55 protein-coding genes (2 of these 55 cut by a window edge) are annotated in these 57,671 nt (G+C 36.4%); 25 read left to right on the top strand and 30 right to left on the bottom strand.

Features of this window, described 5'->3' with window-relative positions; genetic code table 11:
- From CRO54_RS00265 to CRO54_RS00280, 4 genes are all read left to right on the top strand, one after another.
- On the top strand, window positions 1-582 hold the 3' portion of the coding sequence (locus tag CRO54_RS00265; RefSeq protein WP_097127326.1) for a DUF4294 domain-containing protein. Its footprint begins 36 nt before the window's first position; the window shows 582 of its 618 coding nt (coding positions 37-618); its start codon lies beyond the left edge, outside the window; the stop codon is at window positions 580-582.
- A 9-nt stretch (window positions 583-591) separates the two neighbouring features.
- The gene (locus CRO54_RS00270) at window positions 592-1,098 is read left to right on the top strand and encodes a glutathione peroxidase (protein WP_097127341.1); all 507 of its coding nucleotides are present in this window, start codon (window positions 592-594) and stop codon (window positions 1,096-1,098) included.
- Window positions 1,099-1,181: 83 nt separating this feature from the next.
- Window positions 1,182-1,898, top strand: coding sequence for a bacillithiol biosynthesis deacetylase BshB1 (gene bshB1 / locus CRO54_RS00275; RefSeq protein WP_097127343.1), 717 nt, complete (start codon window positions 1,182-1,184; stop codon window positions 1,896-1,898).
- A gap of 101 nt (window positions 1,899-1,999) precedes the next feature.
- Window positions 2,000-3,361 (top strand): acyl-CoA dehydrogenase family protein, encoded by a 1,362-nt coding sequence (locus tag CRO54_RS00280; protein WP_097127345.1) that lies wholly within the window; start codon window positions 2,000-2,002, stop codon window positions 3,359-3,361.
- Between the two features lie 102 nt (window positions 3,362-3,463).
- Here CRO54_RS00280 and CRO54_RS00285 read toward each other — a convergent pair whose 3' ends face one another.
- The 4 genes from CRO54_RS00285 to CRO54_RS00300 all read right to left on the bottom strand — a co-directional run bounded on the left by CRO54_RS00285 (window position 3,464) and on the right by CRO54_RS00300 (window position 7,450).
- Window positions 3,464-3,856, bottom strand: coding sequence for a hypothetical protein (locus tag CRO54_RS00285; protein WP_097127348.1), 393 nt, complete (start codon window positions 3,854-3,856; stop codon window positions 3,464-3,466).
- A gap of 149 nt (window positions 3,857-4,005) precedes the next feature.
- Window positions 4,006-5,337 (bottom strand): L-lysine 6-transaminase, encoded by a 1,332-nt coding sequence (gene lat / locus CRO54_RS00290; RefSeq protein ID WP_097127350.1) that lies wholly within the window; start codon window positions 5,335-5,337, stop codon window positions 4,006-4,008.
- Between the two features lie 158 nt (window positions 5,338-5,495).
- Complete coding sequence (locus CRO54_RS00295; RefSeq protein WP_097127352.1) at window positions 5,496-6,368, bottom strand: 1-aminocyclopropane-1-carboxylate deaminase/D-cysteine desulfhydrase; 873 nt, start codon at window positions 6,366-6,368, stop codon at window positions 5,496-5,498.
- A 53-nt stretch (window positions 6,369-6,421) separates the two neighbouring features.
- Window positions 6,422-7,450, bottom strand: a complete 1,029-nt coding sequence (locus CRO54_RS00300) for a DUF6588 family protein (RefSeq protein WP_097127354.1) — start codon at window positions 7,448-7,450, stop codon at window positions 6,422-6,424.
- Between the two features lie 187 nt (window positions 7,451-7,637).
- On the opposite strand from CRO54_RS00300, the gene CRO54_RS00305 reads away from it, so the two are divergent.
- Window positions 7,638-8,660, top strand: a complete 1,023-nt coding sequence (locus CRO54_RS00305) for an RluA family pseudouridine synthase (RefSeq protein ID WP_097127357.1) — start codon at window positions 7,638-7,640, stop codon at window positions 8,658-8,660.
- On the top strand, window positions 8,661-9,500 hold the full coding sequence (locus tag CRO54_RS00310; RefSeq protein WP_097127359.1) for an aminotransferase class IV: 840 nt from the start codon (window positions 8,661-8,663) through the stop codon (window positions 9,498-9,500).
- A gap of 466 nt (window positions 9,501-9,966) precedes the next feature.
- Here CRO54_RS00310 and fmt read toward each other — a convergent pair whose 3' ends face one another.
- Both fmt and smpB read right to left on the bottom strand, forming a co-directional pair.
- Window positions 9,967-10,875: a methionyl-tRNA formyltransferase gene (fmt, locus tag CRO54_RS00315; protein WP_097127362.1), complete on the bottom strand. Its 909-nt coding sequence runs from the start codon at window positions 10,873-10,875 to the stop codon at window positions 9,967-9,969.
- A 102-nt stretch (window positions 10,876-10,977) separates the two neighbouring features.
- Window positions 10,978-11,427, bottom strand: coding sequence for an SsrA-binding protein (gene smpB, locus CRO54_RS00320; RefSeq protein ID WP_097127363.1), 450 nt, complete (start codon window positions 11,425-11,427; stop codon window positions 10,978-10,980).
- A 206-nt stretch (window positions 11,428-11,633) separates the two neighbouring features.
- On the opposite strand from smpB, the gene CRO54_RS00325 reads away from it, so the two are divergent.
- Entirely contained in the window at window positions 11,634-13,907 is a 2,274-nt protein-coding gene (locus tag CRO54_RS00325) for a TonB-dependent receptor (protein ID WP_097127365.1), read from the top strand.
- Between the two features lie 106 nt (window positions 13,908-14,013).
- On the opposite strand, the gene CRO54_RS00330 is transcribed toward CRO54_RS00325, so the two are convergent.
- The 4 genes from CRO54_RS00330 to CRO54_RS00345 all read right to left on the bottom strand — a co-directional run bounded on the left by CRO54_RS00330 (window position 14,014) and on the right by CRO54_RS00345 (window position 18,192).
- Window positions 14,014-14,952, bottom strand: a complete 939-nt coding sequence (locus tag CRO54_RS00330) for a TolB family protein (RefSeq protein WP_097127367.1) — start codon at window positions 14,950-14,952, stop codon at window positions 14,014-14,016.
- A 27-nt stretch (window positions 14,953-14,979) separates the two neighbouring features.
- Complete coding sequence (locus tag CRO54_RS00335; RefSeq protein ID WP_097127369.1) at window positions 14,980-15,465, bottom strand: YdeI/OmpD-associated family protein; 486 nt, start codon at window positions 15,463-15,465, stop codon at window positions 14,980-14,982.
- 211 nt (window positions 15,466-15,676) lie between these two features.
- Window positions 15,677-17,539 carry an Nramp family divalent metal transporter gene (locus tag CRO54_RS00340; protein ID WP_097127371.1) on the bottom strand — a complete coding sequence of 621 codons (1,863 nt, stop codon included), beginning with the start codon at window positions 17,537-17,539 and terminating at the stop codon, window positions 15,677-15,679.
- Entirely contained in the window at window positions 17,539-18,192 is a 654-nt protein-coding gene (locus CRO54_RS00345) for a metal-dependent transcriptional regulator (protein WP_097127373.1), read from the bottom strand. Before CRO54_RS00345 ends, CRO54_RS00340 begins: the two co-directional genes overlap by 1 nt.
- Before the next feature lie 142 nt (window positions 18,193-18,334).
- Here CRO54_RS00345 and CRO54_RS00350 point away from each other — a divergent pair, with 142 nt between their 5' ends.
- Window positions 18,335-18,805, top strand: coding sequence for an Lrp/AsnC family transcriptional regulator (locus CRO54_RS00350; RefSeq protein WP_097127375.1), 471 nt, complete (start codon window positions 18,335-18,337; stop codon window positions 18,803-18,805).
- Window positions 18,806-18,835: 30 nt separating this feature from the next.
- On the opposite strand, the gene CRO54_RS00355 is transcribed toward CRO54_RS00350, so the two are convergent.
- The 3 genes from CRO54_RS00355 to CRO54_RS00365 form a co-directional block, all read right to left on the bottom strand.
- On the bottom strand, window positions 18,836-19,216 hold the full coding sequence (locus CRO54_RS00355) for a GxxExxY protein (RefSeq protein ID WP_240774978.1): 381 nt from the start codon (window positions 19,214-19,216) through the stop codon (window positions 18,836-18,838).
- Between the two features lie 282 nt (window positions 19,217-19,498).
- Window positions 19,499-20,176, bottom strand: coding sequence for a uracil-DNA glycosylase (gene ung, locus CRO54_RS00360; RefSeq protein WP_097127379.1), 678 nt, complete (start codon window positions 20,174-20,176; stop codon window positions 19,499-19,501).
- 46 nt (window positions 20,177-20,222) lie between these two features.
- On the bottom strand, window positions 20,223-20,741 hold the full coding sequence (locus CRO54_RS00365) for a thioredoxin family protein (RefSeq protein WP_097127382.1): 519 nt from the start codon (window positions 20,739-20,741) through the stop codon (window positions 20,223-20,225).
- Window positions 20,742-20,827: 86 nt separating this feature from the next.
- Here CRO54_RS00365 and CRO54_RS00370 point away from each other — a divergent pair, with 86 nt between their 5' ends.
- Window positions 20,828-21,373, top strand: a complete 546-nt coding sequence (locus tag CRO54_RS00370) for a hypothetical protein (RefSeq protein WP_097127384.1) — start codon at window positions 20,828-20,830, stop codon at window positions 21,371-21,373.
- 51 nt (window positions 21,374-21,424) lie between these two features.
- Here the strand turns inward: CRO54_RS00370 and CRO54_RS00375 are convergent, their stop codons facing one another.
- From CRO54_RS00375 to CRO54_RS00390, 4 genes are all read right to left on the bottom strand, one after another.
- Window positions 21,425-21,640: a hypothetical protein gene (locus tag CRO54_RS00375; RefSeq protein ID WP_097127386.1), complete on the bottom strand. Its 216-nt coding sequence runs from the start codon at window positions 21,638-21,640 to the stop codon at window positions 21,425-21,427.
- Window positions 21,641-21,929: 289 nt separating this feature from the next.
- Window positions 21,930-23,639, bottom strand: coding sequence for a lysine--tRNA ligase (lysS, locus tag CRO54_RS00380; protein ID WP_097127388.1), 1,710 nt, complete (start codon window positions 23,637-23,639; stop codon window positions 21,930-21,932).
- A 910-nt stretch (window positions 23,640-24,549) separates the two neighbouring features.
- A complete protein-coding gene (locus tag CRO54_RS00385; RefSeq protein ID WP_097127391.1) occupies window positions 24,550-25,113 on the bottom strand; it encodes a hypothetical protein in 564 nt (187 codons plus the stop codon).
- A 29-nt stretch (window positions 25,114-25,142) separates the two neighbouring features.
- Window positions 25,143-27,053, bottom strand: a complete 1,911-nt coding sequence (locus tag CRO54_RS00390; protein ID WP_097127394.1) for an AMP-dependent synthetase/ligase — start codon at window positions 27,051-27,053, stop codon at window positions 25,143-25,145.
- A gap of 186 nt (window positions 27,054-27,239) precedes the next feature.
- Between CRO54_RS00390 and CRO54_RS00395 the strand changes: the two genes are divergently transcribed.
- Window positions 27,240-28,073, top strand: a complete 834-nt coding sequence (locus tag CRO54_RS00395; protein ID WP_138765719.1) for a hypothetical protein — start codon at window positions 27,240-27,242, stop codon at window positions 28,071-28,073.
- Between the two features lie 183 nt (window positions 28,074-28,256).
- Here CRO54_RS00395 and CRO54_RS00400 read toward each other — a convergent pair whose 3' ends face one another.
- The 5 genes from CRO54_RS00400 to CRO54_RS00420 form a co-directional block, all read right to left on the bottom strand.
- A complete protein-coding gene (locus CRO54_RS00400; protein ID WP_097127399.1) occupies window positions 28,257-29,600 on the bottom strand; it encodes an ankyrin repeat domain-containing protein in 1,344 nt (447 codons plus the stop codon).
- Between the two features lie 110 nt (window positions 29,601-29,710).
- Window positions 29,711-30,874, bottom strand: a complete 1,164-nt coding sequence (locus tag CRO54_RS00405; protein ID WP_097127401.1) for an ankyrin repeat domain-containing protein — start codon at window positions 30,872-30,874, stop codon at window positions 29,711-29,713.
- Between the two features lie 130 nt (window positions 30,875-31,004).
- Window positions 31,005-31,331 (bottom strand): HesB/IscA family protein, encoded by a 327-nt coding sequence (locus CRO54_RS00410; RefSeq protein ID WP_097127403.1) that lies wholly within the window; start codon window positions 31,329-31,331, stop codon window positions 31,005-31,007.
- Between the two features lie 69 nt (window positions 31,332-31,400).
- A complete protein-coding gene (gene iscU / locus CRO54_RS00415) occupies window positions 31,401-31,814 on the bottom strand; it encodes a Fe-S cluster assembly scaffold IscU (protein WP_097127405.1) in 414 nt (137 codons plus the stop codon).
- Between the two features lie 123 nt (window positions 31,815-31,937).
- Entirely contained in the window at window positions 31,938-33,149 is a 1,212-nt protein-coding gene (locus tag CRO54_RS00420) for an IscS subfamily cysteine desulfurase (protein WP_097127407.1), read from the bottom strand.
- Window positions 33,150-33,372: 223 nt separating this feature from the next.
- Here CRO54_RS00420 and mce point away from each other — a divergent pair, with 223 nt between their 5' ends.
- Window positions 33,373-33,774 (top strand): methylmalonyl-CoA epimerase, encoded by a 402-nt coding sequence (gene mce, locus CRO54_RS00425; protein WP_097127410.1) that lies wholly within the window; start codon window positions 33,373-33,375, stop codon window positions 33,772-33,774.
- Between the two features lie 2 nt (window positions 33,775-33,776).
- The gene (locus tag CRO54_RS00430; RefSeq protein WP_097127412.1) at window positions 33,777-34,055 is read left to right on the top strand and encodes a hypothetical protein; all 279 of its coding nucleotides are present in this window, start codon (window positions 33,777-33,779) and stop codon (window positions 34,053-34,055) included.
- Between the two features lie 120 nt (window positions 34,056-34,175).
- On the opposite strand, the gene CRO54_RS00435 is transcribed toward CRO54_RS00430, so the two are convergent.
- The gene (locus CRO54_RS00435; RefSeq protein ID WP_097127415.1) at window positions 34,176-35,423 is read right to left on the bottom strand and encodes a cation:proton antiporter; all 1,248 of its coding nucleotides are present in this window, start codon (window positions 35,421-35,423) and stop codon (window positions 34,176-34,178) included.
- Between the two features lie 229 nt (window positions 35,424-35,652).
- Here CRO54_RS00435 and CRO54_RS00440 point away from each other — a divergent pair, with 229 nt between their 5' ends.
- The 9 genes from CRO54_RS00440 (at window position 35,653) to CRO54_RS00480 (ending at window position 44,263) form a co-directional block, all read left to right on the top strand.
- Complete coding sequence (locus CRO54_RS00440; protein WP_097127417.1) at window positions 35,653-37,413, top strand: sensor histidine kinase; 1,761 nt, start codon at window positions 35,653-35,655, stop codon at window positions 37,411-37,413.
- Window positions 37,414-37,419: 6 nt separating this feature from the next.
- Window positions 37,420-38,067: a response regulator transcription factor gene (locus tag CRO54_RS00445; RefSeq protein ID WP_097127419.1), complete on the top strand. Its 648-nt coding sequence runs from the start codon at window positions 37,420-37,422 to the stop codon at window positions 38,065-38,067.
- Window positions 38,068-38,157: 90 nt separating this feature from the next.
- A complete protein-coding gene (locus CRO54_RS00450) occupies window positions 38,158-38,784 on the top strand; it encodes a hypothetical protein (protein WP_097127422.1) in 627 nt (208 codons plus the stop codon).
- Between the two features lie 206 nt (window positions 38,785-38,990).
- On the top strand, window positions 38,991-39,239 hold the full coding sequence (locus CRO54_RS00455) for a type B 50S ribosomal protein L31 (protein ID WP_097127424.1): 249 nt from the start codon (window positions 38,991-38,993) through the stop codon (window positions 39,237-39,239).
- A gap of 71 nt (window positions 39,240-39,310) precedes the next feature.
- Window positions 39,311-40,480 carry a putative sugar nucleotidyl transferase gene (locus CRO54_RS00460; RefSeq protein ID WP_097127426.1) on the top strand — a complete coding sequence of 390 codons (1,170 nt, stop codon included), beginning with the start codon at window positions 39,311-39,313 and terminating at the stop codon, window positions 40,478-40,480.
- 70 nt (window positions 40,481-40,550) lie between these two features.
- Window positions 40,551-41,312 (top strand): triose-phosphate isomerase, encoded by a 762-nt coding sequence (gene tpiA, locus CRO54_RS00465; protein WP_097127428.1) that lies wholly within the window; start codon window positions 40,551-40,553, stop codon window positions 41,310-41,312.
- A gap of 323 nt (window positions 41,313-41,635) precedes the next feature.
- Entirely contained in the window at window positions 41,636-42,469 is an 834-nt protein-coding gene (prmA, locus tag CRO54_RS00470) for a 50S ribosomal protein L11 methyltransferase (RefSeq protein WP_097127430.1), read from the top strand.
- A gap of 83 nt (window positions 42,470-42,552) precedes the next feature.
- On the top strand, window positions 42,553-43,908 hold the full coding sequence (locus tag CRO54_RS00475; RefSeq protein WP_097127432.1) for a UDP-N-acetylmuramate--L-alanine ligase: 1,356 nt from the start codon (window positions 42,553-42,555) through the stop codon (window positions 43,906-43,908).
- Window positions 43,909-43,915: 7 nt separating this feature from the next.
- On the top strand, window positions 43,916-44,263 hold the full coding sequence (locus tag CRO54_RS00480) for a helix-turn-helix domain-containing protein (protein WP_240774980.1): 348 nt from the start codon (window positions 43,916-43,918) through the stop codon (window positions 44,261-44,263).
- Window positions 44,264-44,393: 130 nt separating this feature from the next.
- Here the strand turns inward: CRO54_RS00480 and CRO54_RS00485 are convergent, their stop codons facing one another.
- The 4 genes from CRO54_RS00485 to CRO54_RS00500 form a co-directional block, all read right to left on the bottom strand.
- The gene (locus CRO54_RS00485; protein WP_097127435.1) at window positions 44,394-45,512 is read right to left on the bottom strand and encodes an N-acetyltransferase; all 1,119 of its coding nucleotides are present in this window, start codon (window positions 45,510-45,512) and stop codon (window positions 44,394-44,396) included.
- A gap of 82 nt (window positions 45,513-45,594) precedes the next feature.
- Window positions 45,595-45,789, bottom strand: a complete 195-nt coding sequence (locus tag CRO54_RS00490) for a hypothetical protein (RefSeq protein ID WP_097127438.1) — start codon at window positions 45,787-45,789, stop codon at window positions 45,595-45,597.
- 426 nt (window positions 45,790-46,215) lie between these two features.
- Window positions 46,216-49,152: a sensor histidine kinase gene (locus CRO54_RS00495; protein ID WP_097127441.1), complete on the bottom strand. Its 2,937-nt coding sequence runs from the start codon at window positions 49,150-49,152 to the stop codon at window positions 46,216-46,218.
- Window positions 49,142-49,924 (bottom strand): LytR/AlgR family response regulator transcription factor, encoded by a 783-nt coding sequence (locus tag CRO54_RS00500; protein WP_097127444.1) that lies wholly within the window; start codon window positions 49,922-49,924, stop codon window positions 49,142-49,144. Before CRO54_RS00500 ends, CRO54_RS00495 begins: the two co-directional genes overlap by 11 nt.
- A 130-nt stretch (window positions 49,925-50,054) precedes the next feature.
- Here CRO54_RS00500 and CRO54_RS00505 point away from each other — a divergent pair, with 130 nt between their 5' ends.
- Together CRO54_RS00505 and CRO54_RS00510 are read left to right on the top strand one after the other, a co-directional pair.
- Window positions 50,055-50,774, top strand: coding sequence for a ferritin-like domain-containing protein (locus tag CRO54_RS00505; RefSeq protein ID WP_097127446.1), 720 nt, complete (start codon window positions 50,055-50,057; stop codon window positions 50,772-50,774).
- A gap of 18 nt (window positions 50,775-50,792) precedes the next feature.
- On the top strand, window positions 50,793-51,671 hold the full coding sequence (locus CRO54_RS00510; protein WP_097127449.1) for a ferritin-like domain-containing protein: 879 nt from the start codon (window positions 50,793-50,795) through the stop codon (window positions 51,669-51,671).
- A gap of 94 nt (window positions 51,672-51,765) precedes the next feature.
- Here CRO54_RS00510 and CRO54_RS00515 read toward each other — a convergent pair whose 3' ends face one another.
- Window positions 51,766-52,269, bottom strand: coding sequence for a hypothetical protein (locus CRO54_RS00515; RefSeq protein ID WP_097127451.1), 504 nt, complete (start codon window positions 52,267-52,269; stop codon window positions 51,766-51,768).
- Window positions 52,270-52,300: 31 nt separating this feature from the next.
- A complete protein-coding gene (locus CRO54_RS00520) occupies window positions 52,301-53,425 on the bottom strand; it encodes a CofH family radical SAM protein (protein ID WP_097127454.1) in 1,125 nt (374 codons plus the stop codon).
- 397 nt (window positions 53,426-53,822) lie between these two features.
- On the opposite strand from CRO54_RS00520, the gene CRO54_RS00525 reads away from it, so the two are divergent.
- Together CRO54_RS00525 and CRO54_RS00530 are read left to right on the top strand one after the other, a co-directional pair.
- On the top strand, window positions 53,823-55,061 hold the full coding sequence (locus tag CRO54_RS00525; RefSeq protein WP_097127457.1) for a M16 family metallopeptidase: 1,239 nt from the start codon (window positions 53,823-53,825) through the stop codon (window positions 55,059-55,061).
- A complete protein-coding gene (locus tag CRO54_RS00530; RefSeq protein ID WP_097127459.1) occupies window positions 55,054-56,328 on the top strand; it encodes a M16 family metallopeptidase in 1,275 nt (424 codons plus the stop codon). Before CRO54_RS00525 ends, CRO54_RS00530 begins: the two co-directional genes overlap by 8 nt.
- 149 nt (window positions 56,329-56,477) lie before the next feature.
- Here CRO54_RS00530 and CRO54_RS00535 read toward each other — a convergent pair whose 3' ends face one another.
- Window positions 56,478-57,671, bottom strand: the 3' portion of a protein-coding gene (locus tag CRO54_RS00535; RefSeq protein WP_097129803.1) for a DUF3857 domain-containing protein. The gene runs 702 nt beyond the window's last position; the window shows 1,194 of its 1,896 coding nt (coding positions 703-1,896); the start codon falls outside the window, past its right edge — the gene reads right to left on this strand; its stop codon occupies window positions 56,478-56,480.

Raw genomic sequence — 57,671 nt, forward strand, 5'->3', positions numbered from 1 at the left:
ATGATTGTTGGTTTTGGTGCAAAAGCCCAAGACAGCACATCAACTGGTATTTGGCCAAAATTGGGCAAAAATGATACCATTCGTGTAGCTGCTACCAATGATGGAGGATACATGATCCCGTGGATTGGCTTAAAAGAAGTGGTAATCCTTGGTAATCGGATCTGGAAATCGCCTCAAGAGCAGGCTATGTATAACAGGTTAAGATATAATGTACTGAAAGTAATGCCTTATGCTTTGTTTGCCAAAAGGAGATACGAAAAATTGGAACGTGACTTAGCTGTAGTAGCTGATAAAAAAGAGCAAAAGCGTTTAGTGAAGGAATGCGATAATGAAATTAAGAAAATGTTCAATACCGAAATAAAGGAGTTGACCATTACTCAGGGACAAATATTAACGAAATTAATTGATAGAGAAGTAGGGCGCACCACTTATGATATAGTGAAGCAAACCAAAGGTAAATTCGCAGCATTTTCTTATCAACTTGTTGCAAGGGTTGTAGGGCATAATTTGAAAAACACCTACAATGTGCAAGAAGATAGAGATATCGAATCGATCATCAGAAGCTCGGGCTACTATCAGTAAAGTTTAAATATGAAGGTAAATCCAACAGTGTATCCGTTTAAGGCTCGCCTTATCAATGGAACAGATAAAAACTTAGCCGATTACAATGGCAAAGTATTGTTGATCGTAAACACAGCTTCTGGTTGTGGTTTTACTCCTCAGCTAAAAGAATTACAACAAATTAGAGACGAGTTTTCTGAACAAGGTTTTGAAGTCTTAGGATTTCCATCTAACGATTTTGGAAAGCAGGAACCCTTAGATGGCAATGCTATTAATGAGTTTTGCGAAGTGAATTATGGTGTTCAGTTTCCCATTTTTGATAAAATAATGGTTAGAGGAAAGGAAGCGCATCCGCTGTTTAAGTTCTTAGCTGAAAAAAAACAAAATGGAAATTTAACTTCTACGCCACGCTGGAATTTCCATAAATATCTAATCAACAAGAAAGGAGAGGTGGTAGAATATTTCTTTCCCTTTACCAAGCCAACTTCATCAAAAGTGAAGAAGAAAATACAACGTCTTTTACAAGAGAATGTCTAAATATACTAACCACAAAGACACTAAGGACACAAAATAAATTTGCTTAGTATTCTTTATGCCTTAGTGATAAAATTGGAATATACATGAAACTAGATCTATTGGTATTAGCGGTTCATCCAGACGATGCAGAATTGGGATGCTCTGGTACCATTATCAAACATATTGCCCAAGGTAAAAAAGTAGGGATTATAGATTTTACCAGAGGTGAATTAGGAACACGTGGTACTGTTGAAACTCGTGCAGAGGAATCAAGAAATGCTTCTGCAATTATGGGAATTCATGCCAGAGAAAATATAGGTATCAGAGATGGGTTCTTTAAAAATGACGAAGAACATCAGTTGGAAGTAGTGAAGATGATTCGTAAATACCAACCAGAAATCATTTTAACAAATGCTTTATATGATCGTCATCCTGATCATGGTAGAGCATCTGATTTATCTAATGACGCTATCTTCCTTTCTGGACTGAGAAAAGTGGAAACTGCTGTGGATGGTGTTAATCAACAGCCTTGGCGACCAAGACTAACCTTACAATATATTCAGGACACTTACATCAAACCCGATATCATTATCGATATTTCTGAACAAATGGAGCAGAAAATAGAAGCCATTAGAGCTTTTAAAACTCAGTTCGATAGTCCAAATGAAGATGAACCTCAAACCTATATCTCTACTCCAGGTTTTCTGCAATCGGTAATTGCTAGAGCTAGAGAAATGGGCAAGAATATTGGAGCAGAATATGGCGAAGGTTTTACTTCTAAAAAACTTTTGGGAGTAGATAATTTATTCGATTTGAGGTAACAAAATCCTTTCAAAGCCAACAATTTGGGCAGTTTTATGTTTAAAGTAAAATAATGAAGTCATTAATTGGCTTCTAATTTACTACTTTAAAATTCCCATGTATGTCCAATCTATTTTCCTCTTTAAAAAATGCTTATCAATTATTTAAAAGTGTAGACTTTCAGAAACTGGATGCACTTTCCAAAAAAGTTGACCTGCCGAAAATGGTAGAAACCATCTCTAGCCTCGACGAAAAACAGCTGCAAGGGATGATGAAAATGATGGGTGGAAGTTCTCGAAAAAAAGAATTGCCGCCTATTGAAGGAGATTTTTATCATCTCGGGGATGAAGCTTTGAACGATGAAGATAGGGCATTGCAGTTAAAAGTACGTTCGTTCCTAGAAAAGGAAGTAAAGCCTATAGTGAACCATTACTGGAATAAAGCTGAGTTTCCGTTTGAAATTATACCAAAATTGGCCGAACTAAATGTATGTGGATTAACTTACAAAGGTTACGGATGCCCAGGTAAATCTAATTTGATGGAGGGGATTTTAGCTATGGAAATGGCGAGAATAGATACTTCATTATCGACATTTTTTGGCGTGCAAAGTGGTTTGGCAATGGGTTCTATTTACATCTGTGGTTCTGAGGAACAAAAGCAAAAGTGGTTGCCATCTATGCAACAATTTAAAACTATTGGGGCTTTTGGTTTAACCGAACCAGAAGTAGGATCTGCGGCAGCTGGAGGGTTAACTACCACCTGCAAAAAAATAGGTGATGAATGGGTGCTTAACGGTCAGAAGAAATGGATCGGTAATGCAACATTTGCAGATATTCTAATTATTTGGGCAAGAGACGAAGATAGTGGCGATGTAAAAGGTTTTATTCTAGAGAAGGATAATCCAGGGTTTGCAGTAGAAAAGATGGAGGATAAAATGGCTCTGCGCATCGTTCAGAATGGATTAATCACACTAACTAATTGTAAAATAAAGGAAAGTGATAGGTTGCAAAATGCCAATTCGTTTAAAGATACGGCAAAAGTGTTGCAGATGACCAGGGCTGGCGTAGCTTGGCAAGCAGTTGGATGCGCTCGTGGTGCTTACGAAAACGCCTTAGATTATACGAGAACTAGGAAGCAATTCGGAAAACCAATCGCTTCTTTTCAGTTGATACAGAATCATTTGGTAGAAATGCTGTCCAATCTTACAGCTATGCAGACACTTTGTTTTAGGTTATCTCAATTACAAGATCAAGGATTGCTGAAAGACGAACATGCTTCCTTAGCTAAAGTTTTTTGTTCTCTTCGCACAAGAGATGTGGTAAGTAAAGCTAGGGAAGTAATGGGTGGAAACGGTATCCTTTTAGAATATAACGTTGCCCGTTTTGTGGCAGATGCCGAAGCGATTTACTCGTACGAAGGAACCAAAGAAATCAATACTTTAATTGTAGGAAGAGCGATTACGGGTTTCTCCGCTTTTGTTTAGCTTTAAAAGACTTACGAAGATTAATTTTTTCTAGTCGTTGTTCTCATCGGTAAAATTGAGGGCTTCGCCGTTTTAAAACTTCGTAAGTTTCAATCTAAAAATCTATTTCAATGGCCATTTGATCATCCCAACATTTCCCATTGCGCTTTTTTCATACAATGCAAAGCAGTTTTTATTAAACCGAAGATCGAAGTTAATGTCGCCAGGAGATAAGGATGAGGGAACTTCTTTGCCCGCTAAAAAGTAATACACTTTAGTATTGCCGTACTTGTTATGCGGCATCAAATCTCCATACTCTTTAAGCTGAGCAGCCAAGGTATCTGTAAGTGTTACTGCATAGATTCGCTGCACCGGCCCAGTATTATTTTCATTTCTATAGCTTGTCACTTCTTTAAAACCTCCTTTTAAATCTTCAATGCCCGATTGTGTAAAAGTGTCTTTGAGCATCCAGCCAATTAAAGCTAAAATAAATAATGCAATGCCGATTTTCTTCATGTCACGAAATTAAGAGAATTTGATTCTTGGTTTGTAGGAGTGAGGTCATGAAATAGAAAAACCATTAAGAAGTAGGCTTGATTGCCTCACCTTCTTAATGGTTTGAAGAAGTATTTTTATTATTTATTGAGATGAAAGAGGTTCGAGATTTACAGCGTTGGCAATATTTTATGCATTACCTCAATTCCTTCATCGATATGTTGTTTTTCGATACAAAGTGCGGGTCTAAAACGAATCGTTTGGTTGCCGCATCCTAAAAACATCACATTTTCTGCCATCCCTTTTTCAACAAATTTATTTCTCATTTCCTTATCAGGGAAATCAAAAGAACATAACAGACCTTTGCCACGAATATTACTCATTTTATCATATTTAGCAGCTAACTCGTGAAGCTGATTTTTTAAATATTCGCCTACAGTAGCTGCATTTTCGCAAAGATTATCTTCTTCTACAATATTGAGGATTTGAGTTGAGCGAACCATGTCCACCAAATTTCCGCCCCAAGTAGAATTAATTCTAGAAGGCACATTGAAGACATTGCCTGCTATTTCATCCACTTTATTTCCAACCAAAATACCACAAACTTGCATTTTTTTGCCAAAAGCAACAATGTCTGGTCTAGCTTTTTCACTGAAATGTTGATGGCACCAGAATTTTCCTGTTAAGCCAACTCCTGTTTGTACTTCATCATAAATTAAGAAAGCTTCGTTTTCATCAGCCAGTTGACGCAATTGAATTAGAAATTCTTCTCTAAAATGGTTATCGCCACCTTCTGATTGGATCGGCTCGATAATAATCGCACAAATATCATCCTTATTATCTGCAAAAGCTTGTTTGATTTGGGCTAAGGATGCTGCTTCGGTTTCCTCAGCAATTTTTAAATTTTCTTCATTTAAAGGGAATTTAAGCAGAGGTGTGCTAACCCTTGGCCAATCAAATTTAGCGAACCATTTAGTTTTATCTGGAAGCGTATTGGTTAAGCTTAATGTGTAACCACTACGACCGTGAAACGCTTTTTCAAAATGAATTACCTTAAATCCTCTTTCTTCTTTGTAACCTTTGGCAAAGTTTTTCTGAACCTTCCAATCCATAGCCACTTTAAGTGCATTTTCAATGGCTAATGCACCACCAGCAACAAAGAATGCGTGGGGCAAATAATCGGGAATACCTACACGTGAAAAAGTATTAACAAATTCTGCATATTGTTGGGTGTAAACATCAGAGTTAGACGGATTAGCTAACGCAGCCAAAAACAAATTGTGCTTAAATGCTTCGTCATTTACCATTTTTGGATGATTGTAGCCTAATGGTACAGAGGCGAAACAAGTGAAAAAGTCTAAGAGCTTACGATTATTTTTGGAGTCGTAGATATAGGCACCGTTACTTTTCTCAATATCGTAGATGAGGTCGTACCCATCGGCAAGGATATGCTTTTTTAAGGTCTGTTTAACTTGGTCTGGAGCTACACTTAATTGATACATATATTTAAGTTTTGGTATAACTCAAATTTATAAAAATGCGCCAAATTATCAAATTTAAGCGGTTTTTGAACTCTGAGTTTAAAAACTAGGTTTAAACAGTTTAAAGTTAGTTTTTGAACTGAACTCGTAAAGGTTCTAAGAAATGTGGAAAAAATATTTTAGAAAATTTTATCGAATTCAACAATTTTTCCAAGAATTCCGAATAAGCCACCCGTGTGAATAGCTAAAATTTTAGCATCCTTATCAATTTGTTCTTTTTCTATTAAATCGCGGATGGCATAAAACATTTTTCCCGTATAAATTGGGTCTATCAATATGCCTGTTTTAGCACTAAAATCTCTGATAAAGTGAATCAACTCTGTTTTAGTTTTTGCATAGCCACCAAAATGATAATTAATATGCAGATGTAAATTGGAAAGATCTTGCTCATATTGTGCTATTTCTTCCCTAATAAAATCTCCACCTTTTAAAACTGGCACTACATGTAATTGCGTAGATAAGTCTAATTGATTAATTCCTTTCAGTAAGCCAGCTGCGGTAGTTCCTGTTCCAGCTGCACAAAATATATGGTCAAAATGTTCTTCTAGCTCGGTAATGATCTCAGCACAACCAATTGTAGCTTCGTAGCTTGCACCACCTTCATCAATAAAATAGGCTTCATCATCATGTCCATAGTGTTTTTGAAATAATGCTGGTTTATTTTTATAGCTGTCTCTGTCTGTGAAGTGCAATTGCAAGCCGAATATTTTGCATAAGGTAAGCATTTCGTTGTTAACTTTTTCGCCCCTTACAAATGCTGTTGCTTTCAATTGAAATTTGGCTGCAGCGGCTGCGGTAGCTAATAGATGGTTAGAATAAGCTCCACCAAATGTTACTAAATGCTTTTTGTTTTTTGACGCGGCATCTTGCAGTATATACTTTAATTTACGCCATTTGTTGCCAGAAATAAATGGGTCTATCAAATCATCTCTCTTAATCCAAAGTGATATTCCATTATATGAAATTTGATGTATTTGACTAGGTAACTGCATAAAAAAAGCTCCTCCAAAGAGAAGCTTTTTAAATCGTTTTTTAAAATTTTATTTTAGATGCCAAAGCCGAAGCCCGTATTTACGTAACCGTATTTAGCTTGCGTATAGGAAGCATAAAATCTAAAGAAAGCCAATTGTAATTGAAAGCCTAAAGAAGCTCTAGCGCCACTTACATCTGTTTGCGAGAAAGAAAACGGGTCGTTAAATGTCTTTCTCCCTGTAGGTGTTGCTGGACTTATAGGTACTTCAAACTCATAAGTTCCCAAAGCTTTTAAAGTGCTTTCAGATTTTTGATAGCCTATGCTAAAGAATGGGGTAAATGCAGCTAAAGTTTTAGATACTACAGCATCGGCACTCATCCCTTTTATTTTTGCAGATAAATGCTGATTAGCATTTGGATTTGTGCCTACTTCTAACGGAAGGCTATAATTTAGTTGCGTAAAACCCAATGCTACGGCCACGTCAAGCGGAATTAGTTTCTCTGTCTTGCCTAAAATAAGAGGTAAAACTTCAATCTTTGCTCCGGCACCGATCATATCAATTTTGCCGTATTCTTTTAAGTTAATTTTTGGAACGTACCTCAAAGAGATATCAATGTTTTTAGGAATGCCTACTGTTAGCTGCACTTGTGGAGCAGGTATATAGCCAATATTTACACCATTTGGTAAATTAAAATCACTTGCAGATGTAGTATTGTTGATATGCATTAATGTTCCACTTCTATCTTGTCCAGAAAATGTTGGAGAGATTGGGTTGGCTCCTGTAGCTGGAGACATACTGGTCAATCCCAATTTGGTAACGTCAAAATTTTTGGCGCTACTAGGCACTATGGCTGCAGTAGCGGTAATTCTTAAGTCAAAGTGAAGTGTATTCTTTGCCTTGGCCGAAGTAAACCAGCCAGAATTGATGGAGGTGCCCAGTCCTATAAAAAGTGGAGATAAATAAGCTTGGGTTAATTTAGATGCATCTTCTGGTGCACCTTTAAATACGCCTCCAACCTCATCTTGTGCCATTAAAGTTGATGGCATAAAAAAAGCGCCAAGTAACACCATGTGACTTAACGCTCTGAATTTCTTTTTCATGTCTATTTGTTTGATTTTCAGACACGAAAATATATTTTTTTAATCAAATAAGGGAAGAAATTCATTACAATCTTTAGGTTTTGGGAAAAGTTTCTCATGCACTTGTTCTTTTAATCATCAAATACACTACAACAAATAAGCCAAATTGTTTTTTAGGAATATCATTTTGATAAATTACTTTTGTAACATGGAAAATTTCGCAATAGGACAAGAAGATGAAGAACAAGATTTATTTGAACATTTAAATGTTGTCGTAGATAAAGGACAATCTTTGGTGCGTATTGATAAGTTTTTGATGCATCGTATAGAAAATGCTTCAAGAAATAGAATACAGAATGCAATTGATGCGGGAAATGTGCTCGTAAATAAACTTCAGGTTAAAGCAAGCTATAAAGTAAAGCCCTTTGATGAGATTTCTATTGTTTATGCTCAGCCGCCACGAGATACCGAAGTTTATCCAGAAGATATTCCTTTAGATATCATTTATGAAGACGATGATTTATTGGTGGTAAATAAACCTGCTGGCATGGTAGTACATCCTGGTTTCAACAATTATACAGGTACTTTGGTAAATGCCTTGGCTTTTCACTTCGAGCAATTGCCAACTTTGCCAGGCAATGATGGTCGCCCAGGTTTGGTACATCGTATAGACAAAAATACTTCTGGTTTATTGTTGATCAGTAAAAACGAAGTTACCATGACTAAATTGGCGAAACAGTTTTTCGATCATAGCATTACTCGTAAATATGTAGCTTTAGCTTGGGGAGACATAGAGACTGATGGAAGAATTGAAGGTTATATTGGTAGAAGCCTAAAAAATAGAACCATACAAGATGTATATGATGAGGAAGATAAAGGTAAATGGTCGGCAACTAATTACACTGTGTTAGAACGTTTAAATTACGTCACTTTAATTACCTGCCAGCTAGAAACAGGGCGTACGCACCAAATTAGAGCACATATGAGACATATCGGCCATCCATTATTTAGCGATGCTACTTACGGAGGCGATAAGATTTTGAAGGGAACTACGTTTTCTAAATACAAGCAATTTGTGGCCAATTGTTTCGAGATGATGCCCCGTCAGGCTTTACATGCACAAACATTAGGGTTTATACATCCTACAACACAAGAATATATGGAATTTGAAGCGCCGATGCCTGCAGATTTTGAAGCAGTTTTAACCAAATGGCGTAACTATATAGTTTAGATGTCGCAATTTATTTTATTCAACGACCAGTTTTTTGCTAATGATGCTGCTATTTTGCAGGCTACCAACCGAGCTTTTAAGTTTGGTGATGGTTTGTTCGAATCTATGCGAATGTGCAACGGAAAACTACAGTTTCCAGAGTTACATGCCGATAGACTTAAAGCGACGATGAAAGCGCTGAAAATGGATGGCTATAACCTGTTAGACGATTATTTCCTGAAACAAAAAACGGGAGAGTTGGCTCGCAAAAATAAAATTCATGGCAATGCTCGATTTCGTTTAACTATCTACAGGCAAGGAGAGGGACTTTACACTCCCGAGACTAATAAAGTTGGCTACCTGCTAGAAGTTAAACCACTGGAGACATCGAATTACGAATTGAATAAAAAAGGGATGATTGTAGATGTTTACGATGAAATAGCAAAGCCGATCAACAAACTTTCCAACTATAAAACTACCAATTCACTTCCTTTTGTAATGGCAGCGCTTTATCAAAAGCAACATCAATTGGATGAGGTTTTATTGTTAAATCAGAACGGGTTTTTGTGCGAGAGTACGAGTTCAAACTTATTCGTAGTCTATCAAAATCAGATTTATACACCAGCATTATCAGAGGGCTGTGTAGGTGGTGTAATGCGCAACGTAGTGATGCGATTAGCGAAGGAACATCAATTGCCATTAATAGAAGCGCAAATTAACCCGCAGATACTAAATGAAGCCGAAGAAGTCTTCCTTACCAATGCCATTGGAGGTGTGCGCTGGGTAATGGGCTACGGTCGTAAACGTTATTTTAACGAAGTAGCTAGGGCATTTAGTGGCTGGTTAAATCAGTCTATCTAAGCGATTTGTCATTACGAGGAACGAAGCAATCTTAGAGCGAAATATTTTTATTCTGTTGAAAAACAAAGTTTGCGCTTTTCGGCAATAGTAGTCAATCTTTTTGCTTAAATCTTTTTTTCCTCCGTTCCACGTCATTTCGAACGTATGTGAGAAATCTAAAATTAGTAATGAATGTCTAACAAATTTAACTTGATTGATTTTCAATTCTCCTTATTCTTCGTCAACATGATGCAACAAAAAGTATTGCCGCTTCTCCTAATAGTTATCGGTAAAGGCTTAGGTGGACTTGTGTAGTAGTGGGATTAAATCTCTAACAATCTGACGCAAGATGTTAAGAGAGATTTAGCGAATTGCGGATTTAAAATCCGCAGATAAATAGTTCCGGATTGCAAATCCGGAACAGCAAGAAATAACCAGTTCAAAAAATAACCAAATTGAGCAGTTAACTAATGAGCCAATGAACTAATTAAAGTCTCACGCCTCTCAAAAACTCATCAACTTGCATGCGTTTTTTACCTTCTAGTTGTAGCTCCAACAATTTGATGTAGCCATTATTAGTAGCGAACTTTAAGAAAGTCTTACCATCAGTTTCAAAGCTTCCGGCTTCAACGGTTGGATTTGCATCTTCTTTTTCTACTTTAAAGACCTTTAAAGTTTTCTCATTTAAAAAAGTAAAAGCAGTAGGGTAAGGGCTTAAACCTCTAATATGATTGTAAACAATTTGATTGTCTTGCTTCCAGTTAATTTCACAGAAATCTTTGAAAATTTTTGGTGCTGCTTTGAGTTCTGTGTCCATTGGTTGTGGCACTTCCGTGTAGTTGCCATCTTCAATAGATTTTACCGTTTTCACGATAAGTTCCGCACCAATATTCATTAGTTTATCGTGGAGGGTGCCAGCAGTGTCATCTTCTGTAATTGGCGTACTTGCAGATAAAATCACATCACCAGTATCAATTTCCTGTTTTAAGAAAAAGGTAGTTACGCCACTTTCTTTCTCTCCGTTGATAATAGTGTGGTTAATAGGTGCAGCACCTCTATAATGTGGTAATAACGAACCATGCAAGTTAATCGTTCCCTTTGGAGGCATGTTCCAAACTATTTCTGGCAACATCCTAAAAGCAACCACTACTTGTAAATCTGCTTTCAAAGCTTGTAACTCGTTGATAAACTCAGGGTCTTTCAACTTTAATGGCTGTAGTACTTTTAATCCGTTTTCTACGGCATATTTTTTTACGGCACTTTCATTTAACTTTTGCCCACGACCGGCAGGCTTATCTGCTGAGGTAACCACGCCAACAATATCAAATCCTGCATTTTTTAGTGCATCTAACGATGCCACTGCGAAATCAGGCGTACCCATAAAAATTATTTTCATGTATCTAATAAATTTTAAATGATTAAATGAGAAAATTTTGAATAGTCATGACGTGCTAGCATTTACTCATTCAGTCATTTTATTATTTACTCATTTCTACTTTTAGAATTTCATTGCTCTGTCCAACTCACGCTTGCTATCTCTTTCCTTGATGCTATCGCGTTTATCGAACTCTTTTTTACCCTGTGCTAAAGCTATTTCCATTTTAGCAAAACCTCGTTCGTTAATGAAAACCCGTAGAGGAACAATGGTAAAGCCTTTTTCTTCGCCTTTCATCTTGATTTTTCTCAATTCCTTTTTCTGCAAAAGCAAAACTCGGTCTCTCTTAATGTCGTGGTGATAAAAAGAGCTGTGGCTATATTCTGAAATATGAAGATTTCTTACATAAAGACTACTGCCGATAAACGTGCAGAAAGCATCCGTTAAATTCGCCTTTCCTTGTCTTATTGATTTTATTTCTGTGCCAAGCAAAGCAATCCCAGCTACATACTTATCTAAAATATGGTAGTCAAAATACGCTCGCTTATTCTTTATCTGTATATCGTTAGGCATGGTGCAAATATCAACAATTCTAAATTATTTAACGTATCTCTCCAATTTTTGTTTTAATGCAATTTTGTTGCGTTTTAAAATGTATTTTTTATTTTTCGCAATAATGTTGCATTAATTGTTGTTTAAAGATTTCTAAATTAATTTGTTTATAATTCTAAATATATTTTTAGATTTGTCTAAATTTATGTTTTTGTAAAGCTAATTTAATGAAAAATATCCTACTTATCTTTGGTCTCCTTTGTTTGTTAATGAACTCTTTTGCGCAAGAAATTGTACTGAAAGGCAAGGTTGAAAGTAATGGAATTGCCGTGCCTAAAGTAAATTTGCGTTTGGTTGAATTACAACGTTCAACACAATCCAACGTAGAAGGAGAGTTTGGTTTTACTGCATTAAAGGCTGGTAGTTATCAGATTAGGATTACCGCAATTGGTTATAAACCGCAAGTAAGTAAGATTGATATTTCATCAGATACTGTATTGATTTTCAGTTTAGTGGAACAGAAGGAAGATTTAAAAGAAGTGGTGATTACTGGAACACAGAAGGAAGTAAATAGATTGGAAAGCCCAGTTCCTGTTGAGATTTACACGGCGAAGTTCTTCCAGAAAAATCCAACACCAAGTATTTTTGATGCATTGCAGAATATCAATGGGGTACGTCCGCAATTGAACTGTAATATCTGTAATACTGGAGATATTCACATCAATGGTTTAGAAGGACCATATACGATGGTAATGATTGATGGAATGCCAATAGTGAGTAGCCTTTCTACCGTTTACGGTTTGTCTGGTATCCCGAATTCTTTGGTGGAAAGGGTGGAAGTGGTTAAGGGTCCAGCTTCTTCTTTATATGGTAGTGAAGCGGTAGGCGGTTTAATCAATATCATCACCAAAGATGTAAATAAAGCCCCTTCCTTAAGTGCAGATTTTATGACAACAAGCTATCTGGAGCATAATCTAGATTTGGGCTTTAAAGCTAAAATTCACCCAAAAGTGAATGTGCTAACTGGAATAAATTATTTTAAGTACGGCAACAAAGTAGACTATAATCATGATAATTTTACTGATGTTACGCTGCAAGACCGTATTTCTGTTTTCCAAAAATGGAATTTCAGTAGAAAAGAAAAGCGTTTGTTTTCTTTAGCTGGAAGGTTTTTATATGAGGATAGATGGGGCGGAGAAATGAAATGGAGCAAACAATATAGAGGTGGTGATGAAGTTTACGGTGAAAGTATTTACACCAAACGTTTCGAGTTATTGGGGAACTACCAGCTGCCTGTTAAAGAAAAGATGTTCTTCTCTTTTTCATTGACTAGCCACAATCAGGATAGTCGTTACGGTACCACCTCGTACATTGCCAGACAAAACATTGCTTTCTCTCAGCTCACTTGGGATAAGAAAATCAATAACCACGATTTGCTTTTTGGTACTGCTTTCCGATATACTTACTATGATGATAATACGACGGCAACTTTTTCACAGGTTCGAGGTAACACTCCTGAAAATACCTACTTGCCAGGTTTGTTTGTACAAGATGAGATCAAGTTGGCTCAAAAGCATTCGGTATTGTTAGGCATGCGTTACGATTATAATTCTAACCACGGAAATATTTTCACACCACGCTTTGCTTATAAAGTCAATTTTGATGAAACGAGTATTTTAAGGCTAAATGCTGGAACTGGCTTTAGGGTAGTGAATATTTTTACGGAAGACCATGCGGCTTTAACAGGAGCTAGAGATGTAGTCATAGAAAACGATTTGAAGCCTGATAAAACTTACAATGTCAATCTAAATTACTTAAAGAAGCTTTATGCTACCAACGGTAATATTTTTACGTTTGATGTATCTGCTTTTTATACGCATTTCACTAACCGCATTGTGGCAGATTACGAAACGAATACCACTCAAATTAGATACGATAATTTAAGCGGTTATGCCGTAAGCAAAGGCTTAACTGGAAATTTGGATGTTAGCTTAAATTTTGGTTTGAAATTGAATGCTGGTATTACTTTGCAGGATGTAGGTTTGGTGGAAGAAGGTATAAAAACGCAGCAAATACTAACAGAGAAATGGATGGGAACTTGGTCGGTTTCTTATCTTATTAACAAGCTGAATTTAGGCATTGACTACACTGGAAACATTTATGGACCAATGCGCTTGCCTTTGTTGAACGAATTTGATCCACGCCAACCGTATTCGCAAGTTTGGAGTTTGCAGAATATTCAGTTCACCTATCGTGGGTTTAAGAATTTAGAAGTTTACGGCGGCGTAAAAAACTTGCTGAACTTTAAGCCAACTCGAAATAATCCTTTTATTATTTCCAGGGCTAATGATCCTTTTGATAAACAGGTGCAATTTGATGCTAATGGAAATGCAATGGCGACACCAAATAATCCTTACGGATTGACTTTTGACCCGAGTTATGTGTATGCACCAAATCAAGGGATTAGAGGTTTCTTTGGTTTAAGGTATAATTTGAGGTAGAGCTTGGGCACGGATTAAAAATCCGCCGATAGGGCTTCCAGATTGCAAATCTGTAAGAGCTAAGGTTGCAAATCCGAAGAGTATAAAGAGTTAGATTTACAGCGTTTTATTTTGATATGCTCACTTGTATGCCAGTTACAGGAAGTTCGGTTACTATTGTATCAAATAGATTTGCCTGATAAATTTTGTCGGGGCCATTTATGTTTTTAAAACTTGAAAAATAGATTTTATCCTGATTGTCAATCCAGAAATAGTTGGTGTACATTCCTTTTTTAGAAATACGACTCACTCTCTTTGTTTTCAAATTATAGCAGAATATAGCATTGGATGGCTCTTTTAATCCTTCAATATATTCGGGAATTCCGGCTTCGAAAATTAAATTCTCAGTGTTAGAAGTAAGCCAAAAACGCGTTGAACTCGAAAGAAAGTACTTGTCTCCAAATATTTGTGTTAAGTTATATTGTTTGATTATTTTTCCTTCTAAATCAAACTTATACAAGGTTTCTAAATCATGGACAAAAACGAACTTTCCATCTTGAGTCCATGTCGGTCCATATAATGCAAGATCTGTATTTATCGATAGAATTTTTAGACCCGAACCATTTGGTTTGATTATACCTATTTGCCAATTATTTTTCATAATTGAAAAAACTATGTATTCTCCTGTTGGAGACCAGATTGGACCATAATGATTTTTATTATCAATATGCAAGTCTTTTTTTATTGAGTCTTCTGTGCTTATTAGCTTAATTATTCTTGGGTAATAATAAAAATCTTTGTCAGGTATGGTTAAATATTCTGTGTACGCTATCCATTTCCCATCGGGAGAAATGCAAGGATCAAAACCTTCCACGAGCTTGGTAGTCTTTTTTATATTGAAGTCATAGTAACTTACATGTTTGTCATCTTGAAAGGCTAATTTTCGATGGTCTTTTTCGATACTGTTTGATGAATTTTTGTGATTTTCAGATATTCTGGTACTTCTTTTACAAGAAATGTTAATGGAAATAAAGAATGTAATTATGTACAATGCTGTTAGCTTCATATTTGTTTATTAAATGATAGTGCTGAATCAAGGCCTATCTCTTCCAATAAAACGATTCTTACCTAGCAAAAAGCCAATCGTTTTTTCTATGTTTTCTGCTATGCTTTTTTCAGATTTTAGAAAGGAGATATATTTGATGATTTCTTTTTGTTTTGATGGTGACAACTGTTCGAATATAGCTTTAGCGGTTGGATTTTCGTCTAGTGCTTTTACCAATTTCGGAGGTGGAGTTAAAGTTCGGTCTGTGGTGTCGACTTTAATTTCGATACTTATTTCTTCTCTAATTCGTTTCGGAGAGTTTTTTAGCATCGTAGTATTAATATACAAACGCCATTCGCCTTGGTATTTTACTAAAGTTTGAGTGTACGCTTTTTTGTTAATTTCACCACAGACAGGTATCTGTCCTTTATCTTTGCCGTACTCCAAAAAAAGCTGTTTCAATATCTCCTCTGGTATAAACACAAAAGGATTTATGCCGATAATTTCTAAAACTGCAGTGAATTGATGCTTCAATTTTTTGAATTAAGGATTGCTCAAATTTATTGAATTTTAGCAATGTTTTTTGTTCTCTAAACCCGATTGAAGTGTAATCCTTTCTATTGTAGATACAAACTTCGTAAGGTTCAAAACTTGCGAAGTATTAAGACGTAGGGTTCACAAAAGATTCAAACGAAAAGCGGGACTATCATTAAATAGTATCACTGAAACTGCTTTTCAAAATAAATTATCGCACAATCAAAACCGGAATATCCACTTTGTGCCTTACAGAATCTACCGTTGTGCCAAATATCAAGTCTTTTAAACCCTTATGTCCGTGAGCGCCCATCACTAAAAGCTCCAATTCATTTGAATTACTGATTTCGGCGATTGACTTTGCAGTGCCTCCAAAACCTATGTGCGGTGTAGCGTTGTAACCTAAATCTGCTAGGTTTTCCTGATATTTCTTCAAATTGTCGATGTCTGATTGCGTTTCGTGGTCCATTGCTGTTTTACCGTGATAGCGAGCCGCTGCGGTTTCTACTACGTGAATTAGATAGTAGTGAGCATCTTTCCCGCCCTGAATTAAGGCATGGCGAATCGTTTTTCTATCATGCTCTGAGAAATCTACGGTAATGCCAATTTTCTGATAGTTGATTTTTTCTACATGACCAATCGCCAAGGCATCGCCATGCGGTACATTGCCAATTCGTTGTTTTTTGCCAACAAATGGATAGATGAAAATGTAACCCAAAAGGAGGGCAATAAGAATAGTGGCAGGTAGTACAATAACATAAATGTACCAAGCATCATGAGATTCCGTCATCCAACCAGCAATTTCTTCGATCACCAATTTGATATTAAGTGCAACAATAACAGCAGCACTTAGCCAAGCCAATATTTTTACCCAAGGTTTGATGGCAAACTCCTTCATCTCTTTTTTATCAGAGTTGAGGTGTATTAATGGAATTACAGCAAATCCTAACTGTAAACTCAGCACCACCTGACTTAAAATCAACAGTCCGCCCAAGGCATCATCACCAAAATATAAGATTGTAAAGAAAGCAGGTACTATTGCCAACAGTCGGGTAATGAGTCGGCGTAACCACGGCTGAATTCTTAAATTTAAATGACCTTCCATTACAATTTGCCCGGCTAGGGTACCTGTAACCGTAGAGCTTTGTCCGGCGGCAATTAAGGCAATGGCAAATAGGGCAGGAGCAACGCTGCCAAATATATTAGAAAGTAATTCGTGGGCATCTTGTATTTCTGCAACTTCGTGGAAACCGTTTTTGTAGAAGGCTGCGGCGGCTAAAATTAAAATGGCTGCGTTGACAAAAAAAGCTAAATTTAGTGCAACTGCAGTATCAATAAAATTGAATTTGATGGCTTCCTTAATACCTTTGCTGTCTCTTTCGAACTTTCTGGTTTGTACCAGCGATGAATGCAAGTAAAGATTGTGGGGCATCACGGTGGCACCAATAATACCGATAGCAATGTAAAGCGCTTCGCCACCTAACATAGAAGGTTCAAAACCTTTGGCAATTTCTTTCAAAGATGGTTCTACAATGAACATCTCCACTAAGAAAGAGAGGCCTACAATAAACACCATGGACACAATAAAAGCCTCCATTTTGCGCATGCCTTTATTAAGCAAGAAGAGTAAAAGAACGGTGTCAAAAATGGTGATGGAAATCCCCCAAATGAGCGGTAAGCCGAAAAGCAGGTTTAAACCAATCGCCATCCCGATAATTTCTGCCAAATCACAAGCGATGATAGCGGTTTGTGCCAATACAAATAATGGGAAATTAACCCATTTTGGATAGGTGTTTCTCGAAGCTTGCGCTAAATCCAATCCTCTTACGATGCCCAAACGAGCACTTAACGATTGCAAAAGCAGTGCGATAAGGTTCGACATGAGTAGCACCCAAATGAGCTGATACCCGAATTTACTACCGCCAGCGATATCTGTAGCCCAGTTTCCAGGGTCCATGTAGCCCACACTTACCAAGTATGCCGGACCTAAGAACGCCAAAATTCTCCGCCAACCTTTTTTCTCGTTGGTAGCTACACTTTGATGTACTTCGCTTAGGGATTGCTTCTCTGCCATTAGTTCTTGGTAATTAAAATGTGTTTGGCTACTTCTCTGCTGATATTCATTTTTTGTTGCTCAACTAATAATTCTACTGAGCCGTCGAACTCTAAAACTTCTATGATTTCTATACGTTTTCCTAAGGTTAAGCCAAGTTTTTCTAAATGTTTAAGAAAAGTTGATGAATGCTCGCTTACGCCGGTTATAGTGCCCTTATCTTTAGGCTTTAGCTTACTTAACTTAGCAAAAGAAAGATCTGCAAAGTTTCCATATTTATCGGGAATGAGATCACCATGAGGGTCAACCTTCGGGAAATCCAAAAATTCATCTAAACGTTCAATTAATAAATTAGATTGAATGTGCTCTAGTTCTTCTGCAACATCATGTACTTCATCCCACTTAAAATTGAGCTTGTCTACCAAAAAAACTTCCCAAAGGCGATGCTTCCTAACAATATTGATAGCCGTTGATTTGCCTTTCTCCGTTAAGGTTACCCCTTGATACTTTACATAATTAACCAATTCTTTGTCAGAAAGTTTCTTAAGCATGTCAGTTACTGATGCTGCTTTGGTCTGTATACGCTCTGCAATAGCATTAGTTAGCACTGGATTACTAATTTCTGATAAATGGTAAATGATTTTCAGGTAGTTCTCTTCGGTATAAGATTGCATTTTTGCTTTTCTAATTCATTATTTAGACAAATCTAAAAATTTATCTATAAAATTTTCGCTAAATTTTTACATTAATTTTAGAATAAAATTTTGCGAGTTAGCCTTCCTGTTATATCTTTGAGCAATTCAATCAAAATAAGGTATGGCATTAGAACTAGATAAAATCGATTTTAAAATCTTAAAATTATTGCAAGAAAATGGTAGGATTACCAATTTGCTTTTATCACAAGAAATAGGTTTATCTCCAGCGCCGACTTTGGAACGTGTTCGTAAGTTAGAAATGTCTGGTTACATTAAAAGTTACCACGCATTAGTTGATGAAGAAAAATTAGGTTTGGGTATCAAAACCTTCATCCAAATTCAGTTAGATTTCCATAAAAATAATACTATCCAAATCTTTTTAGACGAGGTAAACCAAATTAAAGAAGTAACTGAATGCCATCACGTAACTGGTCAGGCAGATTTTTTATTGAAGGTTTACGTGAGTGATATCAAATCTTACGAGCGTTTAATTATGGATAAAATCAGTAAGATTTCCGTGGTGAAGACTTTCCAGACGATGATGATTATGTCTACGACGAAGAAAGAGCCAATTGTGCCTCTTGAGTATTAGTTTTTAACACCTTAGGTACCTTAGTTCACTTTAGAGTAAGTTTCGATATAATTCATTAACAAAAGTTTTCTTTCCATTATGAATGATGTTTGTGCAATTGAAATTTATAAGTAGTCCTTTGGGAGCATTAAGTAATTTCATGTACGTTAGTATTTGTGCTTCATAAATTGGATGCATGGTTTCTACTGATTTCAATTCTACTACCAAGCAATTTTCCACTAATATATCTACTCTTAAAGCAGTATTAATAATCGTGTCTTTGTATTCGATATCAATAATATGTTCGGAGATATAAGAGATATTCCTTAGTTGTAATTCTCTTTCTAGACAGCGATGATAAACACTCTCTAATAATCCTGGACCAAGGCTTTTATGGATATCAATGCATGCACCGGTTATTTCATATTCCAAAGCGCTGATAAGCTTTTTAATTCAAATTGTTTTCCATTAGATATTTTCAAAAGATGTATATCTAATATAGAGAAAGACAATATAAAAAACTAAAATGTTCTAAGGTGTCTTAGGTGGTTATTTGATATAGTGGTCAGGTATTAGGAGCTAGGTATCAGTCTTTCTTAGTAGCTGCTAATTTACAACGTAAAACTTACTACTTATAACTATGCAGGATAGGTGTCAGTTGTTTAGTTTTGGCCAGCGGCTTTCAATCGTAATTCGTAAATCTAAAATCGTAAATTAAACGATCTGCCAGTTAATCCCTTCTTTTCCTTCCTTTTTAAGGATTTCGTTAGTCTTGGAGAAAGGCTTTGAGCCGAAGAAACCGTTATAAGCAGAAAATGGCGATGGATGTGCAGAGCTAATAATGAAATGCTTGCTTTTGTCTATCAGTGCTTCCTTTTGCTTAGCGTAATTTCCCCACAGAATAAATATTATACCACTTCTTTTCTCCGAAAGCTCAGTAATTACTTTATCGGTAAATTGCTCCCAGCCCCTTTTTTGATGCGAACCAGCCGTGTGTGCTCTAACAGTTAAAGTAGCATTAAGCAATAGCACTCCTTGGTCAGCCCAAGCGGTCAGCTCACCGTGGTTAGGAATTTTAAAATCTGTAAATTCATCCGCCAGTTCTTTGTAGATATTTTTAAGCGAGGGCGGAGGAACTACACCTTTTTGTACAGAGAAAGATAAACCGTGAGCCTGACCTACACCGTGATAAGGATCTTGTCCTAAAATCACCACTTTCACCTTTTCGAAAGGCGTGTGATTGAAAGCATTGAAAATATCAGCTCCCTTTGGATAAATTGTAAAGCCCGCTTGTTTTTCCTGCTGAAGAAAATCTTTCAGCGATTTCATGTAGGGTTTTTCAAATTCTCCTTCCAGAACTTTAAACCAGCTAGGTTCTAAATCTACAGCCATTTACAAAGTCAAAGCTTAAAAGTTAAAAATAAAAGATGTTGGTAGTCTATTTTTTAGCAGATAAGATATCAATCAAATCTAGCTCTAGGCTTTTCTTAGGATGTTCGATGATACGACCAATTTCTTTACCTTTTTTATCAGTGATGATGAATGTAGGCACACGTTGAATATCAAGACCATCAATTAAGCCATTCTCCGCTTTTTTAGCGCCATCAACAGCTACAAAAGAAACATGTTTTTCATCCACTTTAATGGCATCAGTAACTTTTAAGAAGTTTGGAACTTGGAATTTACTATCTCCACACCAAGTGCCCAAAACCACCTTGATTTTCTTGTCCTTCATCAATTTGGTTAATTGAGGTACAGATGCAGAGTCTACTTTGTAATTTTCGTAGTTGGCATCATAGCTTGCTTTAAATTCTGGGAATTCTACTAAACCCTCTCTTGAGCACTCGTTTAACATGATTTGCTTATGTTTTATTTGATCTTCTAATTTTTTATTGATTTCTTGGGCATTCGCCGAAACGAAAAATAACCCAAACATGATGGCGAATACGTACTTCATCGTTAGCTAAATTTTTGTTGAAATTATAAATTAAATCGTTATTATCTGCTATATAAAACCGATATTTGCAGAAATATTGAAAAACTATGTCAAATTTAGTACGCCTAATTATAGGCTTTGCTTTACTGGGTGCAGCAGTTGCACTTTTCGTCTTCGGTCACTGGGGTTGGGGTATTCCAACGGTTTTTTTCAGCATATTCGTTTTTATAACGTATTTCTACAACGAAAACATGCTCATTGCACAGTGGTACTTGCGTAAAGATAATATGGCCAAAGCCGAAGTTTTTTTGGGTAGAATAACCAACTACGAAAAGCAATTGAACAAAATGCAATACGGTTATTACAACCTTTTGTTGGGTTTGATGGAATCGAGAAAAGCACCAATGAAATCTGAGAAATATTTTAAAGCTGCTTTAAGCTTGGGCTTGCATATGGATCACAACATTGCTTTGGCTAAATTAAGTTTGGCAGGTATTGCTATGGGAAAACGCAATAAACGCGAAGCTCAGATGTACTTAACAGAAGCTAAAAAAGCTGATAAAAATAAATTATTAGCTGATCAGATTAAGCAAATGAAAGATCAGCTTGGCATGTTAGATAAGCAACAACAAGTGCGCTACAGCCATAGATAATAAGATTTAAAACATAAAAAAGAGCTAATTGCTTAAAGCGATTAGCTCTTTTTATTTGTCGCACAAGCGATCGAAGTTTTCTTCGTAAGCAGCGTCTGTTCTGCTCAACAAATCATCTTCTTCCTCTTCTCTTCTTTTTTTGCTGAAAAAAAGCTCTTCTGCTTGAATGCGTTTAATTAACTGACGAATTAGCGATAAATCAAAAGTGTCTTTGCTTAATTTAATGCAATATTCGTTTTCTGTGATTTCAATACTTGAACTATTCATTTTATTTAAAATTAGTACAGTACTAAAATAGAAAAGGCTTGTTACTGTAACTGCAATAAGCTTTTAAGTTTCTGTTATGTTTGTGTTAAGGCATTAGCTTGTTCTTTGTAAAAGGATGTGTCGTAAAATGAACTTAATTTTCTTCATTTCTTAATGTTTCAATCCTATTTAATACGGTTTTTCTAAATCTTTGAAAAGGTGGTTTATCTTTTACCCATCGAGTAGCTTATAAGCAAAAAAATCCCCAGTAAAAACTGAGGATTTCTATATCTAATAATTTAAGATTATTCTATTTGTGCTCTAAAAACAATCCGTCATCAGTTTTGCTTACTCTAAGGATATTCTTTCCAGTTAAGCCCTTCAATGTAGTATCCCACTTTTTATTGCTCCATTCTGGCAATTGAGCTTTAACATCGCTTAATAATTGTTGCTCGCCTTCTTTAATCAAAGCGTACAATTCAGCTTCTTCAGCAGAAAGCTCAATTTTCTTTTTCTCAGGACGCATTTGCGGGAAGAACAATACTTCTTGAATAGTTGATTGGTCAGTCATTAACATCACCAATCTATCAATACCAATACCCAGACCAGAAGTAGGAGGCATGCCATATTCCAAAGCACGAACGAAGTCATCATCCATTGCCATAGCTTCATCATCACCTCTGGCAGCTAATTTCAACTGATCCTCAAAACGTTCTTTTTGGTCAATTGGGTCGTTCAATTCAGAATAAGCATTACCAATTTCCTTACCCATTACAAAAAGCTCGAAACGTTCTACTAAACCTTGTTTGCTGCGGTGTTTCTTCGCTAAAGGTGTCATTTCGATAGGGTAGTCGGTAATGTACGTAGGCTGAATTAAGTTAGCTTCCACTTTCTCACTGAAAAGTTCATCCACCAATTTACCACGGCCCATGCTATCATCAATCTCGATACCTTGCTCTTTACAAGTTTGAGCCAGTTGCTCTTCACTCATTTCCGAAACATCGATACCTGTATATTTTTGGATGGATTCGTACATGGTTAACTTCTCGTAAGGACCAGCAAAATCAATTTCATGTCCGCCAACTTTCACCACAGGCGAACCGTGGATAGCCACAGCGATTTTCTCCAAACACTCTTCCACCATGCCCATCATCCAAACATAGTCTTTGTAAGCTACGTAGATTTCCATTGAAGTAAACTCAGGGTTGTGCGTTCTGTCCATCCCTTCATTACGGAACATCTTACCGAACTCATAAACGCCATCAAAACCTGCAACAATTAGCCTTTTTAGGTAAAGTTCATTAGCAATACGCAAAAACAAAGGCATATCTAAAGTGTTGTGGTGTGTCGCAAACGGACGAGCCGCTGCACCACCATGCACCGCTTGTAAAATTGGCGTCTCTACTTCCATCCAACCTTGGCTATCGAAGTAATTACGCATGGTGTTAATCACCTTAGAACGGTTGATGAAAATTTGTTTGTAGTCAGGATTTACCGTTAAATCTACATAACGCATTCTGTAACGCAATTCCGGATTGGTAAAACCATCGAACACGTTTCCTTCATCATCGCGTTTTACAATTGGTAACGGACGTAAAGATTTAGAAAGTACGGTAAATTTATTCACGTGTACTGAAATTTCACCAGTTTGGGTAGTGAAAACATAACCCTCCACACCAATAAAATCACCGATATCTAATAATTTCTTAAATACAGTATTGTACAATGTCTTATCATCAGTAGGGCAAAGCTCATCACGTTTTAAATAAATTTGGATACGACCAGTAGCGTCTTGAAGTTCAGCGAAAGATGCTGCTCCCATAATGTTGCGGCCCATAATTCTGCCCGCAATGCTAATTGTCTTGTATGCTGTTTTATCTTTTTCGTAGTTAGCTAAAATGTCTGCTGCATTAGCATTGATTTCGTACGCCTCTGCAGGATATGGGTTAATGCCCAGTTCGCGAAGCTGTTTTAGCGAATCGCGACGCAATATTTCCTGTTCTGATAATCCTATACTCATTAATTGAATTTTTTGCAAAAGTAGTAAATTTTTTGCGGTTTTGGGAGGCAGAAATCAGGTTCAAGCTCAGATCTGTGATAGCTCGTATAAGCGTTTCGTCATTGCGAGTTTATAAAGCAATCTTAAGATTTAGATAATTAGTTTTTAGAAAAGCAAATTGCCCACGCTATTGAAGCAAGTCGGGCTATACGCTATAATCTTTTTGTTGCCCTAGCTCAAACCTCATAGGTTTTATTTGCGATATGCTCATTAAACCTATGAGGTTTCTTTACCCAAGAACAAAAAGGATTTTCGCTGCTATCCCGTTTAGAAAACAAAAGCTTGTGCTACGAATCAGAACCACTATTTCGTTTATAAAACTATGTTGGTCAGAATTTGTAATCCTGTTCCTATCTCAGAATGGATTTAAAATCCATAGTTATTAAAGTCGGGATTGCAAATCCCGACTAGCGGATTTTGGGATTAACGTATGGGCTTAAGACAAGGCTATTAAACATTTCGTCATTGCAAGCATGCGAAGCCATCTTAAAAAGTTTGATAGTTTATTTTCCTTATTAGGTAGTTAGATATTTTAGCTGTGAATAAGAAAGGATTTCATTGCCGTCTGCTTTAGCTGACGGTTTAAAAGTGACAAATAGCTGGCTTTAGCCAAAAATGAGGCTTTGGCTAAAGCCTAGAATGGTTTGTTCTTATTCCGTTGGCTAAAGCCGAACGGTAATGAAAATGCAATTGGATTTACAGTTCTAAAGCCTAATCACAGGATTTAGAATTCGAACAACAAATATCCATAGTGCTGTAAAAATGGAATTATGGATTTGAAATCCATAGCTATTAAAAGCGGGATTAAAAAATCAGATTAACAGAAATTCCACGAACGTTCGGAATTATAAATGTCGGACAGTAGATGTAACTATTTTAAGTATTTTCTAAATACCATACTGTACTGATCACCAAAAGTTATACTAGTTATATCCGCATACTTAATTCTACTAGGCTCTTTATCTAACTTTCCTGCTGGATCATAATTCAATATGGATATTTTTGTTTTGCCTACTTTTTGAATAGGACCTATGAGGAAATCAGCTTCTGGTTGATCTTCACATTCAATAATTACATGGAAATCGGCTTCTATTAAACTGAGGAATAGTTTATTCCAACCATCTAAAGAGATAAAATTTGGGATTTTGTACTGTCTTTTCAGTGTTCCTTCGGCTCTATGTATCTTATTGGAAGTTTTATCATATTTATTACATCGAATAGTTTCAATGTATCGTAATGGTAATATAACGTATCCATTAAGGGAAAATTCATTATGTACTTGAAGTAAAATAAACTCTCCAGATTGCAGCTGGATATAACCATAAATACTGCTCTCGGTATCTTGTAAGTTGCAGATAACTTTTACAAAATCTTTGTTGTCAATATGTTTTTGTATGGTCTCTTTATATTTTGCGACTTTCTTTTCCTTTTTCATCACTTTACAATTGGTGTAGATAACAAATTTTACTCCACCTCCGCACTATCCTTCGCATACATTTCCGCAATTGCAGGCGCATATTTCTTCTCAACAATTCTGCGTTTCACTTTCATTGTCGGTGTAATTTCGCCCTCATCAATGCTAAATGGGTTGCGCTTAATCTTAAAGTGCTTAATACGCTCAAATTTAGCTAACTCGTTAGAAATCTTTTTGATGTCTTTTTCTATCCAATCGTAAATCTCTTTCTCCTCAATAAAATCGCCTTCTTGCTGGAAAAACTCTTCTTTTAAATTGAAGGTTTCCTGTAATGTCTCTTTATTGGGAATAATGATTGCCGTAATGTATTCACGTTTATCGCCAATCAGAAACAACTGCTCAATCTTAGGGCTTTTCAAGTAAATGTTTTCTACCGGCGTTGGATAAACATTCTTACCGTAGGCATTTACAATCATGTTTTTCAGCCTGTCGGTAATTTGTAAATTGCCTTTGTAAAAACGACCAATATCTCCCGTATGGAACCATTTGTCTTTGTCAATCGCTTCGGCAGTTTCAGCAGGCTTGTTAAAATATCCTTTCATCACACAATGCCCACGAACAATGATTTCCCCTTCTTCGCACTCAAAACTCTCATTAAATGTATCGTGAGTTTGAATATTGATGATTTGCTTCGTGTCTACATTCTGGATGCCAATTTCTATACCAGGTATTACACGGCCCACAGTGCCATAAACCTGTCTGTGGTACTCCGTAACCGACATTACCGGCGAAGTTTCTGTTAAACCAAAACCTTCCAATATTTTAATGCCTAAATCACCAAAGAACTCGCCTACGTTTTTAGGCAAGGCTGCACCGCCAGAAATCATGAACTTTAATCTTCCGCCAGTCTTTTCTTTAATCTTGCTGAAAACCAATTTCTCCGCAATGCCTTTTTTTGCACCTAAAATCAACCCAGGGTTTTTGCCTGCTTCTTTCGCAACTCTGCAACTGTTACCAACCTCCAAAGCCCAAGTAAATATTTTCGCTTTCATGCCGCCTGCAGAGGTGCCAGATTTAATCGCTTTGTCATGGATACGCTCTAATAAGCGAGGTACGCAAGACATTACCGTCGGTCTCACTTCGCCCATGTTTTTTGCCAAAAGCTCTAAACTTTGTGCAAAGGCTATTTTACATCCTTGTGCGCAGCAAACGTGATAAGTTGCGGTACGCTCAAATACGTGCGATAAAGGCAAGAACGATAAGAAGGTTTCTGTTTCATCAATTACAGGAATTTGCTGTAAACAAACTTCCACGTTTTTTACGAAGTTATAATGGGTAAGCATCACACCTTTTGGCGTTCCCGTTGTGCCAGAAGTATAAATTAAAGAGGAAACATCCTGCGGTAAAACTTCGGTTCTTCTCTTATCGATTTCAGCGGTTTCTTCTGCTGAAACAGGTCTGTTTAAAATGTTATTGTAGTCAATTACTTCAATGTTTAAACCTTCTGGTATGGCTATTTTTCCGAAATCAGGAAATGCTGGAATTATATATTTTAGTTCCTGACAGTTGTCGGCAACTTTTAATACTTTTCTAAATAGAAATGGGTTACCAACTAAAATGGCTTTAATACCAGAGTCATTAATAATGTAAGCTACTTCCTGTTCGGAAAGAGTAGGGTAGATGGATACGTTAATCACACCAATTTGTTGAATACCTTGGTCGTAATACACATATTCTGGCGAATTTTCCATCATTAAACCGAGCCTATCACCTTTAACGATACCTTTTTCTAGAAAAAATGAAGCTACAGCATCAGCTTTTGCTAGCGTTTCTTTGAAAGATATTTCTTCCCAGTTTGCACCTTTCTTGTGTATTAAAAAAGTGTCTTCTGGTTGATGTATGTTTTTAACAACGTTGCGTAATAGCGTAGGTACGGTAGAAAATTCGTTGAATGAGACCATGTTACATTTACAGTTTGGTGATGTTTTGAACCGACAATGATAAAGCATTGTAACTAATAATACAAAATCAATTAAGGATTGTTGGTAAAAAAGAGGAAATAACGCTTTTATAAAATAATTGATACGTAGTTGGTTATGGAATGAAATTGATTATCTTGGATTACACACAAATAAAAAACTTGAATCATGAAAAATGTTGTATTAAAGCTATTCTCCCATAAGTGGAGGATGGTAAAAACTGCGGCTGTAATGCTGCTTTGTCTATCTAATGTAGGCCTAACTTTTGCCCAAGAAACATTATTGTTGAGTAGTTTTTTGAAAGATAAAAAATCGAAAAACTACACTTATCGTAAGGATATTTTTGGAAACACCGAAATCGTTGATGAACGATTGCAGACAATTGGGAAAATTAAAAAGAATATTTTTGGTGATGATGTGTTAGAGGATGAAAGGGGGCAAACCGTATTAAAACTCAGAAAGGATATTTTCGGCAATACAATTTTGGAAGATGGAAGAGGGCAACAGGTTGCTAAATATTCGAAGGATATTTTTGGAAATACAATAGTTGAAAGTTCTGCAAACAACGTAGTAAGAAAACATCGAAAGGATATTTTCGGTAATGATGTAGTGGAGGATGGAAAAGGAAATACAATTGCCACATTCAAAACAGATATTTTTGGAAACAAAGTAGTGGAAGATGGAAAAGGCGAAGTCGTAACCAAATTTAGAACAGATATTTTTGGCAACGAGATTATTGAGGGAAGGAACGGTGAGGTGAAGTTAGTCCGTAAGAAAGACATCTTTGGGAACTTTATTGTTGAAGATGGGAATCGTAATGTGATAGGGAAATATAAGACCGATATTTTTGGAAATGAGGTTGTAGAGGATGGTAGCGGAAATGTGATTAGACGTTACAAAAAAGATTTTTCTGGCAACCAGATCGTAGAAGATGGAAATGGAAATAAGATTGGAACTTATAAGGTAGATAGTTCTGGTAACAAGATTTTTGAAGCTAATTAAAAAGTAAAAGCCCCGATTTAAATTAGGAGCGTTGGATGGAAGTATTTGTTGGCGGGGACGCCAACAAATAGCAATGTTTCAAACAATAAGGACTCCTGCTGACATTGGCGTCCCCGCCAATGTCTATTTCCTACATCTTAAAAGTTAAATATCTTCAAATTTAATTCGGAACTTTTATGGAGATCAACTTCCTTGAAGGATTTTCGTTTTTTCTGCATTAAATTCTTCCTGTGTTAAAATTCCTGCATCCAATAATTCTTTAAGGTCTAATAAAGCTTGCTTTTTATCAACTATGTTAGTAGATTTTTGTTCAAGCTTGCTGTCAGTTTGTGCAGCTTGAGCAGTTGAACTAGCTGGGCCATATTTAATCAATAGTTCGGTAATTTCATTAAAGCCTTTAATATTTGCGTAATCAATGGCTCTTTGCTCTTTGGTATTTACTACTGTAGGGTCAGCTTTATTTTCTAATAAAATTGCTGCCATATCTTTTTTACCATTTGCCGCCGCATAATGAAGTGGAGTATTTCCGCTCTCGTCTTGCACATTTACATTAGCGCCTTTGCTAAGCAATAGTTTAATCATACTAACATGACCGCTTTTTGCTGCTACATGCATTAAGCTTTCGCCGCCATAACTGTAAGCATTATTAAGTGAGAAACTTGCCTCGTTACTCAAATTGGTAGCAGTTTCTACCCAATCAAGGTACGAAGACATAGAATTGTCTGAAGACACTACTGGTTTGGCATAATTTACATCTACACCTTTATCTAAGAACAATTCCACCACTTCTTTTTGATTATGTGCACAAGCATACCAAATAGGAGATAGGCCATTTTTGTTAGTGGTAAGCACATCGGCCCCATTTTCTACCAAAAACTTAATCATCATTCTGTTGGTGTCATAACAGGCTAGTAGCAGTGCGTTTTCTCCGTTATGATTACTGTGGTTGATGTCGGCTCCATTTTGCAGTAGAAGTTCTACCGTTGGAGAATTTTTGGAAGCTACTGCAACTAACAATGGCGAATTGCCTTGTTTATCTGTAGTATTTACATCCGCTCCATTATTTAAAAGTACTTCTGCCACTTGGCGATTCCGAGTTCCCGCGGCTAAAAGTAGCGCAGTTTCTGAAAGATTGTTTCCGTTGTCTACCGATAAACCACTTTCCAAAAGTTTGTTTAAAATCTCTACTTGACCATAAAGAGCAGCGAGATGTATTAAACTGTTGCCTTTGTGGTCTCTAATTTCTGTATTAGCACCTTTTTCTAGCAGATACAAAGCCGTTTGCTTCTGCTTTTGCAAAAGGGCAAAATATAGGGGAGTTTCTCCGGCCTGGTCTTCGTAGTTTACATTAGCTCCGCTATCAAGTAGCATCTTTACTAAGTCTAAAAAACCGTGATGAGCAGCATAATGAAGTGCCGTTCTTCCTCTTTCATCCGTATATTTTGGATCAGCCTCTCCGTTGCTAAGTAGTAATTCGGCTATTTTGCGTTTTCCTGACTCGCAGGCAATTATAAATGACATCGACATAATGAGAAATGTTAGATGAGTAAATGAAAGAATTTAGAATTATAAATAACCAATAATCAATAAAACAAATGGTCGCTAGCTAATGAACCAGTGAACAAATGAACTAAAAATTATTTCATCAATAATTCTACTGTTTTGATTTTTAAATTGTCATCGCTGGCAAGTGCTAGAGCAGTTTGGTCTTTGTTATTAGTGATGTTTTTATCTGCACCATTCTCGAGTAACAGTTTTACTTTTCTATAGGTTTCCTTCGCCTTTTCTGCTTCGTAATTAACGTTATAGGCACATACCTTATGTAGAAGTGTATTTCCTTCATCATCTTGTCGGTTGATATCTATATTCCCATTAGTTAATGCAGTTTGAAGTATTTCAGATTTTTTCTCAGCCAATATATCTACAGGCCTGGTTTCTCTTCCGTAATAAGAATTGATTTGATATAAATCTGCGCCGTCTTTTAAAAGCTCAGCTAATAATTGAAGTTCTTTTTCGCTGCCACTGTAACTAATTCGAACATATTCAAAAAACATACTGACCTGATCTTTATTTAGCGCATCGAAATCTGGACTAGCATATTCCTTTAATAACTGATAAGTTTCTAGGTCTAATTTTTCGGCTACTGCTAAATAGAAACAGCTTTTTCCTTCTTTGCTTTCTTGGTTAGGATCTGCACCTGCTTTTAATAGTGGAGCAATAAATTCTTTTCTATTAAGGTCTATAGCTTGGTAAAGCGGTGTTTTTTCGACTACGTTTCCTTCGTTTATATCTAGACCTTGTTCAATCAAAAAATCAATATAACTAATGAGCAATTCAGGATTTCTGGTATAAGTTTTAGCAACCTGATGTAGGTAACCTTCTTCAGCATTATTTTTAAAGTTGATGTCAGCACCAGCATCTACTAATTTAGATATAAACGCTAAGGGAGCTTCTTTTCCAAAAAAATACGAAAGTAATGTTGAGCCAGCAACTTCATCATTGATATTCTCAACTTTTGAAAAGAAATCGTCTAGAAAAGCCAACGAATCTTCATCGGTATTTAAACTATATAGAATTCTATCGAAAATGGTATTGTTGAAACTATCGAGTTCATAAATATCTAATTCGATGGTGTTGTCTTTGAAGAGAAGTTGCAGAATTTCAAATTGCTTTTCCTTTAGTAAGGTGTCGAAAATCTGGCTTTTGGTGTAGATGTTTAACGATGGGTCTAGCTTTTCACCAGCTTGTAATAATTGTTTTGCTTCGTCAAAATTCTTGGCTTGTATCGCTTGTAAAATCATGGAATAGGGCTTTTTCTTCCACTTAGCTCAATTTTTATACCAAGCATTATTATTTAGTCTCATTCGGTTAGTGTAAAACAAAAAAGGCACTGCTGTGAAGCAGTGCCTTTTTATAATGATTTTCGAAAAGCTATACAGAAAAACTTTCCCCACAACCGCAAGTACGGCTAGCGTTTGGATTAACAAAGTTAAATCCTTTACCGTTTAAGCCATCAGTGAAGTCTAATTCTGTGCCTGCTAGATATAAAAAGGATTTCATATCTAAAGCAATTCTAATTCCTCGGTCTTCAAAAAATTGATCGCCTTTTTGTTCTTCGTTGTCAAAATCTAAATTATAAGACAAACCAGAACAGCCACCTCCTTTTACAGACACACGTAAAAAATAATCAGAACCCATTTCAGAATCCTGCATTAAGGTGTCTATTTTACTTTTTGCTTTATCTGTGATAGTAATCATGATATTTACGGTTTACGATTTTAGATTTACGATTGACCTGCATGATGCAAATCTAAAATCTAAAATTTCTTAGTGGTGTGATTTAGGTAACTCTAATGCTTCCATTCCGTTTTTAACGCGGTAATCGTTAATTGCAGATTTGATAGCATCTTCAGCTAATACCGAACAGTGGATTTTTACTGGAGGCAAAGCCAATTCTTCAACTAAATCCATATTATCGATAGCCAAAGCCTCGTCAATGGATTTACCTTTTAACCATTCTGTAGCTAAAGATGAAGAAGCAATAGCCGAACCGCATCCAAAAGTTTTGAATTTAGCATCGGTAATCATATTGTTGTCATCAACTTCAATTTGTAAACGCATCACGTCGCCGCACTCTGGAGCACCTACTAAACCAGTACCTACGTTTTTATTGTCTTTATTTAAAGTACCAACGTTTCTAGGGTTGGTATAGTGGTCAATTACTTTTTCTGAATATGCCATGATATTTTAGATTTTAGATTTACGATTTTAGATTGTCTGCCACCGTAAATTGTTATATTCTTAATTTATTTAATGATTGTCTATTTCAAATCGTAACTCGTAAATCTACAATCGTAATTCTCTTTAGTGTTCTGCCCACTCAATTTTGCTCAAGTCAATTCCTTCTTTAAACATTTCCCAAAGTGGAGAAAGGTCTCTTAAGTGGTTAACTGCTTTTCTAGTGTTTTCTATTGCGTAGTCAACTTCTTCTTCTGTAGTAAATCTTCCTAATCCAAAACGGATTGAAGAGTGTGCCAAATCATCAGAAAGACCTAACGCCTTTAACACGTAAGATGGTTCTAATGAAGCCGAAGTACAAGCCGAACCTGAAGAAACTGCTAAATCTTTCATCGCCATCATTAAACCTTCGCCTTCAACATATTTAAAAGAAATATTAGCTACGTGAGGTAAACGATGTTGTGTATTACCATTTACATAACTTTCTTCCATTGTATTTAAAGAGGTTTCTAATTTATCACGCAAAGCAGATAAACGTTTAGCTTCTTCATCCATTTCTAAGCGACAAAGCTCACAAGCTTTACCTAAACCTACAATACCTGGTACATTTAACGTGCCAGAACGCATACCACGCTCATGACCACCGCCATCCATTTGTGAAGTAACCTTAACTCTTGGGTTTTTTCTACGTACGTATAAAGCACCAACACCTTTTGGTCCGTACATTTTGTGCGCACTGAAAGCCATTAAGTCAATTCCATCAGCATTTACATCTACCGGAATTTTACCAACCGCTTGTGTAGCATCAGTAAAAAATAAAGCACCGTGTTTGTGAGCGATAGCAGAAATTTCTTTGATAGGTTGTACTACACCAATTTCGTTATTACCATACATGATGGTTACCAAAATGGTTTCCGGTGTCATTGCAGCTTCTAATTCAGCTAGGTCAATTAAACCATCTTCTTTAACTTGTAGATAAGTAACTTTTGCACCTTGTTTTTCTAAATGCTTGCAGGTATCTAAAACAGCTTTGTGCTCTGTAGTAGCGGTAATGATGTGATTACCTTTATCAGCATACATTTCGAAAACACCTTTGATCGCCAAGTTATCAGCCTCAGTAGCGCCAGAAGTAAAGATGATTTCTTTTTCTGTACAGCCAATCAATTTTGCAACTTGTTCGCGGGCATAGTCTACACCTTCTTCAGCAACCCAGCCAAAAGCGTGGTTACGGCTAGCTGCATTACCAAATTTGTTAGTGAAATAAGGCAACATAGCTTCCAATACTCTTGGATCTAGAGGTGTTGTAGCATTATTATCTAAGTAAATAGGAAGTTCCATCTAATATTTAATTTTTAAAATTTAGCTGAGGGCTTAACGCTTTTCAGCTTTTAACAATACAAAGATACGAAAAAACTTTCCGAACAATTATAGATAATGGCTATGAAGCTATAGATAAAACCTGCATTTTTACATTCTGATAACGAGAATAGTTTCGGGTTAGGAGTTGAGGGTTACGTGTTCACGCTCCCACAACCTGTAACTCGCAACTCATAACTTCATTATGAATAAAATAGAACATATAGGGATAGCGGTGGCTGATTTGCAAAAAGCATCTACTTTGTACGAGCAATTGTTGGGTACAAATTGCTATAAAACCGAGCGAGTGGAGAGTGAAAATGTTGACACGGCCTTTTTCAAAACTGGAGAAAATAAGATAGAATTATTAGCTAGCACAGCTGATGATAGCGCTATCGCTAAGTTTATTGCCAAGAGAGGAGAGGGCATACATCACATTGCTTTTGAGGTGGATGATATTTATGCTGAAATGGAAAGATTGAGGAATGAAGGTTTTGTGTTGTTAAACGAAGAGCCTAAAAAAGGTGCAGACAATAAGTTGATTTGCTTTGTGCATCCAAAAGGAACGAATGGTGTTTTAATTGAACTTTGTCAGGAGATTAGATGAGCATGTCATTGGCAAAAATGGTAGGCAAAGATTTTGAACTGCCAGAAGATATAGCTGAAAATCAATTGAGAGAGGTTTTGGTGAAAGCTTTTGAATATTTGGTAGAAGATGATTTTTCTAAATTGGTGCAAATTCTTTACCGTGCCGATGTAGACCAAGATAAATTGAAGCAACTATTGGAAAGTGCCAAAAACTCTAGCTCTGGGGAAGTAATCGCAGATGCGTACATCGCTAGGCAAAAAGCTAAGCTGGAGATTTGGAATAAATATTCGAAGTCTTGAGTTTTATATCTTGTCGTCATTTCGAGCGAAACATAGTGAAGTCGAGAAATCTTTGAATAATAATTTGACTTAAAGATTTCTCCATTACGCTGCGCTCCAGTCGAAATGACGGACAATACTTTACTCTTCCTCCTGAGAAAGCGCCCTCGTAGCCACTTTGCCAACGGTTAAACCTTGTGCAATAATGGAGAATACCACAATAAAATAAGTGGTGGCCAAAATTACCGGCTTGTGTGGGCCTTCATCAATGGATAAAGCCAAGGCAATGGAAACGCCACCTCTTAAACCTCCCCAAACCAATACTTTTATTGTTCCCTTACTAAATTTGTTTTTAAATGGAATTACTTTAACAGGGATGTAAATAGAGATAAATCTGGCAAAAAGTACAATTAAAATACTTAGGCCACCCATGATCCAGTAGTTGGTAATGTTAGGGATAATCAATAATTCGAAGCCGATAAACAGGAATAAAATGGCGTTTAATATTTCATCAATCAACTCCCAAAATTTATTTAGATAATCTTTAGTAGTAGTAGACATGGCTGTTCTTTTGCCATAATTTCCAATCACAATACCTGCCGCAACCATGGTTAGCGGACCAGAAATATGCATCCCTCTGGCAATTAAATAACCGCCCATCACTACCGATAAAGTAATCAAAACAGATACTTTGTAATCATCGATTTTACGCATGGCGTTTGATGCCCCAATACCTAGTAAAGCACCAACTATAAATCCACCAGCTGCTTCTTTAATCAATAGCCAAGAGATATTGCCAAACGAAATATCTAAGTCGCTACTTTGCGTTAACTGCAAGATAACAGCGAAAACCACAACCGCAACACCATCATTAAATAGCGATTCGCCTGCAACTTTCGTTTCTAATGATTTCTTCACTTTGGCTTCCTTTAACACGCCCATTACCGCAATTGGGTCGGTAGGAGATATCAAGGCTCCAAATAACAAACAATAAAGAAAAGGAATATTTAAACCGAGTAATGGCGCAACATAAAAAACAATTCCGCCAACTACAAAAGTGGATATAACCACACTAACGGTAGAGAATATTACAATTGGCCCACGTTGTTCCTTTAAATCTTTTAGGTTGATATGGATAGCACCCGCAAAGAGTAGAAAGTTTAGCATGGCGCCCATCAATACTTCCGTAAAATCTACATCCTTTAAAAGGTTGGAGAAATGAGTGAAAGTATCAGGAAATAAATGACCTGTAATTACTAAAATGATAGACGATATCATGGCAATAATCATGATGCCAATAGTAGAAGGTAACTTTAAATATCGAAGATTGAGATACGAGAAAAAAGACGCAAGAACGATGAGAACGGAAAAAGAATAGTATAACTCCATGAATAAAATTTAAAGGTTTTCGAACTAGGTAAGTTCGCAATATAACAATTAGGGGCTTTTTGACCAATTTTTAAGTGGCTTTTGTTACACGAATTAGGCCGTTGAAAAAGTCTTCTATAGTTTAATAAATACCCCAATGGGGTATCGTTTCAAAAGAGATAAGTATTTATATTGCAAAGCTTTCAGTGCGCTAAGGATACATAAGCAAATGATGATTATATTTATTTAAATGAAAATAAAGATTTTTTTTGTCGTGTTTTTGCTTTGTGATTTGGTTTATGCACAAAAGAGATTGGATAAGACCGAAGGCAGTCTAGCCCAAAAGTTAATTTTGGAAAAGGCCTATGCCTACATGAGTAACGACCAGTATGACTCTGCACAGTATTGCCTTAATAAAATTTATGCGATAGACAGTTCTCGAAAACCTACCCAATTTGCATATTACCTAACTACTTGTCAGGCTGAAATTTATTACTATAATAATTTGCATTTATTGGGGTTGCAAGAGTCGCTGAAGGGCGAAACCATAGCTAAAATCTTAAAAGATAGTGTGCTGATGGCCGATTCATATAACTTCATTGGCTTGTTTCACTTGAACAATAATAAACTGGAGCAGGCAAAGGTTTCGTTTAAAAAGTCATTAACATTTGCTAAACAGCCGCCCTATAAAAAGTTCTATATGGATTTGACCAAGCCTCATCATATTTTGGGGAATTTGGCAGAAACCTATGAAAAGCTGAACGTCCCAGATAGTGCCATTTTTTTCAGTAGATTGTCCTTAAAAAAGGCTAGAGAAATTAATTCTGAAAGAGGTGTAGCTACTGGAGCGCTCAATACAGGCAATGCTTACTTGTTAAATGTGGAGATAGATAGTGCATACAAATATTTTGAGCTTACCAAGTTTTACGCCATCAAGGCGGATGAGTTTGATGTAGAGCTGACAGCGTGTAGCGGCATGGCCGAATGCGCAGCTGCAAAAGGTGATAAGAAATTGGCTTTTCAGTATCTAGATGAGGGATTTGCTGTATTGAAAAAATATCCGCAGTTAAATGATTTCTATGCTGCTATGTTTTTGGACATTGCGATTAAACTCTATCGTAAATATGACAATGTGCAACTGCTGAACAGAACTTTGGAATTGAAATCGAAACGAGAGACTGTGACTTACAATAGAAATAACAGGCAAATCCAGTCTTTGCTATTAACGGGAATCAATAACGAGAAAACAATTTTTAAGCTAGAATTGGCTGATTCAAAAAGCAAACAAAGCTTGGCAAATACAAGGATTTATGTGTTGTTGCTAGTTTTGGGTATGGTAGTAATTGCATTTGTTGCCTATCGTTATTATACGCTTCAACGTTTGCGATTGGCCAATATGAGAACCAAAATCAGTCAGGATTTGCATGATGAAGTTGGGGCAACCTTAAGTGGAATAGCGATGTATAGTTATATTGCTCAAGAACAAATCAAGAATCAACAACCCGAAAGGGTACAAGGCTCTTTGGATATCATTAAAGATAACGCTGCAGAAATGGTGGCAAAACTTAATGATATTGTTTGGACAGTTAATCCTCGGCTAGATCATTTGCAAGATTTAATAGGAAGATTAAAAGAATTTGCCATTCAAACTACTAATGCAAAGCAAATTCAGCTGGGTTTTCGTGAAATTGGCAAATTAGACGAAGTGAAATTGCCTATGCAAGCTCGTAAAAATATCTACCTAATTTGTAAAGAGGCAATTAATAATGCAGTTAAATATAGCGAAGCTGAAGAACTGGAAGTTGTATTTGAGGTAAAACAAAAGCTGTTGATCGTGAGTGTAAAGGATACTGGAAAGGGCTTCTTGGTGGAAAGAGAAACTAATGGCAATGGTTTGTTGAACATGAACAGTAGGGCAAGAGAAATTAATGCTAAGCTAATGTTGTCAAGTGTACCAAATCAAGGTACTTCTGTGCATTTTACTTATAAATTCAAAGGGATATCAAAATAAGCAAACATGGATATTAAGGTTGCAATATTTGAAGATAATAGGCTAATTAGAGAGGCTTTGCAGACTATAATTAATGCACTGCCAGGCTTTGTTTGTACAGGAGCGTTTGCCAACGTAAATCAAGTACAGGGCGATATTAGGTTTAGCCAGCCAAATGTGGTGCTGATGGATATTGAAATGCCTGGCCGGAATGGTATTGAAGCAACTAAGATGATCAGGGAAGAATTTCCAGAGATTAAAGTGTTGATTCAGACTGTTTTCAACGATAGTGAGAAAATATTTAGTGCGCTTTGTGCCGGTGCATCTGGTTATATCCTTAAAACCGATAGCCCAATAAGGCAAGTAGAAGCAATTAGAGAAGTTTATAACGGAGGTGGCGCCATGTCTACTTCGATTGCTCAAAAAGTAATGGGTTTTTTTGTGAACAGAAATGTGATTTTGGTAGCTCCAAATCAAGGAGATTTAGGTTTGAGTAACAGAGAAAAAGAAATACTGGCATTAATGGTTCAAGGACTTAGCTATAAAGATATGGCAGATAAAGCCTTTATTAGTTATGAAACTATACGGACCCATGTAAAGCATATCTATAAAAAGCTGCATGTGGTATGTAGGGCAGAGGCGGTATTGAAAGCAAAGCAACAAGGAATTCTGTAAATACAAAAATCACCCACAGCGGTATGGTTTGAGTTCTTTTAAACCTTCAGTTTTGATTAGGAATTAATCGAAAATTAAAATTGAACTGAAATGAAAAGAACTAAAGTTGTTTTGTTTATATCGCTTTGCGCTGTTATTTTTTCTTCTTGTAAAAAAGGTAATGAAAATGAAGAAGTTGTTGAAGCGATAAAAAAAGAAGAATTAAAAAGGAAAATCAACGAGATTATTCCTAAGCAGTATCAGGATACGCTTACCAAGTTAGGTATATCATTAAATTTAGATGCGACCCCACCAAACATGGAAGGTGCTTTTGCAATTAAACCATTAAAATTGTTAAAAAGCAATCGTCCAGAGGATCCAGCTTCTTTAACTTTCACAGATGTGACCGTTAAGTTTTTAAGTCAAGATAGTGATAACAATATTAAGTTAATAGGTAGGAAATTTCTAACTGATGCCGATACCAGTATTGTAACAGCAATTAGTGGTAAAGGCAATGATTTTACCATCTATGGGAAAGTGAAATCAGTTTCGGGTACTAATTCGGCTATTTTCGGTATCATTATCTCAGGCACTAAAGATGGTGCAGTGTTAAGAAATGTCCGTTATGGTTTGATTAACATCGATAATAAAAATGGTGGCACGAGATTTATCCGTCAGGGTGAAGCCCGAGCGGTTTTTGATACAGATTTGATTTCGGAAAACATCCAAATGTTCTAATTTGTATAAGCACAGGGAGTAGGTGTCTGTCTATCTTGGAAGTGACTTTGTGAAAATATTGTTTTTCATCTATTGTAAGTCTGAAAAATTATCTTGATATTTGCACCTCTAAAAATAGAGATAAAAGATAAGAAGCACTCATCAGCATTGTTTGCCAGCAAATTGCAAAGGTTGCCCTGAGGTTTCAAAATAAAATTAAATAGATTATGAAAAAAGATTTGCATCCATCAAGCTACAGATTCGTTGTTTTTAAAGATATGTCTAACGAATATTCTTTCTTAACTAAATCTTGTGTTGAAACTAAAGAAACAATTAAATGGGAAGATGGTAACGAGTATCCTCTTTACAAATTAGAGATTTCTCACACTTCACACCCTTTTTATACTGGTAAAATGAAGTTAGTAGATACAGCTGGTCGTATCGATAAATTCAAAAACCGTTACGCTAAAAAATAATTTTAGCTTAAAAAGATATTTTTTTCAAAGCCCACGATTTAAATCGTGGGCTTTTTTTATTTTTGTAGCTTATGGTAATCAATCTTTTTGATGATAAATCTTGGTTTTCGCTTAGGCCTTTAACTTTTACAAGACCTGTCGCTGATTTAAGGATGGGAATTTTAACCATCGCCGAAAAATGGGGGAAGTATCTTAATGCTGATTTTGGCTATCTCACGCAGGAGTATCTTAGCAGGAAATTTACTCTAGCTAATTCAAATCTATTTATTAACGGTTCTATCTGTCCAGATGAAGAATTGCTGGAGGCTGTAACCAATCTGAAAGATGGCGAAGTATTACATGCTGCAGATATCATAATTGCATATCACGCCAGTTCATCGCTTAACTATCATGAAGCGCTAAATAGTTTGGAACGTGTGGCGTACCTATCAAGTTTTGTGAAGATAGATTATCCCGAGCATATTTTTGGTTTGAATGATGTAGAGCTTCAGAAAGATTTTGCATTATTGACCAAAGGAAAAACATCGGCCAGATTAAGCGGAACAAACACCATTTTAGGAGACCAGATTTTTGTGGAGGAAGGTGCAACTGCAGAATGTGCTACATTTAATACGCTGCAGGGACCAATTTACTTAGGTAAAAATAGTCAAGTTTGGGAAGGTTGTCATATCAGGGGTTCGTTTGCCTTGTGTAACGATTCGCAAGTGAAAATGGGCGCTAAAATTTATGGTAAAACTACCATTGGACCTTTCAGTAGGGTAGGCGGAGAGATTAATAATGCCGTAATTTGGGGTTACTCATCCAAAGGACATGAAGGTTATTTAGGTAACTCGGTAATGGGACAATGGTGTAATATAGGTGCGGATAGCAATAACTCAAACCTTAAAAATAACTATGGGGAAGTTCGTTTGTGGGATTATGAAAAGGAGAACTTCAGAAAAACTGGATTGCAGTTCTGCGGCTTAATTATGGCCGACCATGCCAAATGTGCTATTAACACCATGTTTAATACAGGAACGGTAGCAGGAGTAAGCGCCAATATTTTCGGGTCGGGCTTTCCACGTAATTTTATACCTGATTTTGCTTGGGGCGGCGCACATGGCTTTGATATTTATGCCTTAGATAAAATGATAGAAACCGCCGCTTTGGTTTTCGAACGCAGAGATTTAATCTTAAACGAAACCGAAAAAGAAATTATATCTCATATTTTTGAGCTGACAAAAGAATACAGACATTTTTAAATTACGATTTTAGATTGACGAGTTACGACTCAAGGAATTTAGAACGTACAACATAAAACCCAATATAGAAATGAGAAAACAAATAGTTGCAGGAAACTGGAAAATGAATAACGATTACAATGAAGGTGTATCATTGTTCTCTGAAATTGTAAACATGGTTAGAGATGAGAAAAAAGGCAATCAAATTGCTGTAATCTGCTCTCCTGCTATTCATTTGAACAGCTTAGCGCAGTTGTCATCAGGTATTGTTAAAATTGGTGCGCAAAACTGTCACCAAAACGAAAATGGTGCTTACACTGGCGAAACTTCTGCAAAAATGATTAAATCTACAGGTGCAGAGTATGTGATTATCGGTCACTCTGAGCGTAGACAATATTTCGCAGAAAGCAACCAGTTATTGGCTGAAAAAACAGTTACTGCATTAGCAAATAACTTAACTCCAATTTTCTGTATTGGCGAAACTTTAGATGAGAGAAATAACGGAAGCTATTTCAAGGTAATAGAAACTCAATTGGAAGAAGGCGTATTTGGTTTAAGTGCCGAAGATTTTGGTAAAGTGGTATTGGCCTACGAGCCAGTTTGGGCAATTGGTACAGGTTTAACTGCTACTCCAGAACAAGCACAAGATATCCATGCTTTCATCAGATCTAAAGTGGAAGCTAAGTATGGCGTTAACGTTGCTGATGATACTACGATTTTATACGGAGGAAGCTGTAATGCGAAAAATGCACCTGAATTGTTCTCGCAAGCAGATATCGATGGTGGTTTAATTGGTGGTGCTTCCTTGAAATCTCGTGATTTTACAGATATTATTAAAGCATTAAATTCTTAATACAAAAGAGAGCTTTAAGTGAAATGCGTCATGTTGAGCTTCCCGAAGTATCGGAACGAGTTGTTGAAGCATTTTTTATAGCGTCTTCGACAAGCTCAGACTGACAAGAAATATAAAACAAAAAGTTTTAATACATAGGCGGGTGAGGACACCCGCCTATAACATAATAAATTCATCATGACGGAGTGGGCGTTCTACGTCACCCTGAATTTATTTCAGGGTCTGTTTTACAGGTATATACAACCAAAAAGTCAAATTGAATTTTAGCAGTATGCCATATAAGTCAAGTATGAACTTATATGCCTTAAATGGTTTTTTAAAATATGGACTACCTGAAAGTAAGTTTCGCCTTTGGCGAAATTGAAGAGTATCAAAAAGATTTGCTAATTGCAGACTTGGCTGATATTGATTTTGAAACTTTTGAAGATACTACAAATGGCTTCGATGCTTTTGTGCAAAAGAGTTTGTTTGATCATGCTAAGCTTGACGTTGTTTTAGCTGAGCATCAATCGCTAAATGCGAACTATGAAGTAGAAGAAGTGGCTTCAGAAAATTGGAATAAGGAATGGGAAAGTAATTTCAGTCCCTTAATTATTACCGATAACTGTTACGTTAGGGCTACTTTTCACGAAGCACAACCCCAATATCAGTACGAAATCGTCATCGACCCTAAAATGTCTTTTGGTACCGGTCACCATCAAACTACAACGATGATGATGCGGTATATTTTAGAGACTGATTTTGAGGGAACTTCTGTGTTGGATATGGGAGCGGGTACAGCTATTTTAGGGATTCTAGCTGCTAAAAGAGGAGCGAAAGATGTTGTCGCCATTGATTACGATGAAGTTTGTTATGAAAGTGCAATCGAAAATGCGAAGCTGAATCATATCAATAACTTAGTTTCTTTGCATGGCAGTAAGGAAGCTATTCCACATCAGAATTTTGATATTATTTTAGCAAATATCAATAGGAATATCCTTTTAGACCAAATAGAGACTTACGTTTCTGTATTAAAGAAAGATGGGTTGATTTTTTTCAGCGGATTTTATGAAACTCCAGATTTGGATATCATTAAATCACACTGTGAACAATTTGGTTTAATTTATCAAAACCACAAGAAAATAGATAACTGGGTTTCGGCCAAGTTTACAAAATGATTAAATGATAAAGTGAGTAAATTTTGAATAGGCATGATGCCCATTTTGTCATTTAGAATTTACTCATTTAATAATTGAAAAGTATGCGTATTCATTTAATAGCCATTGGCGGTGCTGCAATGCACAATTTAGCCATCGCTTTACATCAAAAAGGTTTTGCTGTTACGGGTTCGGACGATGTAGTTTACGAACCTTCGAAAAGCCGATTGGATAAACACGGTTTATTGCCAACTGAAATGGGTTGGAATGAAAACCGAATTACTTCAGATATTGATGCTATTATTTTAGGGATGCATGCCCGCGTAGATAATCCTGAGTTGTTAAAAGCACAAGAGCTAGGCTTGAAAATCTATTCTTACCCTGCCTATATCTACGAGCAATCGAAAGAGAAAATCAGGGTGGTCATTGGTGGAAGTCATGGTAAAACCACCATTACTTCGATGATTTTACATGTGCTGAATTTCCACCAAAAAGAGTTCGACTATTTAGTTGGTGCTCAATTGGCTGGTTTTGATACGATGGTGAAAATTACCGATTCGGCCCCAATTATGGTGATAGAAGGTGATGAATATTTGGCCTCACCGATTGATAGAAGACCGAAATTTCATTTGTACCATGCCAACATCGCTGTAATTAGCGGTATAGCTTGGGATCATATCAATGTATTTCCAACTTTTGCGGATTACGTTGAGCAATTTGCAAAGTTCATTGATACCATTACTCCAAATGGTAAATTAATTTATTGTGAGTTAGATGAGGAATTGAAGCAAACCGTAGTGCAATCGACTGCTAATGTGGTGAAAATACCTTACGGAATTCCTGCTCACGAAGTAAAAGACGGGGTAAGTTATCTGTTGCCTCAACATACTGCATTAAACGTATTTGGCGATCATAATTTGATGAATTTAAATGCAGCTAAACAAGTTTGTGCACAGTTAGGGATTGATGAAGATGGATTTAATGCTGCCATTAGTTCTTTCGCTGGTGCAGCAAAGCGCTTGGAGTTGATTAGTGCCGTAGATCAAACCAATGTTTACAAAGATTTTGCACATTCGCCATCTAAATTGAAAGCGACTATCCATGCGGTAAAAGCTCAATTTACAGATAGAAAACTGGTAGCTTTTATGGAGCTGCACACTTTCAGTAGTTTAAATAAAGAGTTTTTAAAGGAATACAAAGGTGCAATGAGCGATGCTGATTTAGCTATCGTCTACATCGATGCAAAAACTTTTGAACAAAAGAAAATGCAGCCTTTAACTGAGCAAGATATTAAGCTAGCTTTTGAGGATGAAAACTTGTTGTATTTTGATAATGCAGCAAAATTAGAAGCTTATTTGAAGGGTTTAGATTATCAAAGTACAAACTTATTGATGATGAGTTCTGGCACTTACGCCGGTTTAGATTTGCCAAAATTAGCAGGCGAATTAAAAACCAAATGATTTCGTTTTGATTAATCAGAGATTAATATCGGATATAGGAGCAAACATTAAGCAATTGCGACTGGGTAAAGCTAAAGGACAAACCGAAGTGGCTAATGCCTTAAAAATTTCTGTCGCTGCTTTATCTAAAATAGAAAACGGACAAACCGATATCAATTTGTCTAGGTTAGCTCAAATTGCTAAATATTTTGAAGTTTCGTTAAGCTCAATAATATCAAAAGAAGGCAGTTTATCAGTTTCACAAGATGTAGTAGAGGAGATTGCCGAACTTAAACAGCAGCTAGTAGATAAAGACGCTGAAGTGATGAAATTGCAGAAAAAGGTAATTGATTTGTACGATAAGTTGGGTTTGTAAGTGGCTAGGCATAAGCTTTTAATCTTCACGTCATTTCGACTGAAGCAAAGCGAAATGGAGAAATCTTTAAATCTATTATTGAAGTCGGAAGATTTCTCCACAAGGTCGAAATGACGAGAAGCATATTCTTCTAAAAACTCTTCTTCAAAGTCAAATGCTTCTTTCCAAACTTAGCGCCAGTAGCTTCGTGTATAGCCAACATTTTCTCGTTAAAATCACCAACCCAAGAAAGTTCCAGTTCGGTATATTGGTTTTTCGGTAACACATATTCACCTAATTTGATGAATAGGGCCGACTCTAAACCATGCTTTTGAAATTTCTGCTTAGTGCCCATTACTATGGCTCTCATGCGCTTTACGCCAATCCAACGCCTGTAAGCAAATTTCAATTTTTGCAACAAGCCAAGCTTTCCGTTAAAATCCTTAATCATTTGGTTGGCATCAGGAATAAGAACGGTAAAAGAAGCAGGTTCTCCGTCTACATAAGCGAACCAAATCAATTTTTCGTCCATTATTACTTCCATTTGCTTAAAGCTCTCTTGTAGCACTTCTTTCTTGATAGGAACGAAATTTTCGAAATCTTGCCAGCCATCGTTATAAATTTCCATCAAATCATTGATGTATTTTTCTGCATTGTTTTTTTGGAAGTACTCGAAAGTATAGCCGGGTTTAGCAGCAACCCAATTGGCAATTTTGGTAAACCTAGCAGGAAATGGAACAGTTAAATCGATGATGTTAGTTAGCTGTTCGTAAGAAGTTTCGAAGCCATATTCTTTAAATAGTTGATGATAGTAAGGCAAGTGATAATTCATGCCATAAGAAGCAGGGATAAAACCTTCTATCAGTAGACCCCAAAAGCTATCATTTTCGCCAAAGTTAATTGGACCTTCCATTGCTTTCATTCCTTTCTCTACCAGCCAGCTCTTGGCAGTATCGAACAAGAAATTAGCTGCGGTTTGGTCATTTATACATTCAAAAAAACCAACACCACCAGTAGGAACTTCGTAACCATAAGCTTTTTTCTCGTTCACAAAAGCTGCAATTCTACCAATAACTTTATTATGGTCATCAACTAAAATCCATCTGATACATTGACCATGCTTAAAAAATGAATTCTGGTTAACGTCAAATATCTTTTCAACGTCTTGGTCTAAAGGTCTTATATATACTTTATCATCGCTGTAAAGCTTTTCAACTATATTAAGGAACTGTTGCTGGGTTTGGCTATCACTAACTATTATTGCTTTCATAAACTCTCTGTGAGGGGCTAAAATAACAAAAAGCCCCATAATTTGGGGCTTTTTGTTAAGGTAATCTTTATGGATTTACTGCTTAGTAGTCATCGTCGTCATCATCATCGAAACTATCGAACGTATCCAAGTCATCCAGAGGCATGTCTAAATCATCTTCATCCTCATCAACATTTCTTTCATCTTGGATATCATCCAATTCTTCATCAGATTCTTCTTTTTTAGAATTTGGCTTGCCAGCTGGCTTGTTTTGAATAGGTTTTTTTGGCGTTTTCATTACTCAAAAAATTTTAATAGTTCGAAAGTTAAGTGCTCTAATTAAAGTTACAAAAATCTTTTCTGAATTAGAAGATAGCAGCGTTTGTTTTGTTTTCTTATTGGCTCAAAAATAGAATAAAAACCACTTTTAGGAAAATTTTTTACATTTTTTTTGCTGGCTCTGAGCATCAATGAAATACGGGTTTCACTAAACTAAAAAAGCGTCCTGATTATGAAAAATCGGGACGCTTTTAACACACAAATGAAACCTGAATTGAGATATACTTTTAGGTTAGGTTAAAAAATATCTTTTATCAATCCTATATGAACGTTCTCAGAACAAACAATTAATGTTTGCTTAATTTCTTATAACAAGTTTAATACAAAAAACACGAAGATGTGTGCTTATTTAGTGAGTGGTAGTAATATTTGAGTAAACGGTATTTTATCGGTTCATGGGTATAGAAATAGAGACAATTGTGCCCGTTTTTCCGTTCTGTTTTATGTTCAGCTGTATCGCTTTTGCTTCAATTTTATTCAAAAGGTTGATTCTTTCGTTGGTTAAATCCATTCCTTTGCTTTGATGACCATCTTTTTTTGCTGATAAAGAATTGTCTATACCAATACCATCGTCAATAATGCTGATTAATAAAGTATCGTCATTTACCTCTTTGATGGAAATGGTTACTTTACCACCTTCTTCTTTGGGCATAATGCCATGCCAAATCGCATTTTCTATATAGGGCTGCAATAACATAGATGGAATTAGGGCTTCTTCTTTATCTATTGCATCGTCTACTTCAATAGCATATTGGAATTTTTCGCCAAACCTGTTCTTTTCTAAACTTAAATAAAGGTTGAGGTAATTAATCTCTTCTTCTAATGAAATATAACTCTGTGTACAGATCTCTAGGTTCTTTCTAATTAAACGGGCAAAGCCGGTAAGCACTTTATTCGCCGACATCGTATTCTTTGTATTGATGAAATGTTGGATGGAATTCATCACGTTAAATACAAAATGTGGATTCATCATGGCCTGCAAAGCTTGCTGTTCCAACATCAAAATCTTGTTTTTTAATAACAGCTGTTCCTGCTCTTTATTTTTTTGTCGTTTCGTAATACGAACACCAATTACATAAATTAAAAATCCGCCAATAACAATCAAAATACTGATGAACCACCAACTTTGGTGAAACCGTCTTTCGAGAACTAGTTTGATTTTTGTAGGCTCGCTCCAGCTGCTATTCTGGCTTTTGGCACTAACCTCAAAAGTATATTCGCCAGGTTCAAGAGATGAGAGTTCCAGTCTGCGGTTTTTGGTTTCAATCCAAGTTCCTCTGTTTTTTAAGCGATATCGATAACTGATGTTTCGGTTTTTAAAATCAATAGCACTGTAGTTGATGATTAAATTCTGTTCATTAGGTTTGAGTATGAAGTTTTTGCTAGTTAAATCAAGCGCTTTTTTATTATTGATGATAGAATTGATGTAGATTTTTGGCGGTTCGGTATTCTGTAGCGAATGATTGTAAGCGAAGTAAACTAATCCGTTATTGGTAGCAAAATAGGCAGTGTCTTTATCGATGTAAAGGTCATTCAAGTCATCGGATAAAATACCATTTACATCGTCAAATGTATTGATACTAATGCCGCCATTTAAGATAGAAATTCTGTTGATGCCTGTATTGCTAATGGCCCAAAGGTATTCGCCACGTACAAAAAGTTTATTGATGATGTTGTTGTTTAGTCCCTTTTTATTATTGATAATATGAGTGATTTTGCCATCTTTGAAAATCACAATTCCGTAGCCATCTGTAGCCATGGCAATACTTCCATCAGCCATTTGGCGTATATCATTTATCCTTTTAGTTAATAGCGGATATCTTTCGTAATGCTTATTAAGTTTGTTATAGTTAAATTCTGATAAGCCATTGATATTAGAAAACCAGAGGTTTTGCTGCTTGTCATAAAATACGCGATAGGAACGGTCTTTGAAAAAATCTTGCTCTTCTTTATACTTGAAGGAAGAAAACTGCAGTTGGTTCCGGTCGTTGATAATCACCACTCCCGAAGACATAGATAAAGTAAGCTTCGAGGTGCTGTCAATTGCAAAGTTTTTAACCACGAACATCAAATTGTTGGTTTCTTTAAGGAATTTGAAATCCGAAGTAAGGGGGTAATTGCTGCTCACAGAGCCTAAACCATAGTCGGAAGCGAAGAAGATGCGTTTGTTTGTTTTATCGACAACTAGTTGCTTAATTGTGTTGTATTTGCTGGCATCTGGAAGTTTAACTTGTATTGTTTTTTTTGTTTTTAAATCTAAAATATTGATGCTACTATTATTGCTTCCCAACCAAAGCCTATTGTTTTTGTCTTTTACAATACTTTTGATGTTGGGACCTTTTAATCCATCCTCTTTCCCAAACGTATACAATTGGTCTTTGATTTTTGGCAGCTTATAAATTCCATTTTTGGTAGTAAACCATAAATTCCCCTGATTATCTCTAATAGTTTGGTTTACGCTAATACTTTGCAAAAATCTTTTTCCTCCACTTCCATCAAGGTTGATTCCGTTAACGCCATCATCATTAGAAAACCATAACTTTTTTTCGCCTAGTAAAATGTAGCCCAAATTAGAATTTAGCAAATGAGGGTTTATTTTTAGCACCTCTTTTGTAATTCCTTTTTCTATAGTACTTAAACCTTGTTGATTTAAAAAATAGATTTTTCCGTTAATTCGGTTAATCGCTTTATAAGATACTGGGTGTATTTTAGTTTTCGACGGAATAAAAAGTCCATTGGAAAAAATGAAGTTTGCGGTGCTGTTAACGGCTCTAATGTCATTTTTCTCATCCTCGTAAATAAACACGTTCTGGTACTTTTGCTCAGTGCTGTTCGAGATAATTTTAGTTGTTTTTTTGCCGTCCCAAACACCAATGATGTTGTTGTTGGTACCAAACCACAGTCTACCTTTACTGTCTTCCAAAAATGAAACCACAACACCGTTTAAGTTCAGTTCTTTGAGATTGGTATCAGTTCTTTCATTGTGAATTTTACCATTCAAAAAATAGCTCAACTGTCCATTCAAGGCCATAAACCAAATCCGCCCTTTACTGTCTTCCCTTAGTTGTAAAATCTGGTTATCAGGTAGGCCGTCATCCACTGAGAAATTCTCAAATACTGCGCCATCAAATCTACTTACTCCAGCATCTGTAGCAATCCAGATAAAGCCTTTTTGATCTTGCAAGGTGTAATAGCAGTTGTTGCTAGGCAAGCCATCTTTGGTGGTGTAATGAGGAAGATAAACGGTTTGGGCGTAACTTTTTCCAAGGCATAAAATGACTAGGAAATAAAAAGAGACTATTTTAAGTACGCTATTTCTCACTTTGTAGTTGACTGTAGTTTTTCATTTTCTCAAAAAAATCGCTGGCCCTTCTTCTTGAAACCACAATATTTTGTCCATTCGAAAGTGATAACACCAAACCGTTTTTATTGTTGTATTCCTTTACGTATTTTAAGTTAACAATGCTCGATTTATGTATCCTTACAAAACGGTCTTCGGGTAAAATTTCCTCGTAATCTTTAAGTACTTTCGAAACTGTTATTTTTTCGGTGTTCTTTAAATGGAAAATAGAATAGTTGCTGTCTGCTTCTATATGAATAATTTCATCAAGGTCTACTAAGCGGTAGCCTTGTCCGCTTGGCAGCGTTAATCTGCAAACACCTTTTTGCTCTTTAAGGTCTTCTTCTAAATTTTTAAGACTATTACTTCTGTTTAACGCATCATTTAAAGCTCGTTGTTTTAATGCCTTTTCTACTGCGGCGACAAGCTCATCAATATCAATTGGTTTTAAAAGATAATCTAGTGCGTTAGCCTTAATTGCTTTCAATGCGTATTGGTCGTAAGCGGTAGTGAAAACCACATTGGCATTAGCCTCTTGGGCTTGTGGAATTAATGAGAAGCCGTTTTCTGCCGGCATGGCAATATCCAAGAAAATGAGGTCAACATCGAAACTTTGAAGCAAGAATCTAGCTTCGTTAACAGACTTGGCAATACCACAAATGTTGACATCAGGACAATTTTCCTGTAATAGAAAGTATAGTGAGGAACGTGCAAATTCCTCGTCATCAACAATAATTGTGTTTAATGCCGCCATGTTTTAGTTTGGCTCAATTTATCAAAAAATGATGCTAATATGAAATATTTTTGATTTCGTAAATCCAAATGTTTTTACTTCTCGTAAGTGTCTGTAACCAACCTTTAAATTAAACCCCTAAAAAAGTGTTATGGAAAATTTAGAAGAGAACCAAAAAACATCACCTAAAGAAACAGATATTTTTGATGCAAGGCTGCAAAGAAGAGCTTTTCTTCAGTATGCCGGAGCAGGAGCAGCGGTAGTAGCCTTAGTAGCTGCTGGCTGTAAAAAAGACAGACCTGTTTACACCGATTTTGGTGCAACGCTTGACTTTAAAGATGATACTGGCGTACTTAATTACGCTTATGCATTAGAGCAACTAGAGGCTGCATTTTACATCAAGGTAGCTTCTGCACCACCATCAGGATTTACACAAGCTCAAAAAAATTATTTTCAGGATGTACAATATCATGAGATTGCGCACAGGGAGTTTTTTAAAAAGGCATTAGGTACAGCCTCCATAGGAAGCTTAGAAGTTGATTTTTCTTCGATAGATTTTACTAGCGCTTCGAGTGTGTTAGGTGCAGCAAAAACTTTCGAAGATTTAGGCGTTGCAGCATATAATGGTGCGGGTGCCAGATTAAAAACTGCTGCAAATTTGGTTATTGCTGGGCAAATTGTTTCAGTAGAAGCTCGCCATGCAGCTTGGGTAAGAGAGCAACTTACGCCTGGAACCTTCGCAGACTTAAATAGTTTGACGGGTCTTGGTTCAAGTAATTCGGGAGGATTAGATGGTGCCCTAAGCCCAGACAAAGTTTTGGCTGCAGCTAAACCATTTATCAAAACTAAAATTAACATCATTAATCTTTAACCCTTAAACTCAGCAATCATGAATATTGTAAATATATTAGAAGAAATAGAAAAAGTTGATGGCGAAATCTATGAGAGATTAAATCCACGTCGCCAAGCGATGAAAGACTTTTTTAATGTGGGTAAGAAAATTTCGTTAGCGGCAATGCCTTTGGCTTTGGGTTCTATGTTTAATAAAGCTTATGGTCAAACTACGTTACCAACGGCAGTGGTAGATGTGCTAAATTTTGCACTGTCGTTAGAATATCTTGAATATCATTACTACAACCATGCTTTATTAGGTACAGATGTAACTTTTACCTACCCTGGTGCTTCAAGGGCGGCTATTACAGTGATTCGCGATCATGAGAAAGCACACGTAGATTTGTTAAAAGGTGCATTGGGTGCTTCTGCTAGAGCGGAAATAACTTATGCAATGACAGATTTTACTGCAGGTGGCGCTTTTCCTGTGTATAGTAGTTATCCAACATTTTTAGCAGTAGCACAGGGCTTTGAAGATACAGGAGTAAGGGCGTATAAAGGACAGGCTGGTGCCTTGATGGTTAGTCCGGGTGTTTTACAAACGGCTTTACAAATACACAGTGTGGAAGCTCGTCATGCTGCACAGATTCGCCTAATGAGAAGTACTCCAGAAGGAGGTAGTGTTGCCGTAAAACCTTGGGTTAGTTTAGGTGCTGCCGGACAAGCTAACGATTCTGGGGTCCCAGCTTTAGATTTAGTTTATGCAGGTGAAGATTCTGTTATGCAAGCAACAATAAGCATTCCGCCATTAACTGGAGCACCAACAGCCAACGATGGACAGAAAAAAGCGGCAGTAGAAAGTTTTGATGAGATTTTGGTAAAGGCTAAAGTAGTAGAAATTGCCAATATCTTCCTTAGAACAGGATTTAAACTTTAAATTTTTAAAACCGAACCTTCTATACTCCCTTATTATTTGAAAAGAAACTCGCAGCTGTGTTTCCTTCAAGTAGTAGGGGATTTTTCATTTTCTGCTATTTGGTCACTTGAAAATTATTGAGGAAAATGTCTTTGTTTTGAAGGCTTTCTCCATCAGGAATGACTACTGAAAGACTGTAATATACACCATCTACAAAAATGATATGCATGAAAATAGATTTTTTCTCATTCTCATTTTTGCCCTCTGTTAGGTAGCTAACGTAGTTTTTGTTCTGTTTTATTTTTACTTGCTCTAAGTTATATCCTGCTAAAGTAGTTTGTAGACCGCTTAAAAATTCGCTAGCAAATTCATTGGTCATAACTAATTTGTTAAATGCCTTTGGAGCTATTTTTAGATTTTGCGCAATAAAGCTGTAGGTTACTGTATAAACCGTATTCGTAGTGTCTTTTAATGCAAAGGTAGTTCCTGCCGTTTTTGATGGAGCTGTTGGAAAAGCAACTATTACACGATTGGTAACTCTTTGCTTTACCCAAGTCTTTTGTGCAAAAACAAAAACCGAATTTATGATTAGAAAACAGATAAAGATAGCTCGTTTCATTGCGGTTTTACTTTTGGATTTCTATTTTAAACTAGTAAGTAATCACTTGCTCTTCTAATTCAGCCGGTAATTCTCTATAATTGTATTTTTGTCCGCGTAGTTGCGGTTCAAAACCAGCTTCTTTAATCGCTGTTTGTATGCCGTTTGCTGTAAAACGATGTGGTGCACCAGCGGCAGAAACCACATTTTCTTCAATCATGATAGAACCAAAATCATTAGCGCCAGCGTGCAGACAAAGCTGAGCTACAGCTTTACCAACCGTTAGCCAACTTGCTTGTATGTTTTTTATGTTCGGCAACATGATACGGCTCAATGCAATCATTCTTACATATTCGTCGCCAGTTACGTTGTTGCTAATTCCACGTAAACGTTTCAATAAAGTGCCATCGTCTTGGAAAGGCCAAGGAATAAACGCTAAGAAACCATTTGCCTCTGCAGGTTTTTCGCTTTGTACTTCACGTATCCAAACTAAATGCTCAAAACGCTCATCAATGGTCTCAACGTGACCAAACATCATCGTAGCCGAAGTAGTGATATCTAATTGGTGGCAAGCACGCATTACATCCAGCCATTCTTGTCCACCACATTTACCTTTAGAAATCAGTCTTCTAACCCTATCATTCAATATTTCTGCACCAGCGCCAGGAAGCGAATCCATGCCAGCCTCTTTCAAAGTTCTTAAAACTTCGGTATGCGAAATGCCTTCAATTTTAGCTACGTGAGCAATTTCGGGTGGGCCTAAAGCGTGAAGCTTCAAATCAGGATAAAGTTCTTTCAGCTGCTTAAATAGGTTGGCGTAAAACTCCAATCCTAAATCTGGGTGATGCCCACCTTGCAGTAAAAGTTGATCGCCACCTAAGCGGAAAGTCTCTTCGATTTTAACTTTGTAAGTCTCAATATCGGTGATGTAGCTTTCATCGTGCCCTGGGCGACGGAAGAAATTACAGAATTTACAGTTGGCAATACAAACGTTAGTGGTATTTACATTACGGTCAATTTGCCAAGTTACCTTACCGCTCGGTACCTGTATTTTTCTTAGTTCATTTGCTGTGTAAGCCAACTCGGAAGTGCTAGCATGGTGATATAAAAAAATACCTTCTTCTTTAGTTAAAAAATCGAAGTTTAGGGCTCTTTGCAGTAATTCTCCTGTATTCATGGCGTAAAGGTAAGTATAATTAGGATTACAGAGATTGATAGAAAGCACACATTAACGAATTTTAACTTCTAAATTATATTGTAAATTAATTTGAAAAGCATTTGTTCGGTTTCATCGTTACGTTAAACCTGCTGTACTACTATTAAACTCTTTCGGTTCTGCGTCTTGCTTGGAAGTTTGATGCACAGGTCTAAGTTAAATAAACCCAATAGTAGCGGCAGCTCCCGATTTTATCGGGACTAAAGCGGATAGTGGGGCTGCAGCAGCGATGAAATACAAGTATACATTTTCAAAAAAGCAATAATCAGTTTTGTTACACCAATTAGTGTTTCAACTTTACAATCTTCCAACAATAAAACAATTTAACAATAAAGCAATTAAACTATCTTTGCCGACTATGGTAAATTTTAATCGTTTCACATTAGCCAATGGTTTAAAAGTTTTGGTGCACGAAGACCCAACAACTCCAATGGCTGTTTTAAATATACTTTACGACGTTGGCGCAAGGGATGAAGAGGAGGGAAGGACTGGTTTTGCGCATCTCTTCGAACATTTAATGTTTGGTGGTTCTATCAATATTCCGAGTTATGATGAGCCTTTGCAACGTGTAGGAGGCGAAAATAACGCCTTTACCAGTAACGACATCACTAATTATTATATCACTTTGCCGGCAGCAAATATTGAAACTGCTTTTTGGTTAGAAAGTGATAGGATGTTGAGTTTAGCTTTCTCTGAAAAGAGCTTAGAAACACAACGTAACGTAGTTTGCGAAGAATTTAAACAACGCTATTTGAACCAGCCATACGGTGATGTTTGGTTGAAGCTACGTCCGCTGGCTTACGAAAAACATCCGTACCGTTGGGCAACTATTGGACAGGATTTAGCACAAATAGAAAATGCAAAAATGGAAGATGTGAAGGCGTTTTTCAAGAAGCATTACAACCCGCAAAATGCGATTTTAGTGGTTGGTGGTAATATCAAAACCGAAGAGGTAAAAGAGTTGGCAGAAAAATGGTTCGGTCCAATTCCAGCAGGCGATAAATATTTAAGGGATTTGCCAAAAGAAGTTGAGCAAACTGAAGCTAGAAGTTTGACTGTAAATGCTGATGTTCCTTTGAATGCTATTTACACTGCATTTAAAATGCCTGCTAGGCTAGGTGAGAACTACCAAGTTTTCGATTTGCTATCGGATATTTTATCGCAAGGTCAGTCTTCGCGTTTGTACAACAGCTTGCTGAAAGAACAGCAATTGTTCAGCGAAATTAATGCTTATATCACCAGTAGTTTAGATGAAGGTTTATTTATTGTAGAAGGCAAGTTAGTGGAAGGTGTGAGCATGGAGCAAGCTGAAAGTGCCATTTGGACTGAGTTGCAAAAAATTGCTACTTCTTTAGTTAGCGAAGAAGAATTAACGAAAGTGAAGAATAAATCGGAATCGATTATGGTGTTTTCTGAAATGAACTTGTTAGATAAAGCTATGAATTTAGCTTTTTATGAGTTGTTAGGCGATGCTGATTTGCTGAATGTAGAAATTAACAAATACCTATCGATTACTGCCGAGCAGATTCAACAAGTTGCGCAAGAAACGTTTAAGAAAGAAAAATCATCAACCTTATATTATTTAGCCAATGCTTAACAGAACAATTGCACCTGCTTTTAGGCAGGTAAATGATATCAATTTTATTAAGCCAACGGCAAATAATTTAGCTAACGGCATACCTGTTTACACTATTAATGCTGGCGAAACGGAATTGGTACGCATTGAGTTTATTTTTGAAAATGTAAACTGGGATGTGCGCCAACCCCTACAAGCTGTTGCGGCAAATGGTTTAATTAATAGTGGTACAAAGACTTTAACTGCCATGCAAATTGCAGAAAAAGTTGATTATTACGGTGCCTTTTTGCAAACTGAATATGGTGCAGACCATACCAATATTACGCTTTATACGCTTACTAAGCATTTGCCATCGGTTTTGCCAATTTTATGGTCGGTGTTAAATGAAAGTGTTTTTCCACAGCATGAGCTGGATATTTACAAGCAGAACCAAAAGCAAAAATTACAGGTAAGCTTGCAAAAGAACGATTACCTAGCCCGTAAAACTTTTGCTCATGCTATTTTCGGGGATACGGCTTATGGTTCGGACATTAACGCTGCCGATTATGACCAATTGCAACAGCAAGATTTGTTGGCGTATTACAAAGCTGCTTTTCAGCCAGCTAATTGTACCATTATTATTGCCGGCAAGTTTGTAGCACAAGATTTTGAGGTGTTAAATAAGGTTTTTGGTGGTGCTTGGGAAAATAATGCTGCGGTAACTAAAAACGATTTTCAGTTTGTAGCAGAGGCTGGTAAAGATTTATATATCGAGAAACCAGAAGCTTTACAATCTGCAATTAGAATGGGAAATTTGAGTATTAACCGTACTCATACAGATTTTCCTGCCTTGCAAATTTTGAACTGTGTATTTGGCGGATATTTTGGTTCTCGCTTAATGGCCAATATTAGAGAAGATAAAGGCTATACTTATGGTATTGGCTCTGGAATTGCTTCGCTAAAACATGCTGGTTACTTCTTTTTAGCTACAGAGGTTGGCGCTGATGTTTGTACAAGTGCACTAACAGAAATAGAAAAGGAAATCAATATTTTGAGAAGCGATTTAATAGCCGAAGAAGAGCTGGATTTAGTGCGTAACTATATGCTGGGTTCACTTTTGGGTAGCTTAGAGAATGCTTTCTCTCACGCTGATAAATTCAAGAACATTCATTTCGCTGGCTTAGATTATGATTATTACGATAATTATATCCATACGGTGAAAAATATAACTGCCGAGCGCTTAAAGGTTATTGCAAATCAATATTTAGATTGGAACGCGATGACTAGGGTAGTGGTTGGTAAGAAGTAAAATAAAAAATACTAGGTTAAACTATCGTCATTGCGAGGTACGAAGCAATCTTACAACGCTAGATGAGATATAACTTAAGCGTCGCAACGACTACTAGGATGAGATGATATAAAAATCCCCGATAGTTTAATCGGGGATTTTTATATCATTTATATTTTCGTTAAAACAGCCTTCAGTTTATCTGCTTGATAGATTTTCTTATAGAAATCTACATATTCATTGTATTTTTCAGGTGGATATTTACTGTTGTTCATCGTCTGAGTTCGAACATAGGTAATGATATTATCTTTCACCAAGAACTTGGCTGTATAACTTCCAAATTCAGAACTAATGTCGATATCTTTTGGCATAAACTCTACAGCGTATCCCTTTGGTAAGGTAAAGCTAATTTCGTCTTGGTCGTTATAGCTGTAAGGAACTGAGAAATGAGTTTTCCTGTTGTTGACTTTTGCAGGTGCGCTTTCTTTTCTGTTGGTTTGGTTTAAGGTAAGAAATAGCTTTTCTCCTCCTTTGGTAAATAACTGATTGGTTTTGAAATTGATTTCATCCGTCATTATTGGAATTGTTTTATCCGCTTGTTCAATCTTAAATCCAATTAACTCCGCCCCAGGAATATCGTTATTGCTGATGATAGATTTACGTTGTTCGCTAGGTTCTTTAAGTAGTAAGCTAAAGTTGTCTTCGAATTGGGCATTGCCATAATTTGTTCTAATGGCAATATTTGCTAATCCACTATCATCTATATCTATTTTAGTTTTCCTAATTTGATAATTGTCTTTAGCATTGTAAGTATTGGTACGCACTACCTTACCGCCATTTTCAGTAATCAATAAAACATCTCTGTCTGAGTTACTGTAACCAATAAATCCCATAGGTTTATATTGACTTGTACATTCTAAAAATAAGGTGTCGTTTTTTTGGGGTACACATAAAATCATGTGGTTAGATTGTCTGTTGCTAGCAAAATTCTTGTTCAAGCTAGGCATATCATTACCAATTAAAACTAGATTTGAATGGATACCAGCTTCGTTTAGCATGGCTTTCATGTAATTAGAAAGTGCCTTACAGTCGCCATAATTTACTTGGGCAACCTTTTCAGCTAAAATAGGTTTAAAGCCGCCAATACCTAATTGGATACTTACGTAACGTGTGTTTTGTTGCAAATAGTTATATAGAATTCTGATTTTCTCCTTTGTATTTGCAGCATCTTTTGTTAGTGACTGCACTTTTGCTTTTAACGTTTCAGGAAGTACATTACCACCTTCGTTCAGCTTATGGAACCACATACCAAAGTCTTTCCAGTTGTTCAAATTACCCTTTGTTCCATCAAACTCAAAATCATT

It is taken from the genome of Pedobacter xixiisoli (genome assembly GCF_900215335.1).
Lineage (GTDB): Bacteria > Bacteroidota > Bacteroidia > Sphingobacteriales > Sphingobacteriaceae > Pedobacter > Pedobacter xixiisoli.

Coding starts and splice junctions, on each gene's coding strand:
- CRO54_RS00435 (WP_097127415.1), bottom strand. CDS start 35,423: ATGGAGTTATACTATTCTTTTTCCGTTCTCATCGTTCTTGCGTCTTTT.
- CRO54_RS00285 (WP_097127348.1), bottom strand. CDS start 3,856: ATGAAGAAAATCGGCATTGCATTATTTATTTTAGCTTTAATTGGCTGG.
- CRO54_RS00400 (WP_097127399.1), bottom strand. CDS start 29,600: ATGTCGATGTCATTTATAATTGCCTGCGAGTCAGGAAAACGCAAAATA.
- CRO54_RS00455 (WP_097127424.1), top strand. CDS start 38,991: ATGAAAAAAGATTTGCATCCATCAAGCTACAGATTCGTTGTTTTTAAA.
- CRO54_RS00510 (WP_097127449.1), top strand. CDS start 50,793: ATGAATATTGTAAATATATTAGAAGAAATAGAAAAAGTTGATGGCGAA.
- CRO54_RS00515 (WP_097127451.1), bottom strand. CDS start 52,269: ATGAAACGAGCTATCTTTATCTGTTTTCTAATCATAAATTCGGTTTTT.
- CRO54_RS00305 (WP_097127357.1), top strand. CDS start 7,638: ATGGAAAATTTCGCAATAGGACAAGAAGATGAAGAACAAGATTTATTT.
- lysS (WP_097127388.1), bottom strand. CDS start 23,639: ATGAGTATAGGATTATCAGAACAGGAAATATTGCGTCGCGATTCGCTA.
- CRO54_RS00385 (WP_097127391.1), bottom strand. CDS start 25,113: ATGAAAAAGGAAAAGAAAGTCGCAAAATATAAAGAGACCATACAAAAA.
- CRO54_RS00505 (WP_097127446.1), top strand. CDS start 50,055: ATGGAAAATTTAGAAGAGAACCAAAAAACATCACCTAAAGAAACAGAT.
- CRO54_RS00490 (WP_097127438.1), bottom strand. CDS start 45,789: ATGAAAACGCCAAAAAAACCTATTCAAAACAAGCCAGCTGGCAAGCCA.
- CRO54_RS00375 (WP_097127386.1), bottom strand. CDS start 21,640: ATGAATAGTTCAAGTATTGAAATCACAGAAAACGAATATTGCATTAAA.
- CRO54_RS00500 (WP_097127444.1), bottom strand. CDS start 49,924: ATGGCGGCATTAAACACAATTATTGTTGATGACGAGGAATTTGCACGT.
- CRO54_RS00300 (WP_097127354.1), bottom strand. CDS start 7,450: ATGAAAAAGAAATTCAGAGCGTTAAGTCACATGGTGTTACTTGGCGCT.
- CRO54_RS00270 (WP_097127341.1), top strand. CDS start 592: ATGAAGGTAAATCCAACAGTGTATCCGTTTAAGGCTCGCCTTATCAAT.
- CRO54_RS00525 (WP_097127457.1), top strand. CDS start 53,823: ATGGTAAATTTTAATCGTTTCACATTAGCCAATGGTTTAAAAGTTTTG.
- bshB1 (WP_097127343.1), top strand. CDS start 1,182: ATGAAACTAGATCTATTGGTATTAGCGGTTCATCCAGACGATGCAGAA.
- fmt (WP_097127362.1), bottom strand. CDS start 10,875: ATGAAAATAATTTTTATGGGTACGCCTGATTTCGCAGTGGCATCGTTA.
- CRO54_RS00330 (WP_097127367.1), bottom strand. CDS start 14,952: ATGAAGCTAACAGCATTGTACATAATTACATTCTTTATTTCCATTAAC.
- CRO54_RS00370 (WP_097127384.1), top strand. CDS start 20,828: ATGTCAAATTTAGTACGCCTAATTATAGGCTTTGCTTTACTGGGTGCA.
- CRO54_RS00280 (WP_097127345.1), top strand. CDS start 2,000: ATGTCCAATCTATTTTCCTCTTTAAAAAATGCTTATCAATTATTTAAA.
- ung (WP_097127379.1), bottom strand. CDS start 20,176: ATGGCTGTAGATTTAGAACCTAGCTGGTTTAAAGTTCTGGAAGGAGAA.
- CRO54_RS00395 (WP_138765719.1), top strand. CDS start 27,240: ATGAAAAATGTTGTATTAAAGCTATTCTCCCATAAGTGGAGGATGGTA.
- CRO54_RS00410 (WP_097127403.1), bottom strand. CDS start 31,331: ATGATTACTATCACAGATAAAGCAAAAAGTAAAATAGACACCTTAATG.
- CRO54_RS00485 (WP_097127435.1), bottom strand. CDS start 45,512: ATGAAAGCAATAATAGTTAGTGATAGCCAAACCCAGCAACAGTTCCTT.
- tpiA (WP_097127428.1), top strand. CDS start 40,551: ATGAGAAAACAAATAGTTGCAGGAAACTGGAAAATGAATAACGATTAC.
- iscU (WP_097127405.1), bottom strand. CDS start 31,814: ATGGCATATTCAGAAAAAGTAATTGACCACTATACCAACCCTAGAAAC.
- CRO54_RS00325 (WP_097127365.1), top strand. CDS start 11,634: ATGAAAAATATCCTACTTATCTTTGGTCTCCTTTGTTTGTTAATGAAC.
- CRO54_RS00405 (WP_097127401.1), bottom strand. CDS start 30,874: ATGATTTTACAAGCGATACAAGCCAAGAATTTTGACGAAGCAAAACAA.
- CRO54_RS00450 (WP_097127422.1), top strand. CDS start 38,158: ATGAAAAGAACTAAAGTTGTTTTGTTTATATCGCTTTGCGCTGTTATT.
- CRO54_RS00295 (WP_097127352.1), bottom strand. CDS start 6,368: ATGCAGTTACCTAGTCAAATACATCAAATTTCATATAATGGAATATCA.
- mce (WP_097127410.1), top strand. CDS start 33,373: ATGAATAAAATAGAACATATAGGGATAGCGGTGGCTGATTTGCAAAAA.
- smpB (WP_097127363.1), bottom strand. CDS start 11,427: ATGCCTAACGATATACAGATAAAGAATAAGCGAGCGTATTTTGACTAC.
- CRO54_RS00445 (WP_097127419.1), top strand. CDS start 37,420: ATGGATATTAAGGTTGCAATATTTGAAGATAATAGGCTAATTAGAGAG.
- prmA (WP_097127430.1), top strand. CDS start 41,636: ATGGACTACCTGAAAGTAAGTTTCGCCTTTGGCGAAATTGAAGAGTAT.
- CRO54_RS00345 (WP_097127373.1), bottom strand. CDS start 18,192: ATGCAATCTTATACCGAAGAGAACTACCTGAAAATCATTTACCATTTA.
- CRO54_RS00420 (WP_097127407.1), bottom strand. CDS start 33,149: ATGGAACTTCCTATTTACTTAGATAATAATGCTACAACACCTCTAGAT.
- CRO54_RS00475 (WP_097127432.1), top strand. CDS start 42,553: ATGCGTATTCATTTAATAGCCATTGGCGGTGCTGCAATGCACAATTTA.
- CRO54_RS00350 (WP_097127375.1), top strand. CDS start 18,335: ATGGCATTAGAACTAGATAAAATCGATTTTAAAATCTTAAAATTATTG.
- lat (WP_097127350.1), bottom strand. CDS start 5,337: ATGTATCAATTAAGTGTAGCTCCAGACCAAGTTAAACAGACCTTAAAA.
- CRO54_RS00530 (WP_097127459.1), top strand. CDS start 55,054: ATGCTTAACAGAACAATTGCACCTGCTTTTAGGCAGGTAAATGATATC.
- CRO54_RS00430 (WP_097127412.1), top strand. CDS start 33,777: ATGTCATTGGCAAAAATGGTAGGCAAAGATTTTGAACTGCCAGAAGAT.
- CRO54_RS00365 (WP_097127382.1), bottom strand. CDS start 20,741: ATGAAGTACGTATTCGCCATCATGTTTGGGTTATTTTTCGTTTCGGCG.
- CRO54_RS00440 (WP_097127417.1), top strand. CDS start 35,653: ATGAAAATAAAGATTTTTTTTGTCGTGTTTTTGCTTTGTGATTTGGTT.
- CRO54_RS00460 (WP_097127426.1), top strand. CDS start 39,311: ATGGTAATCAATCTTTTTGATGATAAATCTTGGTTTTCGCTTAGGCCT.
- CRO54_RS00390 (WP_097127394.1), bottom strand. CDS start 27,053: ATGGTCTCATTCAACGAATTTTCTACCGTACCTACGCTATTACGCAAC.
- CRO54_RS00520 (WP_097127454.1), bottom strand. CDS start 53,425: ATGAATACAGGAGAATTACTGCAAAGAGCCCTAAACTTCGATTTTTTA.
- CRO54_RS00310 (WP_097127359.1), top strand. CDS start 8,661: ATGTCGCAATTTATTTTATTCAACGACCAGTTTTTTGCTAATGATGCT.
- CRO54_RS00340 (WP_097127371.1), bottom strand. CDS start 17,539: ATGGCAGAGAAGCAATCCCTAAGCGAAGTACATCAAAGTGTAGCTACC.